The following is a 57,671-nucleotide window of genomic DNA, read 5'->3' as shown; positions in this document are numbered from 1 at the left end:
GCGGCCAGCTCCCGGTACCGGGACAGGGACCGGATCAGCAGGAAGCTCACCGCGTACACGGCCGCCGACACGCCCATCACCGCGGCGAAGACCACTGCCGTGTTCTGGTCCCTGCGGCCCCCGCCGAACAGCTGCGAGTAGAAGGCGAACCGCACGATCAGCCCCGCGAGCACACCGAGGAACGAGGCGACCGTGATCACCGCGACGTCCTTGTGCGCCACGTGTGACAACTCGTGCGCGAGCACCCCCTCCAGCTCGGCCGGCTCCAGGCGCCTGAGCAGCCCGGTCGTCACACAGACCACGGCATGGTCGGGGTTCCGCCCCGTCGCGAACGCGTTCGGCATGTCCATATCGGACACGGCCACCACCGGCTTGGGCATGTCCGCGATGGCGCACAGCCGGTCCACGACCCCGTGCAGCTCCGGAAACTCCTCGCGCTCGACGACCCGCCCCCGCATCGCGAACAGCGCGACCCGGTCCGAGAACCAGTACTGGGCCCCGAGCACCGCCGCCGCGACGACCACGACCAGCACCCACGACTTCAGCAGCACGATCAGCGCCGCGACGAACCCCACGTACACCAGCCCGAGCAGGAACAGTGTGATCCCCATACGGGTGGTCAACCGCCGGTCGCTCCGGAAACGGCTGTGCATCTGCATCACCCCGCAGTCAGGCACTCGTCCCTCTGCCAGTGTGCACCCGCCCCCGCCCATGAACGGGTCGCGATCACCCCCGGGCCAGGCAAAGCCGTCAGCCGTCAGCCGTCAGCCGTCTCCGGCCACCACGTACCCGGGCACGGACGGCCACCGGACCGTCAGCACCACCGACTCCTCCTCGGCGAACCAGGAGTGATCGACCCCGCGCCCCCACACGACGTAGTCCCCCTGCCGCTCCAGCAGGACGCTGCGGCCGGGGAGTTCCACCCGGAACCGCCCGCTGACGAGAACCAGCAGCGCGGTCCGCTCCTCACCCCGCACCCACTGCGACCGTTCGTCGCCCGCCGGGTGGACACCCCACTTGACCTCGACGGCCTCGCTGTGGCGCGGATCGCCGACGCCCTTGAAGTGCCCGAGGAGCCAGCCCCGGTCCAGCGCCGCGTCCTCGCCCGCGTTGCCCACGTACACACCGTCATCCACGTGGCCGGACGCTAGCAGCCGCGTTGACCTGCCAACGCCCGCCCTAGTACGGCGCCCGGAAGTTGATGTACCCGAGCAGCAGGATCACCGCGGCCACACAGCCGAGCACCACGACCGTCGACACCCACGACGAGCGCGACCGACGACCGGACCCCCTGTGGTCGGGCTCGGGCCGGAAGGGCACGGGTCCGGGCGGATCGTGCTTCCAGCGCGCGGCGAGCATACGGGCCCGCGCGGAGGGCTCCTTGTGCTCGGCGCTGTCCGCCCATCTGAGGTCGAACTCGCGCTCCTGGCCGTCCTGTTCGTGCTCGGGCATTCCCTCTCCACCCCCGTGTGGGTCCTGCCAGCAGAATAGAACAAACGACCGCGCCCTCGCTGTCCGAACGGACAGCGAGGGCGCGGTCGTGGTGTCTCGATCAGGCGTCGATCACACGTCGAAGTAGAGCTCGAACTCGTGCGGGTGCGGACGCAGCTGAAGCGGCGCGATCTCGTTCGTGCGCTTGTAGTCGATCCACGTCTCGATCAGGTCCGGCGTGAACACGTCGCCCTGGAGGAGGAACTCGTGGTCGGCCTCGAGGGAGTCGAGGACGGCCGGGAGCGAGGTCGGGACCTGCGGGACGCCCGCGTGCTCCTCGGGAGCCAGCTCGTACAGGTCCTTGTCGATCGGCTCGGCCGGCTCGATCTTGTTCTTGATGCCGTCCAGGCCCGCGAGCAGCAGCGCCGAGAACGCCAGGTACGGGTTGCCGGAGGAGTCGGGCGCGCGGAACTCGACGCGCTTGGCCTTCGGGTTCGAGCCCGTGATCGGGATACGCATGGCCGCGGAGCGGTTGCGCTGCGAGTAGACCAGGTTCACCGGCGCCTCGAAGCCGGGGACCAGGCGGTGGTACGAGTTCACCGTCGGGTTGGTGAAGGCCAGCAGCGACGGGGCGTGCTTGAGGATGCCGCCGATGTAGTAGCGGGCGGTGTCCGACAGGCCCGCGTAACCGGCCTCGTCGTAGAAGAGCGGGGAGCCGCCCGTCCACAGGGACTGGTGGACGTGCATGCCCGAGCCGTTGTCACCGAAGATCGGCTTCGGCATGAAGGTCGCCGTCTTGCCGTTCTTCCACGCCACGTTCTTCACGATGTACTTGAAGAGCTGGAGGTCGTCGGCGGCGGCGAGCAGCGTGTTGAACTTGTAGTTGATCTCGGCCTGGCCGGCGGTGCCCACCTCGTGGTGCTGGCGCTCGACCTGGAGGCCGGCGCGGTTCAGCTCCAGGGAGATCTCGGCGCGCAGGTCGGCGAAGTGGTCGACCGGCGGGACCGGGAAGTAGCCGCCCTTGTAGCGGACCTTGTAACCACGGTTGTCCTCGAGGGCGCCGGTGTTCCAGGCGCCGGCCTCGGAGTCGATGTGGTAGAAGGACTCGTTCGCGGTGGTCGCGAAGCGGACGGAGTCGAAGACGTAGAACTCGGCCTCGGGGCCGAAGTACGCCGTGTCCGCGATACCGGTGGAGGCCAGGTAGGCCTCGGCCTTCTTCGCCACGTTGCGCGGGTCACGGGAGTACTGCTCGCCCGTGATCGGGTCGTGGATGAAGAAGTTGATGTTCAGCGTCTTGTCACGGCGGAACGGGTCGACACGGGCGGTCGACAGGTCCGCGCGCAGCGCCATGTCGGACTCGTGAATGGCCTGGAAGCCGCGGATGGACGAGCCGTCGAAGGCCAGCTCCTCGTCCGCGTCGAACGCCTCAGCAGGCACCGTGAAGTGCTGCATCACGCCCGGCAGGTCGCAGAAGCGGACGTCGATGAACTTGACGTCCTCGTCCGCGATGAACTTCTTGGCCTCGTCGGCGTTCTGGAACATCCAGCTCCTCCTACTCCCGACCGTCCCGCCGGGGTGGTAGTTCGTTCGTGCGGCCAGTGCGGGTGGCACACGCTGACCTCGACCCTAGGGACGGGTGGTTTCTCGGGCGTGACTCATTTGTTTCGCACAAGTTAACCGGCTCACCTTCCACCGTAGCCCCGACGCACCCCGCCGTGCCCTGGTCATTTCCGGGCGCAGTACCGTGGACGGGTGGACAACAGGCAAGCACTCGGATCGTGGCTTTCCGGGCCCCGCGCGGCGGCGGAAGAGGCCGGTGTCGACTTCGGATACCGGGGTGAGCAGCTCGGTCTGCCCGAGGAGGGACCCGGCTCGATCGCCCGCCCTGGGCGGCGGCTCGGCGCCCTCGCCGTGGACTGGGGCCTGAGCCTCCTGATCGCATACGGTCTCATCACCCAGAGCTACAACGAAGCGGCCCAGATCTGGGCGCCGCTCATCATGTTCGCCCTGATGGTGCTCACGGTCGGTACGGTCGGCTTCACGCCGGGCAAGCGGCTCCTCGGCCTGCGGGTGCTCGCCCTGGACACCGGACGCGTCAGCCCGTGGCGCGCGGCGCTGCGCACGGTCCTGCTCTTCCTCGCGATCCCCGCCCTGATCTGGGACCGCGACGGCCGGGGCCTGCACGACCGGCTGGCGGGCACGGTCGAGGTCCGCATCTGACACGCGCGAACGGGCATGAACGCACGAACGGGCATGAACGAACGGACATGAGTGAAGGGGCGGCCGGATCACTCCGGCCGCCCCTTCACTCATGTGGTGTGCGGGTTGTCAGCGCGCCTTCGGCCCGCCGCCCTTCGGCATCCGCATGCCCTTGGGCATCGGCCCCTTCGGCAGCGGCATGTTGCTCATCAGGTCGCCCAGGGCACGCAGCCGGTCGTTCGTGGCGGTGACCTGCGGGCCGGTCAGCACGCGGGGCAGCTTCAGCATGGTCGTGCGCAGCTTCTTCAGCTCGACCTGGCCCTCGCCCGTGCCCACGACCAGGTCGTGCACCGGGACGTCCGCGACGATGCGGTTCATCTTCTTCTTCTCGGCCGCGAGCAGGGACTTCACCCGGTTCGGGTTGCCCTCGGCGACCAGCACGATGCCGGCCTTGCCGACCGCGCGGTGCACCACGTCCTGGTTGCGGTTCATCGCCACCGCGGGGGTCGTCGTCCACCCCCGGCCGATGTTGTCGAGCACCGCCGCCGCGGCACCGGGCTGGCCCTCCATCTGCCCGAAGGCGGCCCGCTCGGCCCGGCGCCCGAACACGATCGCCGTCGCGAGGAAGGCGAGCAGGAGGCCCAGGATGCCGGCATAGATGGGGTGACCGATCAAGAAACCGATCGCGAGGAAGACACCGAAGGTGACGATTCCGACTGCCGCGAGTACAAGACCGATCTTCGTGTCGGCCCTGCGGGTCATCTTGTAGGTCAGGGCGATCTGCTTCAGTCGCCCGGGGTTCGCAGCGTCCGCTGCGGTTTCCTTCCTCGCCATGACCCGAAGTCTACGTGGCCCCACAAGCGCCTTCGACGGCAGTGTCCGCGGGAGCGCTCGCGGGGAAGGGGGGCGGGCCTCAGGGGTGGACGGAGAGGGACCGGGAGAGGGACTGATCGAGGACGCGCTGCGCCTCGACCCGGTCCTTGGCGCGACGGCGGTCCTCCAGCACGGAGGTCCAGGCGTTGCGGCGGGCGGTGCGCTGACCGCTGCTCAGCAGCAGCGACTCGACGGCACGCAGGGCGGTGGTGAAGGACGGAATCGCGGTGGCGCGAACGGGCGCGGCCTGCATGGGTGAGGTCCCCCCTCGGGAGCGGTGTACGTGCTGTGAGTTCAGCGTCACTGATTGGTGTTACCAGGGCATGACCGGCCGGTCAAACACCCATGAAGCCCTGGTTGGAAACCGTCGAACGGCGACGCGGTCCTGACATGTGCCCTCATCTGCGAGGACGGTCAGGACCGCGTCAAATCGGTCACTACCGGCGGGTAGTCTCTTGTGCGCGAATTCACACGCTTGTCGGACCCTTTATCGGGAAGGGCGGTGACGGTTCGTCAGACCGCCTGGGCCGCGATGCGCGCGTCCCGCTGCTCCATGGCCATCTGGTAGAGCCGCCCGGCACGGTACGAGGACCGCACCAGCGGGCCCGACATCACACCGGAGAAGCCGATCTGCTCGGCCTCCTCCTTCAGCTCCACGAACTCGTGCGGCTTGACCCAGCGCTCCACCGGGTGGTGGCGCACGGAGGGCCGCAGGTACTGCGTGATGGTGACCAGCTCGCAGCCCGCCCCGTGCAGCTGCTTCAGCGCCTCGCTGACCTCCTCACGGGTCTCGCCCATGCCGAGGATGAGGTTCGACTTGGTGACCAGGCCGTAGTCGCGGGCCTCGGTGATGACCTTCAGGGAGCGCTCGTAGCGGAAGCCGGGGCGGATCCGCTTGAAGATCCGCGGGACCGTCTCGACGTTGTGCGCGAAGACCTCGGGGCGGGAGGAGAAGACCTCCTCCAGCTGCTCCGGGACGGCGTTGAAGTCGGGCGCGAGCAGCTCGACCTTCGTCCGGCCGGCCTCGCGGTTCGCCGTCTGCTGGTGGATCTGGCGGACGGTCTCCGCGTACAGCCAGGCGCCGCCGTCCTCCAGGTCGTCGCGGGCGACGCCGGTGATCGTGGCGTAGTTCAGGTCCATGGTGACCACGGACTCACCCACGCGGCGGGGCTCGTCGCGGTCGAGCGCCTCGGGCTTGCCCGTGTCGATCTGGCAGAAGTCACAGCGCCGGGTGCACTGGTCGCCGCCGATGAGGAAGGTGGCCTCGCGGTCCTCCCAGCACTCGTAGATGTTGGGGCAGCCGGCTTCCTGGCAGACCGTGTGCAGGCCCTCGCTCTTCACGAGGTTCTGCATCTTGGTGTACTCGGGGCCCATTTTCGCCCGGGTCTTGATCCACTCGGGCTTGCGCTCGATGGGGGTCTGGCTGTTGCGGACCTCCAGGCGCAGCATCTTGCGTCCGTCGGGTGCGACTGCGGACACGACCGGCTCCCTAGCGATTGATTCTTCGGCGCCCTCAAGGGTACGCCCGTTGATTTGAAAGCCTGTGTGGGTGCCAGCCCCTCCACAGCCCGTTTTATGCCGCCGGTGCCTTCTCGATCTCCCGGGGCTTCAGCTCGGCGTTCTCCAGGACGTCCCTCAGGTGCCGCTCGACGACCGGCAGGACCTCCTCGATCGTGACGTCGCGGCCCAGTTCGTTGGCCAGGGAGGCGACCCCCGCGTCACGGATGCCGCACGGGATGATCCGGTCGAACCACTTGTTGTCCGGGTTCACGTTGAGCGCGAAGCCGTGCATGGTGACGCCCTTGGCCACGCGGATGCCGATGGCGGCGATCTTGCGGTCCTCGCGGCGCTGGCCCGCGTTGGACGGCGCGTACTCCGGGCCGTTCAGGCGCGGATCGAACTCCTCGTCGTGCAGCCGCGGGTCGAAGTCCAGGGCCAGTCCGCCCAGCGCCGGGCGCTGCTCGACCGGGTCGCCCAGGACCCACACCCCGCTGCGGCCCTCGACGCGGGTGGTCTCCAGGCCGAATTCCGCGCAGGTGCGGATCAGGGCATCTTCGAGGCGGCGTACGTGGGCCACGACGTCCACCGGGCGCGGGAGCTTCTGGATCGGGTAGCCCACGAGCTGGCCGGGGCCGTGCCAGGTGATCTTGCCGCCGCGGTCCACGTCGACGACCGGCGTGCCGTCGAGGGGCCGCTCGTTGTCCGCCGTGCGCCGTCCCGCCGTGTAGACAGGGGGATGCTCCAGGAGCAGCACGGTGTCGGGGACCTCGTCCGCGAAGCGCGCCGCGTGCACCCGGCGCTGCTCGTCCCACGCCTCCTGGTACTCGACGGCCTCGTCACCGAACCCCATGCGGACGAACCGCAACCCACTCACGGCAAGCGCCTCCCTCGGACGGGTGTGTCAGGCACCTATCGCGCCCAAGCCACTGTACGTCCGGCCCGGACGCGTCAGTCCTGGGGTCAATCCTCACACGATCGGATGAATGTCCGGGAAAATGTGTGATGGAGTGCTTACTCTCCGCTACATTCGCGCCGTCCAGCAAGCCAAAAGGCCTGCTCACAGGCAATCCGGCAGATCACCCACACCGGAAGGCAGGAGACCGCACCGCACCATGACGGAACGACCCGCGCAGCGCACCCCCAACCGACAGCTCGCCGCGCTCATCGCAGAAGCGGGGTTCTCCAACGCGGGTCTCGCCCGTCGCGTGGATCAGCTCGGTCTCGAACACGGGCTGGACCTGAGATACGACAAGACATCCGTCACCCGGTGGCTGCGCGGCCAGCAGCCCAGGGGCACCACGCCCGCGCTGATCGCGGAGGTCTTCACCCGGCGCCTGGGCCGCCGCCTCACCGCCCAGGACCTCGGCCTGGACGCCTGCGCGCCCGTCTACGCGGGGCTGGAGTTCGCGTCCACCCCCGAGGAGGCCGTCGACATCGTCAGCGGGCTGTGGCGCAAGGACTCCGGCAGCCACGCCGAGCTGCGCAAGATCGCCTTCACGCCGGCCGGGCTCGTCGTGCCGAGCCGGGACTGGCTGATCGGCCGGGCCGACGAGAAGGTGGCCCGCGGTGAGCCGCCCGCCGCCCGCATCCCGGCCCAGGGCCGCGCAGCCCTCCGGCCCCCGGCCGAGCAGGGCGTGCCGTCCCTGCCCCGCCAGCGGGGGCAGATCGAACGCGGACCCGGCCAGAAGGTGACCGCCGGCGACATCGCCGCCCTGCGCTCGGTCGGCGAGCTCTTCCGCACCCTCGACGACGCCTACGGCGGCGGCCACGCCCGCCAGGCCCTCGTGCGCTATCTGGAGCACGAGTGCGAGCCCATGCTGCGCGGCACCTACGGCGAGCAGACCGGCCGCCGGCTGTTCGCCGCCGCCGCCGACCTGACCCGGCTCGCGGGCTGGACGTCGTACGACATCGCCGCGCACGGCCTCGCCCAGCGCTACTTCGTGCAGGCGCTCCGGCTCGCCCAGGCGGCCGGGGACCGGACGTACGGGGCGTACGTGCTGGTCACCATGAGCCGGCAGGCCGTCTACCTCGGGCACGGGCGGGAGGCGGTGCAGCTCGCCCGGGTGGCCCAGCAGGGCGTCGGCACCTCCGGCCCGCCCGTCGTGCAGGCCCTGTTGCACGCCTCCGAGGCACGCGGACACGGCGTGCTCGGCGAGGTGCGGGCCTGCACGGCCGCACTGGTCCGTGCCGAGCGCGCCCTGGAGACGGCCCGGCCCGGGGACGACGTACCGCACTGGGCGAAGTTCTTCGACGAGGCACAGCTCGCCGACGAGTTCGGGCACTGTCACCGGGACCTTCAGCAGTTCCGCGCCGCCGCCCAGCACGCGGAACGCTCACTCCAGCTCCGTGCCCCGTCCTACGCCCGCAGCCGCCTCTTCTGCCGCGTCGTCCTCGCCACCGCCCGCCTCGGCCTCGGCGAACTCGACCAGGCCTGCCAACTGGCCGCGGAGGCGGCGGGGCAGGCGGCGGAGATGCGTTCGGTGCGGGCGGTGGAGTACGTGAGGGACTTCGAGCGACGACTGGAGCCCTACAAGGACGCCGCCCCGGTGCGTACTTACCGCGACAAGGTAGCGGCCCTTGGGTAGAGGCCCTGAGGGGCGCGGGGAACCGCGCGAACAACCCCCATGCGCCCGCACCCGACGAAATACCTATGCAGCCCGGGGCACGGTCGGCACAGGGTCGGCAACATGCATGGACCGCCCCGCCCCCAAGTCCGCCAAAATCGCCGCAGACGCCCGATGCCCAGAGTGCAGAGCACCCTGAACCGTACTGGTGTCCCGGTGATCCCCACACACATACAGCCCCGCGATCAACCGCACCGGCCGCCGCAGATCATGCGGCGGCCGCATGGCCGGCACAGCCTCAGCCGTCTGGTACACACCCAACGTTTCCCACCGAGCCGTCGACACCCCGTACAGCCGCGCCAGATGCATTCGCACGGCCGTGTCGACATCCCCCGGCGGCCGCCCCAGCACGGTCGACGACACCAGCGCCCGCCCCTCCGGAGCACGGGACGGATCGACCCGGCTGACCACAGCCGTATGCGCGACCGGCCCACCCAGATCCGCGTCGAGCAGCAGCGACGCCCCCGTCCCCGGCGGCTCGTCGGTCGTGTGGTGCACCACCGTCACCGGGTGGAAGTCCGGCACCCGCAGCCCGGGCAGCAGTTCCGCGGCGGCCCTGGCACCGGTCGCCACCAGGACCGCCCGGCAGCGGATCTCGCCGTGCTCGGCGGTGGTCACCGAGGTCGTGGAGACGGAGGTGACGCGCACGCCGGTGTGCACGGTGCCCGGCGGCAGTGTGCCCGCCAGCAGCTCCGGCAGGGCCTCGGCGCCGCCCTCGGGCAGGCACAGCCGGCCACGCGCGAAGGCGCGCAGCGCGAGGTCCGCGCACCGGCTGGACGTCGTCAGGCCCGGGTCGTACAGCAGAGCGGCGAGCAGCGGACGCAGGAAGCCGTCGATCGTCCGGGCGGGCAGCCCACGGGCCGCCAGGGCCTCGCCGGCGGGCAGCTCCGGGCGGGCCAGCAGCCGTTCGGCCGGTGTGCCCGCCAGCCGGGTCAGGGCGGCTCCCAGGCGGGCCTGGTCGACCGCCGTGCCCAGCGGGGCACCGGACCGGCTCCGGGGCACGGAGACCTGCCGTCCGGGCACCGCCACCGGCCTCCTGGGCGGCCTGGGCGCGGACGGCGACCGGGGGGCGCTCGCCAGGGCGCGCACCGCGTGTAGTGCGCCCCGTGCGCCCCCTGCGCCCGCCTGGACGCCCGCGCGATGGTGGCGTCCGTCGCCGTGCAGCAGGACACCGGGCGCGAAGGGGCGCAGCACGAGTCCGCCGAGGCCGGGTGTCAGTCGTAGTTCCGGGTACGCCGTGGACAGCAACTGGCCGATTCTGTCGAGCCGGAAGCCGTCGACCTTCTCCGTCGCCATGCGGCCGCCCGCCCCGTGGGCGGCCTCCAGGACCATGGTCGTCACTCCTGCGCTGGTCAGCCGGTGCGCGGCCGAGAGTCCGGCGACCCCGGCCCCCACGACGACCACGTCCGCCTGGTAAGCGGGCTCAAGCACGTGCCCCTCCTCGAGGTTGCGCGGGCGCTGGAGACGTCATGCCCTCAACAGGCCCCAGGGATACGCGAGTTCTGGTCGAGAGTAGGGCCGCGATCGGTCAGGGGGAGTCGCGCATCGGCAGGGCACGGTCGCACAGCGGTCGCATTCGGAGGTCTTCTGGGCGTGAAGTGGTCACAGAGGGCTGGTGTGCGGCGCGGAGAGCTGTCTCGGAACCGTCGGTCGCGGTCTCGGGGCCCGTCACAACGCCGCCCGGATCGCCCCCTCGATCTCCGGGAAGGCGAACCGGAACCCCGACTCCAGCAGTCGCGTCGGCAGGATCCGGGCGCTGCCGAGCACGTCCCCGGCCATCTCGCCGAGCACGCTCCGCAGAACGGGCGCGGGCACGGCGAACAGCGTCGGGCGGTGCAGCACGCGCCCCATCACGGCCGTGATCTCACGGTTCGTCAGGGGATTCGGGGCGGTGATGTTGAACGGCCCGGACAGGCCGTCGGTGTCGACGAGATGCCGGATCGCGGCGACCTCGTCGTGCAGCGCGACGAACGACCAGTACTGCCGCCCGTCGCCCATCCGCCCGCCGAGCCCGGCCCGGAACAGCGGGAACAGCCGCCCCCAGGCACCGCCCTCACGGGACACGACCAGCCCGGTCCTGGTGATCACCGTGCGCACGCCGGCCTCCTGGGCCGGTGCGGTGGCGGCCTCCCACTCCACGCACAGCTCGGGCAGGAAGCCCGCGCCCGCCGGCGCGCTCTCGTCGACGGGCCGGTCCCCGGTCTCGCCGTAGTAGCCGATGGCGCTGCCGTTCACGAGGATCCGCGGCCGGTCCTTCTCGTCCAGCGAGGCGACCGCCCGGGCGAGCGCCGCCGTGCCGTTCACCCTGCTGTCGCGGATCCGCTGCTTGTAGGCGTCCGTCCAGCGGCGGTTGCCGACCCCCGCGCCGGCCAGGTTCACCACCGCGTCGCACCCGGCGAGCCCGGCCGCGTCCGCGCGCCCGCCCTCGGGATCCCACCGGACCTCGTCCGCCGCCCGGGGCGCACGGCGCACGAGGCGCACCACCTCGTGCCCGTCCGCGGCCAGGGACCGCGCCAGGGCGCCGCCGATGAGACCGGAGGCGCCGGCCACTGCGATACGTGAGCGTTCCATGGGCCCATCCTGCCCGGCAGCCGCCTGAATTCCCTGTCGGGCCACGGTCCTGCGACCTAGGGTGACGCCCATGCCCGAGCCCAGCGAACTCCGTATCCGCACCGCCGTGCCCGATGACGGCGAAGGGCTGGCCCTGCTGGACCGTCTCGCGTGGTCGCACCTGCACGCGGTGATGCCCCGGCCGCAGCCGCCGTACCCGCCGTTCTTCAGCGAGCGGCACACCCCCGGGGACTGCCTGGTCGCCGAACTCGGTGACCGCCTGGCGGGCTACGTACATCTCGGCTTCCCGACGCCGGTCGAGGCGAACCGGCACGTCCGGCAGATCCAGGGCCTCGCCGTCCCGGAGGAGGCGCGCGGCCGGGGTGTCGGGCGGGCGCTGGTCCGGGCCGCCGTGGACGAGGCCCGCCGGCGCGGCGCCCGCCGCCTCACCCTGCGCGTCCTCGCCCACAACATCCCCGCCCGGGGGCTCTACGAGGCCGAGGGATTCGTGGTGGAGGGGATCCTGCCCGAGGAGTTCCTGCTCGACGGGACGTACGTCGACGATGTGCTGATGGGGCGCTCCCTCTGAGCCCGGGCTACGACTCGGCCAGCTCGCCCGTGTCCACCGGTGCCGTCGCGCTCGCCGCGCGCTCGGCGTCGGAGGAGACCTCGGCCGCCGTCAGTACGTAGCCCGTCTCGGCGTCCGAGGTGGAGCGGGCGAAGACCACGCCGAAGACCCGGCCGTCCGTGGTGAGGAGGGGGCCGCCGGAGTTGCCGGGGCGGACGGTGGAGCGGATCGAGTAGATCTCGCGGGTGACCGTGTCGTCGTTGTAGATGTTCTGGCCCGTCGCCCGGACCCGGTTCGCGACCGTCGCCGCCTGGAGGTTCAGGTCGCCGTCCTGCGGATAGCCCGCGACGACCGCCGAGTCGCCGCGCCGGGCCTCGTCGTCGAAGCGGAGCACGGGCGCCTTGAGACCCGGCACGTACAGCACGGCCACGTCCTTCTGCGGGTCGAAGAGCACCACCCGCGCCTCGTACGTCCGCCCGACCCCGCCGATCTGCACGGTCGGCTCGTCGATGCCCGCCACCACGTGGGCGTTGGTCATCACGTGCTCCCGCGCGTACACGAACCCGCTGCCCTCGCGGCCCTGGGTGCCCGCGACGCCCTCGACCTTGACCGTGCTCAGCTTGGCGGCGTTGGTGGCGGCCGCCGTGACGCTGTCGCCGGAGGGCTCGGCGACCTCGGCGGTCGACTCGTTCTCGAACGGGTTGAAGACCTGCGGGAAGCCCGCCTCGGTCAGCGCGGACGTGGCCCCCGAGAACCAGGCCGGCGTGGTGTCCGGCATCGTCCGCTGCACGGCGCCGAGCAGCCGCGAGTCCCGGATCGCCGAGGTGACCAGCGGCGACGAGGAAGCGCCCAGGACACTCGCGGCCACCCACGCCACGATCAGGACCGCCACCGCGTTGGCCACCGCCCCGCCGATCCCGTCCGCCACGCGAAGCGGCCCCCGGTCCAGCTCCCGCCGCAGCCTGAGCGCGAGGCGCCCCGCCAGCTCGTGCCCCACCACCGCCGGGAGCAGCACCGTGAGCACCGCCGTCACCGTCGCGCGCGTCGTGGCCGGCGGCACCAGGTCCATCACCCACGGCAGGATCCACACGCCGACGACCGCACCGCCCACGAAACCCGCGAGCGACACACAGCCGGCCACCAGCCCGCGCCGGTAGCCGGATGCCGCGTAGGCCAGGACGACCAGCAACAGCAGGATGTCGAGCAGGTCCACGCAACGCCGCCTTTCTGTCGGAACCCCCAGGGGGCGTTCGCAAGTCCCGCACAGTACCCACGGCGCCCGGCACGCACCCTCGCCGCACCGAGGGCACGCACCGAACACCGCGGGCACCGCACAGGACTTGCAAACGCCCCCTAGTACGTGGGGGAAGGGCCCGGTGATCAGTCACACGCGCGTGAATGATCAGAACCGGCCACGCACGCGTGCACTCGGAAAAACGTCGCGGACCGTGACGATGGTTCCACCGGGTGGCACATCACACATCGCGGACGGACCGGATCAGGCCGACAGTGGGATCATGCGTGTCTCGCGAAGACGGCTCTTCCGAAGACGGCGGGGTACGCGCAGGCACCGCGCAGCCGGGACACCCGGCATAGCCGGACTGCCGCGCGCGGCCCGGGTGCTGCTCGGCTGCCTGCCGGGCGTCGCCGCCGTCGTGGCGCTGGTGCTGTGCGCCCACGGCGTCGAGCACGCCGCCGAGACCGGCGGCCGCACGGCGACGCACCGCCCCGCCGCCACGCCCCACACGGCCCCGCGCCCGCACATCGTGCCGCGATCGCAGTGGCTGGGCGACGCCGCCCGCAAGCAGCCGCGCCCGCGCTACGACGACCGGGTCGCCGCCGTCTTCGTCCACCACACCGACTCGCCCAACGGCTACGACTGCGCCGACGCGCCCCGCATCCTCCGCGACCTCTACACCGGCCAGACCGGCACCCGCGACTGGGACGACATCGGCTACAACTTCGTCGTCGACCGCTGCGGCACCGTCTACGAGGGCCGTGCCGGCGGTGTCGACCGGGCCGTCACCGGCGCCCACACCCAGGGCTTCAACCACGGCACCACCGGCATCGCCGCCCTGGGCACCTTCACCGCGGGCATGCCCGTGCCCCGGGCGATGATCCACTCCATCGCCGCGCTGTCCGCCTGGAAGCTGGGCCTGACCGGCACCGACCCGCGGGCGAGCGTCCGTCTGGTCTCCAGCAACGGCCTGAGCCGGTACGCGGCCGGCACCACCGCCGAGCTGCCCGCCCTCGCCGGCCACAACGACGGCTACATGACCAGCTGCCCGGGCGCCGCCCTGCACGCCCGGTTGCCGGAGATCAGGCGACTGGCCGCCCGCTTGCAGGGCCGGCCGGCGGGTCCACAGGAAGGCCACAGCCGGCGCGCAGGGTCCTCGGATCCCGGCGTCCTACGGTCACCATCACAGGCAGCCGACCGGAGGTGGGGACCATGAGCAACGGTGGTACGAGGAACCCGGGGATCCGAGCCGGGGCAGCCCCACGCGGCCCCTGGGCGGTGCTCTGCGCGGTCGCGACCGTCGTCCTGGGCCCGGCCGCGGCGACCGCGTCCGCCCTCGACCAGGCCAACGCCGCACCCTTGCACCACGCGGTCACGGCCGACCGGACGCAGGCGTACCCGCCGTCCGGCACGAGCCGCCGCCGGGCCGCCTGATCAGCCCCTGAAGCGTTCCCACAGCCGGGGATAGCGCTCGGCGAGCAGGTCCTCGTTCTCGAAGTCGAGCGGGGTGCCCTCGGGTTCCGGGGGCGCGGGCGGGATCCCCAGGTCCGGGGCGACCGTGCCGGTGAGCTGCTCGTAGGCCTCGTCCGCCGCGTAGCCGAGCTCCTCGCCGTCGCCGTCGATCTCCTCGTCGAAGTCGTCCAGCAGCTCGGCGAGCGAGTCCGGATCGTGCACGGCGCCCTCGAAGACATGGCGGCCCTGGCCGATCAGCCAGCACCGGAAGAAGTCGAAGGCGTCGTCGCTCGCCCCGTCGAGCAGCACCCAGGCGGCGCCCCACAGGTCCCAGCGGTAGGCACGGTTGTAGCGGGACTCGAAGTGCCGGGCGAAGTCCAGGACCGAGTCCGGGTCCTTCTGCGTGAGCCGCTCCACGAGCAGGTCGGCCTGCTCCTCCGGGTCGCCCTCGGCGCCCTCCCGGGTGTCGTCCACCAGCTCCCAGAACTCCGTCTCGTCCATCACGGGTCCAGCATCGGCCCTGGGGCACAGGGGCGCACCCGGAGTGCGCGCGATCGTTATACGCCGTCCCGGGGGTGGTACAGCCCGGCCAGCCGCAGCGCGTCCCCGGCGAACCGCTCGCGCAGGCTCTCGGGCACCAGTACCTCCACCTCCGGGCCCAGCGCCGTCAGCTGGGTGTGGGCGACCTCCTCGGACTCCACCGGAAGGGCCACCGTCACCCAGCCGTCGTCGCCCGGCGCGTCCGCGTCCGCCAGGGCCTCGCGGGCGGACAGCGAGTCGAGGGTGTACGGCAGCCGGCGCACACCCTCGGGGGACAGCCGGACCACGACCCGGGCCCGCAGGATGGACCGCGCGAACTGTTCCGCCCGCTCCTCCCAGAAGGCCGGCAGGTCGAACTCCGGCTCCCGCTCGAAGCGCTCCCCGGCCGTGTCCACCGCCGTGAACCGGTCGATCCGGTACACCCGGAAGGACCCGCCCCCGGCCACCCGTGCGCACAGGTACCAGACGCCCGCCTTCAGCACGAGCCCGTACGGCTCCAGCTCCCGGACGACCTCGTCCTCACCGCGCCGGTAGCGGGCGGTGACCCGCCGGTCGTCCCACACCGCGTCGGCGACCGCGGGCAGCAGCACGGGCGTCTTCGGCTCCTTGAACCAGCTCGGCGCGTCCAGGTGGAACCGCTGCGCCGCCGTTCTCGACGCGTCCCGCAAGGAGGGCAGGAGAGCGGCCGACACCTTCAGCTGGGCCGCCGAGGCGGCGTCCTCCAACCCCATCTCGCGCAGCGCCCCCGGCACCCCGGACAGGAACAGCGCCTCGGCCTCGCTGCGGTGCAGCCCGGTCAGCCGCGTCCGGTACCCGCCGACCAGCCGGTAACCGCCGGCCCGGCCCCGGTCCGCGTACACCGGCACACCCGCCTCCGACAGGGCCTGGGCGTCCCGTGTGACCGTCCGCTCCGACACCTCCAGCTCACGGGCGAGCTCGGCGGCCGTCATGGAGGGCCGGGACTGGAGCAGCAGCACCATCTTGATGAGCCGGGCAGCGCGCATGCAGCACATCATGCAGGAGGAGGCCCCCGCCGCAGCGGGAGCCTCCTGTCCTGCAGCTCTTACAGACCGTACTTCGCGCGCGCTTCCTTCACGGCTGTCGCCTTGACCTCGCCGCGCTTGGCGAGCTGGGCCAGTGCCGCGACGACGATCGACTCGGCGTCGACGCCGAAGTGGCGGCGGGCCGCCTCACGGGTGTCCGAGAGGCCGAAGCCGTCGGCGCCCAGCGAGGACCAGTCCTGCTCGACCCACTGCGCGATCTGGTCCGGGACCTGGCGCATGTAGTCGGAGACCGCCAGCACCGGGCCCTCGGCGCCCTGGAGCGCCTGCCGGACGAACGGCATCCGCTCCTCGCCGCGCAGCAGCGCCTCGTCCGCCTCCAGGGCGTCCCGGCGCAGCTCGCTCCAGGACGTAGCCGACCACACGTCGGCCGCCACACCCCACTCCTCGGCGAGCAACTGCTGCGCCTTGAGCGCCCAGTGGATCGCCGTACCGGAGCCCAGCAGCTGGATCCGCGGGGCGTTGGCCGGAGGCGTGATGCCCGCCGACTCCGCCGTGTTGAAGCGGTACAGGCCCTTGACGATGCCCTCGTCGATGCCGTCCACGGACGGCTTCGCGGGCTGCGGCAGCGGCTCGTTGTAGACCGTCAGGTAGTAGAAGACGTTCTGGTCCTCACCCGGGGTCGCCTCGCCGTACATCCGGCGCAGGCCCTCCTTGACGATGGCCGCGACCTCGTACGCGAAGGCCGGGTCGTACGTCAGCGCCGCCGGGTTCGTCGCCGCGATGACGGGGGAGTGGCCGTCGGCGTGCTGGAGGCCCTCACCGGTCAGCGTCGTACGGCCCGCCGTGGCGCCCACGAGGAAGCCGCGGCCGAGCTGGTCGCCGAGCTGCCACATCTGGTCGGCCGTGCGCTGCCAGCCGAACATCGAGTAGAAGATGTAGAACGGGATCATCGTCTCGCCGTGCGTCGCGTACGACGTCGAAGCGGCGATGAAGTCGGCCATCGAACCGGCCTCGGTGATCCCCTCGTTGAGGATCTGGCCGTTCTGGGCCTCCTTGTAGTACATCAGCTGGTCGCGGTCGACCGGCTCGTACGTCTGGCCCTTGGGCGAGTAGATGCCCAGGGACGGGAAGAGGCTCTCCATACCGAAGGTGCGCGCCTCGTCCGGGACGATCGGCACCCAGCGCTTGCCGGTCTCCTTGTCGCGGACCAGGTCCTTGACCAGGCGGACGAACGCCATGGTGGTGGCCACGTTCTGCGAGCCGGAGCCCTTGTCGAAGGAGGCGAACGCCTTCTCCGCCGGGGCGGGCAGCGGCGCGACCGGGTGGACGCGGCGGGCCGGGGCCGGACCGCCGAGGGCGGCACGCCGCTCCTGGAGGTAGCGGACCTCGGGGGAGTCGGCGCCGGGGTGGCCGTAGGGGACCACGCCGTCGACGAACGCGCTGTCGGAGATCGGCAGTTCCAGCAGGTCGCGCATGTTCTTGAACTCGTCCACCGAGAGCTTCTTCATCTGGTGGTTGGCGTTCTTCGACGCGAAGCCCTCGCCGAGGGTGTGGCCCTTGACCGTCTGGGCCAGGATCACGGTCGGCGCGCCCCTGTGCTCGACGGCCGCCCTGTACGCGGCGTACACCTTGCGCGCCTCGTGACCGCCGCGCGAGAAGTGGAAACACTCGAGGATCTTGTCGTCGCTCAGCAGCTTCGCCATCTCCGCCAGCGCCGGGTCGCCGCCGAAGAAGTCCTGGCGGATGTAGGCCGCGTCGCGGGTCTGGTACGTCTGGATCTGCGCGTCCGGTACCTGGCGCAGACGGCGTACGAGCGCGCCCGTGGTGTCGAGCCGGAACAGCTCGTCCCAGGCCGTGCCCCACAGCGTCTTGATGACGTTCCAGCCGGCGCCGCGGAACTGGGCCTCCAGCTCCTGCACGATCTTGAAGTTGGCGCGGACCGGGCCGTCGAGGCGCTGGAGGTTGCAGTTGATGACGAACGTGAGGTTGTCCAGCTCCTCACGGGCCGCCAGCGCGAGGGCCGCCGTCGACTCGGGCTCGTCCATCTCGCCGTCGCCGAGGAACGCCCACACGTGCGAGGCGGAGGTGTCCTTGATGCCGCGGTTGGTGAGATAGCGGTTGAAGCGCGCCTGGTAGATGGCGGAGAGCGGGCCCAGACCCATGGAGACGGTCGGGAACTCCCACAGCCAGGGCAGGCGGCGCGGGTGCGGGTAGGAGGGCAGGCCGTTGCCGCCCGACTCGCGGCGGAAGTTGTCGAGCTGCTCCTCGTTCAGACGGCCGTCGAGGAACGCGCGGGCGTAGATGCCGGGGGAGGCGTGGCCCTGGATGTAGAGCTGGTCGCCGGAGCCGTCGGCCTCTTTGCCTTTGAAGAAGTGGTTGAAGCCGGTCTCGTACAGCCAGGCGGCGGAGGCGAAGGTGGCGATGTGGCCGCCGACGCCGTACTTGCTGCCCCGGGTGACCATCGCGGCCGCGTTCCAGCGGTTCCACGCGGTGATCCGCTGCTCCATCGCCTCGTCACCGGGCACGGCCGGCTCGGCGGCGGTGGGGATGGAGTTGACGTAGTCCGTCTCCAGGAGCTTCGGCAGCGCGATGCCGGCGCCCTCGGCACGCTCCAGCGTGCGCCGCATCAGGTACGCGGCACGGTGCGGCCCGGCCGCCTCGGTCACCGCGTCCAGGGAGGCCTGCCATTCGGCGGTCTCCTCCGGGTCCCGGTCCGGGAGCTGGTCGAGCTCGCTCGGCTGGATGGCGTTGGGGTCGGTCATGTCGCCGCCTTCCTCAGTCGAAGGGGGTTCCCTCACGTAAGGGGATCGGGGGTGCCCTTTGTCTTTGGCAGGACAGGGCTGGAGCTTGGGTGGCAAGCCCGTCGGCGACTGTAACTCGCTGATCGATGATCGATCAAAGGGTTGAGGAGCAAAACCTCTTGATCACGAGAAAGTAGGCACGGGGTGCCTCCGGAGGTGGCACGCGGTGACGGGTTTTCGAAGGGTTTTCGCAGGTCGGAGGCGTTTGAGCGGGTGTGTGCTCGGGTGTCACGCCCGGGGCGCGCAGCCCAGGACGTGCGCCTTCACGAGTTCCGCGATCCGGGGGTCGCGGCGCTTGAAGGCGGCAACCAGCTCCTCATGCTCCTCGGCGTACGACTGCTGCTGCGTGCCCAGCCAGCGGATGGACAGGGCCGTGAACACCTCGATGCCGAGGCCTTCCCAGGTGTGCAGCAGGACGGAGTTGCCCGCCGCGCGGACCAGTTCGCGGTGGAAGGCGACGGTGTGACGGACCTGGGCCGTGCCGTCGGACATGCGGTCGGCCTCGTACAGGGCGCTGACGTGGGGCTCCAGGGCCGAGCAGTCCTCCGACAGGTTCTGGGCCGCCAGCTCCGCCGCGATGGCCTCCAGACCGGCCCGGACCGGGTAGCTCTCCTCCAGGTCGGCGGCGGTCAGGTTCCGTACGCGGACGCCCTTGTTCGGAGCGGACTCGATCAGGCGCAGGGACTCCAGCTCGCGCAGGGCCTCGCGTACGGGTGTCTGGCTGACTTCCAGCTCCGTGGCGATGCGCCGCTCCACGATCCGCTCACCCGGCTGCCAGCGTCCGCTGATGATCCCCTCCAGGATGTGCTCGCGGATCTGCTCGCGCAGCGAGTGGATGACGGGCGCGGTCATGAAGGCTCCTTAGGCGGGATTGACGTTTAGACAATACGGCCGGTTCGCTCCGTGGGTGAGACCGACGAGGGTGCTGTCGTGCAGGTGAGATGAGGCGCACACGGTGCCTGTGACGCGTGTGAGCTCGGGCCGGACGGCCTTCGGGCGGTCGCGGGTCGTTTGTGCTTGATCGCGCAGTTCCCCGCGCCCCTCAGGTACGACGGTGCCCCGCCCGGGAAATCCGGACGGGGCACCGTACAGCCGTGAGGAAGGTCAGAGGCCGAGCTCGACCTCGAACTCGCCCGCCTCCAGGATGGCCTTGACCGCCGTCAGGTAACGGGCCGCGTCGGCGCCGTCCACCAGGCGGTGGTCGTAGGACAGGGTCAGGTACGTCATGTCGCGGACGCCGATGACCGGGCCGTCCTCCGTCTCGATGACGGCGGGGCGCTTGACCGTGGCGCCGATGCCGAGGATGGCCACCTGGCCCGGCGGCACGATGATCGTGTCGAAGAGCGCGCCGCGCGACCCGGTGTTGCTGATGGTGAAGGTCGCGCCGGACAGCTCGTCCGGGGTGATCTTGTTGGCGCGGACCTTGCCCGCCAGCTCGGCCGTGGCCTTGGCGATACCGGCGAGGTTGAGGTCACCGGCGTTCTTGATGACCGGGGTCATCAGGCCCTTCTCGGAGTCCACCGCGATACCGATGTTCTCGGTGTCGAAGTAGGTGATGGTCCCCTCGGCCTCGTTGATCTTGGCGTTGATGGGCGCGTGCGCCTTCAGCGCCTGGGCCGCGGCCTTGACGAAGAACGGCATCGGGGAGAGCTTGACGCCCTCTCGGGCGGCGAAGGAGTCCTTCGCCCGGCCGCGCAGCTTCATCAGGCGGGTGACGTCGACCTCGACCACCGAGGACAGCTGGGCCTGCTCGTGCAGGGCCTTGACCATGTTGTCGCCGATGACCTTGCGGATCCGCGGCATCTTGATGGTCTGGCCGCGCAGCGGGGACGCCTCCAGCACGGGGGCCTTCTTGGCGGCGGCCGGAGCGGCCGCGGCCGGAGCCGGGGCAGCGGCGGCGGCCTTGGCGGCCTCGGCGGCGGACATGACGTCCTGCTTGCGGATACGGCCGCCGACGCCGGTGCCCTTGACGGTGGACAGGTCGACGCCGTGCTCGGCGGCGAGCTTGCGCACCAGCGGGGTGACGTAGGCGCCGTCGTCGGCCGGCTGGGCGGCGGCCGGAGCGGCCGGTGCCTGGGCCGGAGCCGGGGCGGGAGCAGGAGCGGCCGGCGCCGGGTCGGGAGCCGGGGTGACCTGCTGCTGCGGAGCCGGGGCCGACGGAGCCTGCGGGGCCGGGGCGGGCTGGGCCGGAGCCGGAGCAGGAGCCGGGGTGGGCTCGGGCTGCGCCGGGGCGGCCGGGGCCTCCTGCGCCGGGGCGGCGGCCGGAGCGGCACCCGCCTCGCCGATGACGGCGAGCTTGGCGCCGACCTCGGCGGTCTCGTCCTCGCCGACCACGATCTCCAGCAGCGTGCCGGAGGCGGGCGCCGGGATCTCGGTGTCGACCTTGTCGGTGGAGACCTCGAGCAGCGGCTCGTCGGCCTCGACGCTGTCACCGACCGACTTCAGCCAGCGGGTGACGGTGCCCTCGGTGACGGACTCGCCCAGCGCGGGCAGGACCACGTCCGTGCCCTGGGCGGAGCCGCCACCGGCGGCGGCGTCGGCGGTGGGAGCGGGCGCCGGGGCGGCCTGCTCGGTGGACGGGGCGGCCGCGGCCGGCTCGGGAGCGGGCTCGGCGACCTGCTCGGCGGCCGGGGCCGGGGCGGCAGCGGGCGCGCCCGTGCCGTCGTCGATGACGGCCAGCTCGGCGCCGACCTCAACGGTCTCGTCCTCGGCGACCTTGATGGACGCCAGGACACCGGCGGCGGGCGAGGGGATCTCGGTGTCGACCTTGTCGGTCGAGACCTCGAGCAGCGGCTCGTCGGCCTCGACGCGCTCACCCTCGGCCTTCAGCCAGCGAGTGACAGTGCCCTCGGTGACGCTCTCTCCGAGCGCCGGAAGGGTTACGGAAACCGCCATGGTTTCGGTTGCTCCTTACGGAAAGTGCGGAAGTCTGTGTCGTCGCTTCGTCGACCGAGGGATCAGTCGTGCGAGTGGAGGGGCTTGCCGGCCAGGGCCAGGTGGGCCTCGCCGAGCGCCTCGCTCTGCGTCGGGTGCGCGTGGATGAGCTGGGCGACCTCGGCCGGCAGCGCCTCCCAGTTGTAGATCAGCTGGGCTTCGCCGACCTGCTCGCCCATGCGGTCGCCGACCATGTGGACGCCGACCACGGCACCGTCCTTGACCTGGACGAGCTTGATCTCGCCCGCGGTGTTCAGGATCTTGCTCCGGCCGTTGCCGGCGAGGTTGTACTTCAGAGCGACAACCTTGTCCGCGCCGTAGATCTCCTTGGCCTTGGCCTCGGTGATACCGACGGAGGCGACCTCCGGGTGGCAGTACGTCACCCGCGGGACACCGTCGTAGTCGATCGGAACGGTCTTCAGGCCGGCCAGGCGCTCCGCCACCAGGATGCCCTCGGCGAAGCCGACGTGCGCGAGCTGGAGGGTCGGGACCAGGTCGCCGACGGCGGAGACGGTCGGGACGTTGGTGCGCATGTACTCGTCGACCAGGACGTAGCCGCGGTCCATGGCGACGCCCTGCTCCTCGTAGCCCAGGCCCTGGGAGACCGGGCCGCGGCCGATGGCGACGAGCAGGATCTCGGCCTCGAACTGCTTGCCGTCGGCGAGGGTGACCTTGACACCGTCCTGGGTGTACTCGGCCTTCTCGAAGAAGGTGCCCAGGTTGAACTTGATGCCGCGCTTGCGGAACGCGCGCTCGAGAAGCTTGGAGGAGTTCTCGTCCTCGACCGGGACGAGGTGCTTCAGGCCCTCGACGATGGTGACGTCGGTGCCGAAGGACTTCCACGCGGAGGCGAACTCGACGCCGATGACACCGCCGCCGAGGATGATCGCGGACTTCGGCACGCGGTCCAGGACGAGGGCGTGGTCCGAGGAGATGATGCGGTCGCCGTCGATGTCCAGACCGGGCAGCGACTTCGGTACGGAGCCGGTCGCGAGGAGCACGTGGCGGCCCTGGACGCGCCGGCCGTTCACGTCGACGGAGGTCGGGGAGGACAGCCGTCCCTCACCCTCGATGTAGGTCACCTTGCGGGAGGCGACGAGCCCCTGGAGCCCCTTGTAGAGGCCGGCGATCACGCCGTCCTTGTACTTGTGGACGCCGGCGATGTCGATGCCCTCGAGGGTGGCCTTCACACCGAACTGCTCGCTCTCGCGGGCCTGGTCGGCGATCTCACCCGCGTGCAGCAGGGCCTTGGTGGGGATGCATCCTCGGTGCAGGCAGGTGCCGCCGACCTTGTCCTTCTCGATCAGGGCGACGTCCAGGCCCAGCTGTGCCCCGCGCAGGGCCGCGGCGTAACCACCGCTGCCACCGCCGAGGATCACTAGGTCGAAAACGGTGCTGGCGTCGTTCGCCACGTCACGTCCTCCATGCATGTGCGCCGTACGCCGGTCTTCACTGACCGGCAGGCGGCTGGTGTCCGGCCGCTCGTTCTTCGGCCCTTCGGTGGGGCCCTGTCCTGCCGAGCCCCATCTTCGCACTTGTCAGCACAGAAGGAGACGCCGGGCTGCTGTGTGAGACGCCCCACGTTGCAACAGGGGGCGGGGAACCGCGCGAACAGCCCCCACGCCCCCGCACTCGCCGCACAACCGGCGAGAGGCGAGCTCTCAGGCGGGACTCAGCCCAGATCACCCGCGGCCGTCAGCTCGGCGAGCCGGACCAGCGTCCGCACGCCACTGCCCGTGCCGCCCTTCGGCGTGTACCCGAACGGTCCGCCCTCGTTGAACGCCGGCCCGGCGATGTCGAGGTGCGCCCAGGTGATGCCCTCGCCCACGAACTCGCGCAGGAACAGACCGGCGACCAGTCCGCCGCCCATCCGCTCACCCATGTTCGCGATGTCGGCCGTGGGCGAGTCCATCCCCTTGCGCAGGTGCTCCGGCATCGGCATCGGCCACGCCGGCTCCCCGACCTCCTCCGCGGCCTCGTACAGCGCCGTGCGGAAGGCGTCGTCGTTGCCCATGATCCCGAACGTCCGGTTCCCCAGCGCCAGCACCATCGCCCCGGTCAGCGTCGCGACGTCCACGATGGCGTCCGGCTTCTCCTGGGACGCCGCCCACAGGGCGTCGGCCAGCACCAGCCGGCCCTCCGCGTCGGTGTTGAGCACCTCCACCGTCTTGCCGCTGTACATCCGCAGCACGTCACCCGGACGGGTCGCGGAACCGGAGGGCATGTTCTCGGCCAGGGCCAGCCAGCCGGTGACGTTGACCTCCAGGCCGAGGCGCGCGGCGGCGACGACCGCGGCGAACACGGCGGCCGCGCCGCTCATGTCGCACTTCATCGTCTCGTTGTGACCGGCCGGCTTCAGCGAGATGCCGCCCGAGTCGTACGTGATGCCCTTGCCGACGAAGGCGAGGTGCTTCTTCGCCTTGGAGGAGGTGTACGACAGCTTCACCAGGCGCGGACCGGCCGCCGAGCCCGCCCCGACGCCGAGGATGCCGCCGTAGCCGCCCTTCTCCAGGGCCTTCACGTCGAGCACCTGCACCTTGATGCCGTGCTCCTTGGCCGCGGCCTGGGCGATCGCGGCGAACGACTCGGGGTTCAGGTCGTTCGGCGGCGTGTTGACCAGGTCGCGGGCGCGGTTGAGCTCCTCGGACACGGCGACGGCACGCTCGACGGCGGCCTTGTACGCCTTGTCGCGTGGCTTGCCGCCGAGCAGGGCGACCTCGGCGAGGGGGGCCTTGCCGTTCTTCGCCTTGGGGTCCTTGCCGTTGTCCTTGTAGGCGTCGAAGGAGTAGGCGCCGAGCAGCGCGCCCTCTCCGATCGCGCCGGCGTCGGCGGCGTCGGTCAGGGGGAGGGCGAAGGCGGCCTTCTTGGACCCGGTCAGGGCGCGGGCGGCGATGCCGGCGGCCTTGCGCAGGGCCTCGGAGTCGTAGGCGGTGTCCTTCTCGGGCACCGGGCCGAGGCCCACCGCCAGCACGAGCGGTGCCTTGAAGCCCGACGGTGCCGGCAGCTTCGTCACCTCGCCCTCGGCACCGGAGGCGCCGAGGGTCTCCAGAACGCCGGCGAGCCTGCCGTCGTACGCCTTGTCCACGGCCTCGGCGCCCGGTGCGACGACCGGCCCCTTGGCACCCTTGGCGACACCGATCACGATGGCGTCGGCCCGCAGACCGGGCGCCGCGGCGGTGCTGAGAGTGAGAGCAGTCACGGTGGTGAAATCTCGCTTCCGATGTGAAGTTGCTGTGGTCGAACGGTGTGGGTCGACCGGGCCCGACAGCCGACCCTATTGCGACCTCAGGGTTCGGGTATCGCGGGGCCTTCCCCGGTGCGGCGAACACTCGACGACGAGACTACGCGCGTGGCCGTGTTCGCTCATTCCTGCGGGCGTTCACCTGACAGTGGCGTAGTGGCCATTTCTTGATCCTCCATGTCGGTGAACTGAGTCACACTCGTCGGGATCCGGTGAGCGCCCTGCTCGCCGCTTTGCATGATTTCCACGGATCCTCCTCTGTTCGACCGCAAGGGGATCTCTGGGATCTTCAGGGGGAGGAACCATGGCGCAGCGTGCGCGCAGGTGGAGAAACACGGCCGCCGCGGTGACGGCGGCGGGCATGATCACGGCCGGGGCGGTGGCGCCGGGGGCGGCGGCCGCGGAGGCACCACGCATCGATCTGAAGGTGCTGGTGGTGGACAACGGCGACAGCTCCGTCCGGGCCGTCACCGCCCAGCTGAAGAGCACGGGCGTCCCGTACACGACCGTCGACCTGAACGACGCGGACCGGCCGAAGATCACCGAGTCGTTCCTGAGCGACACGGTCGACGGCCGCCCCCGCGCCAAGTACCAGGGCGTCGTCCTGCCGAACGAATCCCCGTTCGGCGCGGGCTCCGCCGAGCAGACCGCCCTGGAGACCTACGAGCGGACGTACGGCATCCCACAGGTCGACGCCTACACGTGGGCACACCCGGAGGTCGGCCTCGACTACACCAGCGAGGGTGGCTGGGCGGGCACTCTCGACGGGCGCGAGGCATCCGTCACGGCGGCCGGGAAGGCGGGCTGGTTCGGCTATCTCGACGGCGCGTTCCGCTTCGAGGACAACTCGGCGTCCGTTCAAGAGAGTTACGGCTACGTGGCCCGGCCCCGCGCCGGCTTCACCAGCTACGTCGACATCCCCGTGCCCGGCGGCACCGGCCGCGGCAGCCTCGTCGGCGAGTACGCCCACGACGGCCGCCGCGAACTCGTCGTGACCTTCGCCTACAACGGCAACCAGCAGCAGTTCCGGCTGCTGGCCCGGGGCATCGTCGAGTGGCTCACCCAGGGCGTGCACCTGGGCCGGACCCGCAACTCCTTCGCCGTGCACGTCGACGACGTGTTCGCCCCGGACAGCCGCTGGGACACCGAGCGCGACTGCACCCCGGGCGACTTCGACTGCGCGGGCGGCGACGGCGAGGGCACCACGCCGATCCGCATGACCGCGGACGACGCCGCCCACGCCGCCCAGTGGCAGCGCGAACACGGCTTCACCATGGACATGGTCTACAACGCCGGCTCCGGCGAGGAGTGGAAGACCGAGCACGGCGGGACCGACGCGCTGACCGACCGGCTGCTCGCCGACAAGGCGCAGTACCGCTGGGTCAACCACACCTACACGCACCCCTTCCTCGGCTGCGTACAGGACACCTCCACCGTGCCGTGGAGCTGCGCGAAGAACGCCGACGGCTCGACCAAGTACATGAGCCGCGCCGAGATCGCCGCGCAGATCCGCGACAACCACGCCTGGGCCGTGAACAAGGGCCTTCCCGTCGACCGCACGGAACTGGTCACCGGTGAGCACTCGGGCCTGAAGACGCTGCCGCAGCAGCCCGCCGACAACCCCAACCTGGCCGGCGCGCTCGCCGACACCGGCGTCAGGTGGGTCGCCTCGGACAACTCCCGCGAGCCCGAGCAGCGCGCGATCGGCAACGCCCGCACCGTCCCGCGCCACCCGATGAACGTGTACTACAACGTGGGCACGGCGGCCGAGATGGCCGACGAGTACAACTGGGTCTACACCTCGCGGGCCGACGGCGGCAGCGGCGTCTGCGAGGACAACCCCACCTCGACCTGCCTCGACGAGCCGCTCGACCCCGCCACCGGCTACGCCGAGCACATCGTCCCGCAGGAGGCGCGCACCGCCCTCGGACACGTCCTCGCCGGCGACCCCCGGCCGCACTACGCGCACCAGTCCAACCTGGCCGAGGACCGGCTGCTCTACCCGGTCATGGAGAAGGTGCTGGACGACTACCGGGCCCTGTTCGCCGACAACACCCCGCTGGAGAACCCCCGGCACAGCGCCATCGGCACCGAGGTGCAGCGCCGCGCCGCCTGGCAGACGGCCCTGGCCAACGGCCGTGTCACGGCGTACCGCATCGGCAACACGGTCACGGTCACGGCACCGTCAGGCACCCAGATCCCGGTGACCGCGCCCGACGGCACGCAGAAGCAACTGCTGCTGGGCACCAGCGCGTTCGGCACGCCGTACGCGGGGTCCCGCTCGGCCTGGACGACCCCGGCAGCACTCCAGTCGGCTCTGACACTGAAGCTGCCCTAGAGCCTTTAGGGGCGCGGGGCCGTATTTGATATGCGGCTCCGCCGCGGGGGCGCGACCAGCCCACACGAAGCCGCACTCGGCATCCGGGCAAGCAGTTCCCCGCACACCATCCGCAACACAGGGGGAAACACGCATGAGGCGAACAGGCCGTCATGTCACCATGCTCACGGAAGGCACCTACCCACACGTCCACGGCGGCGTCAGCACCTGGTGCGACCAGCTCGTCAAGGGCATGCCCGAGGTCGACTTCCACCTCGTCTCGCTCACCGGCAGCGGCCGCGAACCCGTCACCTGGGAGCTGCCGCCCAACGTCTACGCGCACACCCCGGTCCCCACCTGGGGCCCGCGCCCCGGCCGCAGAAGGCCCCCGTACGGCAGGGCCCGCCGCCGCTTCACCGAGACCTACGAGCGTTTCCTGCTCTCCTTCCTCGACCCCGGCTCGCACGCCGACTTCGGCGAGTCCCTGAACGAGCTGGCCGAACTCGCCCGGGACGGACGCCTGCCGGCGGCCCTGCGCACCGAGTCGGCGCTGCGGTCGCTGATGTGGATATGGACGATGCCGCACCTGCCGACGGCCGCCGCCCGCCCCACCGTGCACGACGCGCTGACCGCTACCGACCTGCTGGAACACGCCCTGCGCCCACTCGGCGTCCGCATCCCCGAGGAGTCCGTCGCGCACGCCGTCAGCAGCGGCCTCGCCACCCTGCCCGCGCTCGCCGCCCGCCACCTGGACGGCGTGCCGTTCCTGCTCACCGAGCACGGCATCTACCTGCGCGAGCGCTACCTCGGCTACCGCCGTGACGCCCAGCGCTGGCCCGTGAAGGCGTTCATGCTGGGCTTCTACCGGGAGCTGAACTCCTACGGCTACCGTGCCGCCGACCTGATCACGCCGTGCAACCAGTACAACCGCCGCTGGGAGGAGCGCGGCGGCGCCGACGCCGACAGGATCCGCACCGTCTACAACGGCGTCGACCCGGCCGCCTTCCCGCACGCCGGCCCCGAGCCGGGGGTCCCCACCCTGTCCTGGTGCGGCCGGATCGACCCCATCAAGGACCTGGAGACCCTGATCCGCGCCTACGCGATGGTGCGCGCCGAGATCCCGGCGACCCGGCTGCGGCTCTTCGGTCCGGTCCCGCCCGGCGGCGAGGCCTACCGCACCCGTCTTGAGAAGCTCGCCGCAGAGCTGGGCGTCACCGACGGCCTGACCTTCGAGGGCCGCATCACCGAGGTCTGGCGGGCCTACGCGGCCGGGCACCTCGTCATGCTGTCGTCGATCTCCGAGGGCTTCCCGTTCTCCATCATCGAGGCCATGTCGTGCGGCCGTACGACCGTGTCGACGGACGTCGGCGGAGTGCGTGAGGCCGTCGGCGACACCGGCCTCGTGGTGCCCCCGCGCGAGCCGGAGAAGATGGCCGCCGCCGCGCTGACCCTGCTCAAGGACGACGAACGGCGCCTGGAACTCGGCCGGTTGTCGCGCCAGCGCGTCATCGACCGGTTCACGCTGCGCCGCTCGGTGGACGCCTTCCGCACCATCTACAAGGAACTCGCGGGCGGGGACGAGGTGTACGAGCCGACGCTGGAGACCGTCGCCGACTGGACCCTGGAACTGCGCGACCCCTGGTACGCGGCCGTCGCGACGGACGGGGCCGGCTGGTGAGCGGAAGCGTCTGGCTGCCCCCGGGCTCCCGCCCGGACACCCTCCCCGGCATTCCCCGGCAGCGCACTCCGAGCTGGGCCCAGCCCGACCCGGTCGACGAACTCGCCGTCCGGCTGGAGGACTTCATAGCCGCTGCCGTCCACCCGGACGAGATAGCCGCGCTCCTGGAGTCCGACGGCCTCTCCGACGACCGGATACGCGAACGGTACGGCGTGAAGAACTCCTTCGCGCTCGCCGAGACCCTCTACGAGCGGGTCGAGCGCCGCTACCCCGAGCCCGACGGCCCCCTCCACGACCCCTGGCGGATCGGCCTGCTCGGCTGCCTGCTGCGCGGTCTCGTCTTCGCCCTGCCCGGCCTCGCCTACGTCCTCGGCGCGCCCCTGTTCACGGGCCCCGGCGATTTCGGCCTCCCCGCGGGCACGGTCCCGCTCCTGGCCGGCGCCCTGTGCGGCTGGACGTGGAACCAGGGCCTCGCCCACCGGGCGTACGCCTGGCTGGGCCTGGGCGACCGGACGGCCGCCCGGCGGGCCCTGCTGCTCGGCGCCCCGGCCGGCGCGCTCCTCGGCTCGCTGGTCGCCCTGGCGTTCGCGGGCGGCGCCGCCCCGGCCGTGGTCGCCTTCGCCGCCGGGCAGTCCTGCTACCTGGCGGCGGCGACCGTGCTGCTGGTGATGGGCCGCGAACGGTTCCTGCTGGCCGCGCTCGCGCCGATGGCGATGGGCGCGGTCCTGTCCCTGGCCGACCCGCTGCCCGAGGCCGTGAGCCTGGCCCTGCTGCTGGGTTCCCTGACGGCGGTCGCGGCCCTCGCCGTCCGCGAAGTGGCACCCGCCCTCAAGGAACCGGGTGAGGGCGGCTGGACCGCCGGCCTCGTCGCCCTGCTGCCCTTCGGCGGGTTCGGCACCACCCCCGCGCACCGGCGCCCCGCCGGACCCCGGCTCGCGGGCTCCCTGCCGTACGCCCTGTTCGGGCTGGCCACCGGCGTCCTCGTGCTGTACGCGGCGCTCGGCGACGTCCTCGCCGGGGAGACGGACAGCGCGGTCGCCGCGCCAGCCGCCGTGGCGCTCACCCTCAGCATGGGCCCCGCCGAGTGGCTGCTGTACCGCTTCCGCAGCGACAGCCTCGCCGGACTGCGCTCCAGCAGCACTCCCCAGGACTTCTGGCGCACCACGGTCCTGACCGTCGCCCAGTGCCTGGCCGCCTACCTCGCCGCGCTGCTCGCGCTGAGCCTCACCACCTCCCTCCTGTGGCCGCACTCCCCGGTCCCGGGCGGCGTCCGGCTGGCCGGGCTGCTCCTGCTGGGCGTGGTCCTGTGGACCGGCCTGCTGCTCCAGTCGTTCGGCGCGGTGACCGGCGCGACGGCGGTGTGCTGCGCCGCGGCACTCGTCCAGACCCTGCTCATCGCCACCCGCACCGGCGACCCGCACACGGCGGGCCTGGCCGTGTACGGCGCGGCGGCCGTCGTCCAGGCCGTCCTGGTGTGCGCGCTGCTGGGGAGGGCAACCGCCCACCGATGAGCACTCTCCTGGTCCCGTACTACGAGCACCCGTCCGCCCGCCCCGCCGAATGGGAGGCGATCCTGGCCGCAGCGCCCCGCCTCTACGGGGTCGTCCTCAACCCGGCCAGTGGCCCCGGCGACCGCTCCGACGCGGCCTTCGCCGAGGTCGCCGGCCGGCTGAAGGCGGCGGGCGTCCGGTTGCTGGGGTACGCCGACACCGACTACGGCCGCCGCGCCGCCACCGACGTCGTCCGCGACCTCACCCGGCACCGAGACTGGTACGGCACCGACGGCGCCTTCCTCGACCAGGTCCCGGCAGGGCCCGAACAGTTCGAGCACTACCAGAGGCTGGCGGTGGCCGCCTGGGGCGTCGGCTGCGGCACCCTCGTCCTCAACCACGGCACGGCACCGCACCCCTGCTACGCTCGCATCGCCGACGTCCTCGTCACTTTCGAGGGCACCTGGGCCTCCTACCAGGCCCTGCCTGACCAGCCCTGGCCGGGCGGCGGCGGGGTGCGGCTGTGCCACCTGGTGTACGGCGTACCGCCCGGCGCCGACCCCGAGGGCCTGGCACGGGAGCGGGGCGCGGCGGTGCACTGCGCGGTGCCCGGCACCGGAGATCATCCTTGGGGCACACTGCCGTACACCCTGCACAACCCGGAGAACGCCCCGTGAGACGCCCCCTGCTATCCGCCCTGCTCGTCCTGCTGCTCGCGGGCTGCGCCCAGGGCCCCGACGACAAGCCCGGCCCCCGCTGGCAGCCCCGCCCCGGCACGGCCTGGCAGTGGCAGCTCAGCGGGCGTCTGGACACCTCCGTCGACGTGCCGGTCTACGACATCGACGGCTTCGACCACTCCGAGGCCACCGTCGCCCGGCTGCACCGCGAGGACCGCAAGGTCATCTGCTATCTGTCCACGGGCGCCTGGGAGGAGTTCCGACCGGACGCGGAGAAGTTCCCGAAGGCGGTCCTCGGCCGGGGCAACGGCTGGGAGGGCGAACGCTGGCTCGACATCCGCCGCACCGACGTCCTGGAGCCGCTCATGGCGGCCCGCATGGACATGTGCCGCGACAAGGGCTTCGACGCGGTGGAGCCCGACAACATGGACGGCTACCGCAACGACACGGGCTTCCCGCTGACCGCCGCCGACCAGCTCCGCTACAACCGCCTCATCGCCCGCCTGGCCCACGAGAGGGGCCTGGCCGTCGGCCTGAAGAACGACCTGGACCAGATCCCGGAACTGGTCGGGGACTTCGACTTCGCGGTCAACGAACAGTGCGCCCAGTACGGCGAGTGCGGGGCGCTGAAGCCGTTCGTCGAGGCGGGCAAGGCCGTCTTCCACGTCGAGTACGAGGTGCCCACCGGCCGCTTCTGCGCCGAATCCCGCCGCCTACGCCTGAGTTCACTGCTCAAGAAGCACGAACTAGGGGCGTGGCGACAGGAGTGCTGAGCGCGAGCCCGGTGACCTCCGTGCCCGCCACCCGGTCGGCGAGGGACCGGCGGGCGGGGGAGAGGACCGGCAGCGCGTTCAGCAGGAACAGCACCACCGCGACCGCCCACACCAGCACCGACAGCATGACCTGCCCCTCGACCAGCAGCACACAGGCCACCGCGTACACGGCGACGTCCGCGACGGTGGTGACGGCGGCCCGCAGCGCCGCCCGGCGCGGCCGCCGCGGCGTGACCCTCAGCCCGGCCAGGCCCTTGCCGACCGTCCGCCCGGCCAGGGCCAGACACGCCCACTGGTAGAGGAACACCGTCAGGACCAGCAGCCCGAAGGCCTGCTCGACGTACAGCACCGACTTGTCCCACAGCCTCAGCCCCAGGTCCTGGGAGGCGTCGAGCACGTCGCCGCGCGAGGTCAGCAGTTCGAGTCCGCTGCGGGTGGCGAGCTCGGGCACGTCGGTGACGAGCGCGGAGACCCGGTGGAAGGTGAGCATCGCGAGCGCCGAGGCCAGCGCCACCACCAGCGCGAAGTCGACGGACCAGGCCACGGCACGGCGCAGCTTCGGCGTGAACATCCCCCGATCACTTGTCTGTTCGGGGCAGGAAGCTAGCGGCTGGGCTGCCCGGGCAGGAGGGGAACGAGGAGATCGTTTCAGCCCAGTGACAGAACGACCAGCGCCGTGGTCGCCGCCGTCTCGGCGAGGCCGCCGAACACGTCCCCGGTGATGCCGCCGAAGCGGCGCGTGCAGTGCCGCAGGAGTGCTTCGGCGGCGGCCAGGGAGAGCAGGACCGCGAGCGCGGTGCGGGCGACGTCGTACGGTCCGAAGACGGCGGCGACCGCCGCGGCCGCGCCCGTGACGGCGACGCCGGCGAGCAGCGCGCCGCGGACCGGCACCACACCCGCGACCGCCGCCCCCAGCCCTTCCGGCCGCGCCGCAGGCACCCCGGCCCGGGCCGCGAGGGTCAGGGCCAGCCGGGCGACCGTCGCCGAGACGACGGCGGCGCACGCGCCCCGGGCCCAGGAGGCGTCGTAGGCCTGGGCGAGCGCGGCGACCTGCGCGAGCAGGGCGAGGACGAGGGTGATGACCCCGAACGGCCCGATGTCCGACTGCTTCATGATCCGCAGGGCGTCCTCGGCGGGCTTCCCGCTGCCCAGCCCGTCGGCGGTGTCCGCGAGCCCGTCGAGGTGCAGTCCCCGGGTCAGGGCGGCGGGGACGGCGACGGTGGCCACGGCGGCGAGCGGCCCGCCCGCACCGAGGAACAGCAGCACCAGCCCGACGGCGGCGGCGGCCGCTCCGATCGCGAGCCCGGTCAGCGGAGCGCACAGCATGCCGCCGCGCGCGGCCTCCCGGTCCCACCGGGTCACCCGGACCGGGAACACCGTGAGGGTGCCGAAGGCGAAGCGGAGACCGTCGAGGGGCGAGGTTCTGGGCACCGGCGCAGGCTACCGGCCGGTCAGAAGAGCGGATGCGGTGGCCGAGGATAAAGTTCACATATGGGATGGCTGGAGCGGAACATCATCGAACCCGGCAAGCTGCCGCTGCTCCTCGCCCTCGTCTCCTTCGTGCTGACGTTCCTGATCACCCGGGGCATCACCCGCCTCATCCGGGCGGGCAGGGGACCCTTCCGCAACGTCAGCGGCAGCGGTGGCCTCCACATCCACCACGTGGTCCCCGGCGTCATCCTGACGATCGTCGGCGGCTTCGGCGCGGTGGCCGGAGGGCAGCACGGCTTCGGCTCGGCGCTGGCCGCGGTGATCTTCGGCATCGGCGCGGGCCTCGTCCTCGACGAGTTCGCCCTGGTCCTGCACCTGGCCGACGTCTACTGGACCGAGGCCGGCCGCAAGAGCGTCGAGATGGTCGTCCTCACCGCCTCCCTCGTCGGGCTGCTCCTGATCGGCTTCTCGCCCCTGGGCGTCAACGACCTCTCGGACGACCAGGAGCAGAACCGCGCCACCGTGATCGGGAACGTCGTCGTGAACTTCGTGTTCGCCCTCATCGCCCTGTTCAAGGGCAAAGCCCGCATCGCGGTCTTCGGCGTGATCGTCCCCGTCATCGCCCTGATCGGTGCCGTACGACTGGCCCGCCCCGGCTCCTACTGGGCCAAGCGCTTCTACCGGCGCCGCCCCCGCGCCCGCGCCAAGTCCAGCCTGCGGGCCTACCACCACGACCGCCGCTGGCTGGGCCCCCGGCGCGCGTTCCAGGACTGGATCGGCGGCGCGCCCGACCCCGAGCCGGCCCGGTCCCTCGAACACCGCTGACGCGCCGCCGGCGCACCCCGCCGACCGCGCACACCACCAGCACGGCCGCGATCGCCGCCAGATGCTCCTTGCCCGCCAGGTTCTCCTTCAGGGCGACCTCGGCCACCATCGCCACGATCACCGCCACCGCCGTGAAGTAGGCGCGGTAGCGCCATCCCAGGTAGACGGCCAGCCCTACGACGGCCGCCGACGGCCCGGTGTCCACGACCCGCGCGTCCGCGGCGGGCAGCCCCAGCGGGACGTCCGGGCCCAGCCGGACGCCCAGACGGGCGTACAGCGTCCCCGCGAGCGTCGCGAGGTACGCCATGAGCAGCGTCCGCCGTCGCCCCAGGCAGAGCTCCGCGACACCGAACACCAGCAGGATCTGCGCCAGCGCGCCCCACACCGGCAGGTCCAGCGCGGGCACGAAGAGCGACAGCGGCGTCCGCAGGAGCGCGAGCCACAGCGGGTCCTCGGCCCGTACCGCACCGACGTCCTGCACGAACCGGTAGCCCCACGGCCGGCTGTGCGCGAAGTGCAGCGCGGCCGTGAGGCACACGGCCGCGATGGCCATCGGCACGGCGCGCAGGCGCCGTTCGCACAGTGGCCCGCGCACGGCCGCGTACAGCGGCCCCCATTCGGCGCGGGCCCAGCGGGCGAGCGTGGTCATCGGGTCGTCCTCGTCCGGTGTCGGTACATGGGCGAAGACCGACCGGAGGGGGACGAAGTTGAGCCAGGTGTGCGTGACCTGGATCTCCCGGAACGCTACTGCTCGGAGGGAACCTCAGAAGCCTCCGGGACCTCAGGGGCCTCGGCACTCTCCAGTGCCTCGGACTCCTTCGGCTGCTCGGGCAGCTCCGCCGCCAGCGCGGCCGCGGCCTGCACCAGGGGGAGCGCGAGCAGACCGCCCGCGCCCTCGCCGACGGTCACGCCCTGGGTCAGCAGAGGTTCCAGGGCCATCCGGTCCAGCGCCTTGGCCTGCCCGGGCTCGCCGCTGTCGTGCGCGGCCAGCCACCAGTCCGGCGCCCGGAACGCGATCCGCTGGCCGACCAGCGCGCACGCGGCCGTCACGACCCCGTCGAGCACCACGGGCATCTTCCGCACCGCGCTCTGCAGCAGGAAGCCCGTCATCGCGGCGAGGTCGGCCCCGCCCACCGTCGCCAGCAGCTGCAACTGGTCCCCGAGCACCGGCCTGGCCCGGCGCAGCGCGTCGCGGATCGCCGCGCACTTGCGCATCCACGCCAGGTCGTCGATCGCCAGCCCGCCCCGGCCGGTGACGACGGACGCGTCGACCCCGCACAGCGCCGCGACCAGCACGCCCGCCGCCGTGGTCCCGCCGACGCTCACATCGCCGAGCACCACCAGATCCGTACCGGAGTCGGCCTCCTCGTCGGCCACCGCGACCCCGGCCCGGAACGCCGCCTCGGCCTCCTGGAGGGTCAGCGCGTCCTCGACGTCGATGCGCCCGCTGCCGCGCCGCACCCGGTGCCGTACGACGTCCTCGGGCAGGGCCTCCGGGTCGCAGTCCAGGGCCATGTCGACGATCCGCACCGGCACGCCCAGCCGCCGCGCCAGCACCGACACGGGCCGGCCGCCCTCCAGCACCTCCCGCACCAACTCCCCGGCGCCGCCCGCGGGCCGGGCCGAGACGCCCAGCTCGGCGACGCCGTGGTCACCGGCGAAGAGCACCACCCGCGGCCGTTCGATCGGCCGCACCGGCACGGCGGACTGCGCCGCCGCCAGCCACTCACCCAGGTCGTCCAGGCGGCCCAGCGACCCGGGCGGCACGATCTGCCGCTCCCGGCGCGCCTCGGCGTCACGGCGTACCCCGCCGTCCGGACGCTCGATCAGATCGGTGAAGTCGTCGAGATTAAGCGAGCTCATTCGCCGAACAGTACCGGCACCGCTCGAACAGCAGGGCGCCACATCACGACTCCGCGGCGGCGACGTCGTTGCACCCCGGATCGGCATCCCATACGTTCCGGTTTGCAGCGGATTGTCATACGTCGTTCGTCGGACGTCCCTGCCGTACGCCTTCGCGCCCGGGAGCCGCCCATGACCGCACATCCCGCCCCCTCCGCACCTCCCTCACCCCAAGCGACGACACCGGCGCACGAGCCGCGCCGAGAGGACTGCCCCTGGTGCGGCTCGGCCCGGCTGCGGAACCGGCTGCGCACCGGTGACCTGCGGCAGTACAAGCCGGGCAGCTTCACCGTCGACGAGTGCCGGGACTGCGGCCACACCTTCCAGAACCCCCGCCTCACGTTCGAGGGCCTCGCGCTCTACCACCGGACGGTGCGCGGAGCGCCCAGGGACGTTGCGGCCGACACCCTCCTCGCGCTGCGCGGCAGCCGGCTCCGCCACCGCTCGGCCGCCCGCGCGATGCTCCGCTTCGGGGAGCCGGAGAGCTGGCTGGACGTGGGGACGGGCCACGCCCGCTTCCCCGCCACGGCCCGGGAGTTCTTCCCCTACACCTCTTTCGACGGCCTCGACCGCACCCCGCGCGTGGTCCGCGCCCGCTCTGCCGACCGCGTCGAGGAGGCCCACGTGGGCCGCCTGACGGACCCCCGGATCTCGGCTCCACTGCGCGCCCGCTACGACGTGGTCAGCATGCTCCACCACCTGGAGGGCGTCCCCGACCCCCGCGCGGAGCTCCACGCCGCCCTCGAAGTCCTGCGCCCCGGCGGCCACCTGCTCATCGAGACCCTGACTCCCCGCAGCGTGTACGCCGCGCTACTGGGCCGCTGGTGGCTCGCCTACGACCAGCCCCGCCACCTGCACCTGCTCCCCCCGCAGAACCTCCGCGCGGAACTGGAGGCGGCCGGCTGCACGATCGCGCTCCTGGACCACCGCCCCGTCCACATTCCCCACGACCTCTCCGGCGCCACGGCCCTGGCCCTCTCCCACGCCCTCCCCGCCCCCGACACCCCCTGGCGAGCGATCCCCCCACCCATGGCCCAGCAACACCTCCGCGAGGCCCTGCTTCGAGCCGGTATCCCCTTGGTGGCCCTGGCGGCGCTGGCAGACCACCTCATCGCCCCACTGACCCGCCGCACCCGCTTCGCGAACACGTACCGCTTGATCGCCCGCAAACCGACCCAGCCGGGCTGCGGGCAGTCGTAGTCGTCCCAGGGCGTGTCCCCGGCACCGGTTACCCCCGCAGCACCACGGCCTGCCCCGCCACCACCAACAGCACATGCTCACACTCGTCCGCGAACCCCGCGTTCAACCGCCCGAGTTCGTCCCGGTACCGCCGCCCCGACGCAGTCGACGGCACGATCCCCGACCCCACCTCGTTCGACACGGCGACAACGGTCCGCCGAGTGGAGCGCACCGCCTCCGTCAACTCCCGCACCCGCTCCCGCAACGCCTTCTCCCCCCGCTCCGCCCACACCGCGTCGTCCCACGCCCCGGCGGCATCCATCGCATCCGTCAGCCACAACGACAGACAGTCGATGAGCAACGGCGGCCCCTCCGCCTCCAGCAGCGGCACCAGATCGCACGTCTCGGCCGTCCGCCACGACCCCGGCCGCCGGTCCCGGTGCGCGGCCACCCGCGCCGACCACTCGGTGTCCCCGTTGCGCGACCCGCCCGTCGCCACGTACAGCACGTCCGGGAAGGCCTCCAGCCTCCGTTCGGCCTCCACCGACTTGCCCGACCGCGCCCCGCCCAGCACCAGCGTCCGCCGCGGCACGTCCGGCACGTCCTCGTACACCCCCACCGCCAGCGTCGTCCCGTCCGGGACGGCCCGCGCCCCGGCCGCCGCGAGCCGCCGCCCGAGCTCCGGCCCCGGCGGCACGTCGTGGTCCAGATGGACGGCGACCACATCGGTCGTCGCCCCCACCGCACCGACCGCCCGCAGCTTCGCCAACGCGTCCGGCCGCCCCACGACGTCCGCGAGCACCATGTCGTACGACTCCGCCGGCTCCTCCAGCCCCGCCGGCGCCCCGCCCGGCGGCAGGTACAGCAGCCGCTGCCCCTCCGGGCCGGTCACCGCGTACCCCGTGCCCGGCGCGTCCAGCGCCACCGCCCGCACCCGGTGCCCCGTCAGCAGCGTCAACTCCCGTCCGTCCGGCACTCGTCCGGGTTGCGGCAGCCCGGCCGGCACCTCGACCGCCGGCCCGTCGTGCGGATGGGACAGCAGCACCTGCCGTACGCCGGTCAGGGAACGGCCCGCGCGCGCCGCCGCGAACGCGGCTCCGGGCGTCAGGTCGAGCAGCAGCGCCCCGTCCAGGAGCAGCGCGGTGGCCGCCCGCGCGTCCGGGCCGAGGGCAGCCGCACAGGCCGCGCAGGGACAGTCGGGGCGGGGGAGTCCCGCGGGGGCGCCGGTGCCGAGCAGAGTCAGTTCCACGCCCCGATTCTCGCCCGCCACCATGTGTCATGCGTGCTGGAGACGCCCCTGAGGGGCGCGGGCCGTATCGATATATGCGGCTCCGCCGCGCGGGCGCGCCCAGCCCACCACGACCCGCACGCACCCACTGACCTGCACACCCGACCACATATCCCGCCCACCCCAGCGGAGCGCATAGGCTCGGGGCGGGAGCCGGACCAAGATCCGGCTTTTCGCTGTGCAGTGTGCTCACACACATGGGAGGCGTACATGGCGGCATGGACGTGGCGGTTCGAGAAGACCGACGGGACGGAGGTCCAGCCCGCGGTGCCGCCGGAGGAGTTCCCCACCCAGGGGGACGCCGAGTCCTGGATCGGGGAGCACTGGAAGGCCCTGCTGGAAGGCGGTGCCGACCAGGTGCGGCTGTTCGAGGACGCCACGGAGATCTACGGGCCGATGAGCCTGCACGCGGCCGACGCGTGAGCCCCGGGGCGGGGGCCGGCTGACGGCCCCCGCCCACTCCGCCGGCCGGCGGTCAGCCCCGTACGCCGCACAGGTGCAGCAGCGCCGCCACCCCGCGGTACGGATCCGTCCGCCCGGCCTTCTCCTCCACCGCGAGCAGCGTCTCCACGTCGGACGGGACCTCGGCGCCGTCCGCAGCCGTGTCCGTGAACACGCGCACCCCGTACCAGGCGTGCAGCGGCGCCCCGATCCCGGCGAGCGTCGCCGTCAGGTCCTTCAGCCGGTCGGCCCTCACGTCCAGCCCCAGGCGGTTGCAGTAGGCGGTCGTGTCGAAGGCGGCCAGCGCGCCCGCCCAGTCGCCGGACAGCCCCGGCCGTATCGCGAGCGCGTCCCCGTTGCGCACGAGCAGGGAGAGCAGCCCGCCGGGCGCGAGCATCCGGGCCAGGCCCGCCAGCAGCGGGTCGGGCTCCTCCACGTACATCAGGACGCCGTGGCACAGCACCACGTCGAAACTGCCCGGCAGGAAGTGCACGCCGGTGTCCCGGCCGTCGCCCTCGATGATCCGCATCCGCTCCCGGATGCCCTCCGGCTCCCCGGCGAGGGACTCCCGGGCCACGGCGATCATCGTCGCGTCCTGCTCCAGACCGGTCACCTGGTGCCCGGCCCGGGCCAGCCGCAGCGCCTGTGTGCCCTGGCCCATGCCCACGTCGAGCACCCGCAGCCGCTTGCCGACCGGGAAACGCCCGATGATCTGTTCGTCCAGCTGCCGGGCCACCAGCTCCTGCCGGACGACATCGCGCAGCCCGCCCAGCTTGTCCAGCCAGGCATCCGCCGCGCCCCCGGAGAACGACGTCGCGGTCAGGGCCGCTCTCCGCGCTTGACCTGCGGCTTCGGCAGCCGGAGCCGGCGCATCTGGAGAGAGCGCATCAGCGCGTAGGCGACCGCGCCGCGCTTGTTCTCGCCCGCGAAGCGCTCGTTGAGCTGCTTCTTCAGGCGGAACGCCGTGACGAACGAGTCGAGCACGATCAGCACGATCACCACGAGCCACAGCAGCAGCGCGATGTTCTGGAGCGCCGCCACCCGCACCATGCTCAGCACGAGGATGACCACGGCCATCGGCAGGAAGAACTCCGCGATGTTGAACCGCGAGTCGACGAAGTCGCGCGCGAACCGGCGGACCGGTCCCTTGTCACGCGCGGGCAGGTAGCGCTCGTCGCCGCTCGCCAGCGCCTGGCGCTGGCGCTCCAGCGCGCTGCGGCGCTCCTCGCGCTGCCGCTTGGCAGCCTCCTTCCGCGTCATCGACGTGTTGGCGACGCTGCGGCGCTGGGACTGGGCCTCACTGCGCTTGGGCGTGGGCCTGCCCTTCGGGGCCTGCGGGTCGCGGGGCTGCTTGGAGAAGTTCACCGGCGCCTTGTCGGCGGCCTGGGCCTTCTCATCCTTCGAACGGCTACGGAACACAAAACCCAAGGGTAAGGGCTTCCCGGGCATGGACCCCAGTCCCGCGGGGAACGATCCGGCAACACCAGTCGTCTGTAAGGGGACAGAGGGGACGTTGTGTACGCACCCGGTCGTTCCCGGGACGTGGGGCTCCGGTTACCCGGGGTATCCCGGGTTACCCCGGGGACCACCTACTCCCTACGCCGGAGCGGGAGCGTGCTCAGTCGTCCTTGGGGATGAGCGCATCCGTCCCCGAACAGTGCGGTAATGGATGCAGGGCCCGTACTGTGGGTTCTGTCGCAGGTGCTGGAGCCGGAGTCGGTCAGAAGGGGGCGCGCGAAGCCCATGAGCGGTGTCATGAAGCGTATGGGGATGATCTTCCGCGCGAAGGCGAACAAGGCCCTTGACCGGGCCGAGGACCCGCGCGAGACCCTCGATTACTCGTACCAGAAGCAGCTGGAGCTCCTCCAGAAGGTCCGCCGCGGTGTCGCCGACGTGGCGACCTCGCGCAAGCGCCTGGAACTCCAGCTCAACCAGTTGCAGTCCCAGTCCACCAAGCTGGAGGACCAGGGCCGCAAGGCGCTCGCGCTGGGCCGAGAGGACCTGGCCCGCGAAGCGCTGTCCCGCCGTGCCGCCCTCCAGCAGCAGGTGACCGACCTGGAGACCCAGCACGCGACGCTCCAGGGCGAGGAGGAGAAGCTCACCCTCGCGGCCCAGCGGCTCCAGGCCAAGGTCGACGCCTTCCGTACGAAGAAGGAGACGATCAAGGCGACGTACACGGCGGCCCAGGCGCAGACCCGCATCGGAGAGGCCTTCTCCGGCATCTCCGAGGAGATGGGCGACGTCGGCCTGGCGATCCAGCGCGCCGAGGACAAGACGGCCCAGCTCCAGGCCCGCGCCGGGGCCATCGACGAGCTGCTCGCCTCCGGTGCCCTGGAGGACCCCTCCGGCATGCACAAGGACGATCTCCAGGCCGAGCTGGACCGGCTCTCCGGTGGTACGGATGTAGAGCTGGAACTGCAGCGCATGAAGGCCGAGCTGGCCGGCGGATCGAGTGCCGGGCAGCAGGCCCTCGAAGGTGGCACGAGCCAGCAGGAGTCCCAGCAGCAGCCGCAGGACACCCCGCGCTTCGACAAGCAGTAGGGGCCCACGCCTAGGAGGGCGACATGATCGTGCGGATCATGGGGGAGGGCCAGGTGAGGCTGGCCGACGGCCACCTCACCGAACTGAACAAGCTGGACGACGAACTCCTGGCCGAGATGGAGAACGGCGACGGCCCCGGCTTCCGCCGCACCCTCCAGGCCCTGCTGACCAGGGTCAGAGACCTGGGCGAACCCCTGCCCGACGACTCCCTGGAGCCATCGGAACTGATCCTCCCGTCCCCGGACGCGACGCTGGAGGAAGTCAGCGAACTGCTCAGCGACGACGGCTTGATCCCGGGGTGAGTCGCCCCGCCCTCACCTCAACGCCGGGTGCCATATTCTCCGACACCCACCCCAGCTACCGTAAACCCACGTGAGCACCCTCCAGCGGGTCAAATGCCAGGCCAAAGCACATCCCCTGGCCATGGACGCGGTCCTGGCCGCAGGCGTCCTGGTCTGCATGGTCGCCGGATCGTTCGTCGAGCCCCGCCACCGTGACAGCGTCAGCTGGGCCCTGCGCACCCCCGACCTCCTCAGCCTCGTCCTCATCACCCTCGGCGCAGCCGCACTGGTTTTCCGCCGCCGCGCCCCGATGACGGTCCTCTGCCTCACCGGCACGGTCTCCGTCATCGAATCCGTCACCGGCGACCCCCGCGCCCCCGTCGCCATGTCCGCGGTCATCGCCCTGTACACCGTCGCCTCCACCACCGACCGCCCCACCACCTGGCGCGTCGGCCTGGTCACCATGACCGTGCTGACCGGCTCCGCCATGGCCGCCGGCAGCCTGCCCTGGTACGCCCAGGAAAACCTCGCGATCTTCGCCTGGACCGGCATCGGCGCCACCGCCGGCGACGCGGTCCGCAGCCGCCGCGCCTTCGTCCAGGCCATCCGCGAACGCGCCGAACGCGCCGAACGCACCCGCGAGGAGGAGGCCCGCCGCCGGGTCGCCGAGGAGCGCCTGCGGATCGCCCGCGACCTGCACGACGTCGTGGCCCACCACATCGCCCTGGTCAACGTCCAGGCAGGCGTCGCCGCGCACGTCATGGACAAGCGCCCCGACCAGGCCAAGGAGGCCCTCGCCCACGTCCGGGAGGCCAGCCGCTCCGCCCTCAACGAACTCCGCGCCACCGTCGGACTGCTCAGACAGTCCGGCGACCCGGAGGCCCCCACCGAACCCGCCCCCGGCCTGGACCGCCTCGACGAACTCACCGGCACCTTCCGCAACGCCGGCCTGCACATCGAGGTCGCCCGCGCCGACCAGGACACCACCCTCCCCGCAGCCGTCGACCTGGCCGCCTACCGGATCATCCAGGAGGCCCTCACCAACGTGCAAAAGCACGCCGGGCCGCAGGCCAAGGCCGAGGTCAGCGTCGTACGGGTCGGACCTCACATCGAGATCACCGTCCTGGACGACGGCAGCGGCGAGAACGACACCCCGGGCAGCGGCGGCGGGCACGGACTGCTCGGCATGCGGGAACGCGTCAGCGCCCTGCGCGGCACCCTCACCACCGGTCCCCGCTACGGCGGCGGTTTCCGTGTCCATGCGATCCTGCCGGTCAAGAACCGCACACCCGGGGAGGACCCCGCATGACGATCCGTGTCCTGCTCGCCGACGACCAGGCGCTGCTCCGCAGCGCCTTTCGCGTACTCGTCGACTCCGAGCCCGACATGGAGGTGGTGGGAGAGGCCTCCGACGGCGCGGAGGCGGTACGGATGACGAAGGAGCAGCGCGCCGACGTCGTCCTCATGGACATCCGGATGCCCGGCACCGACGGTCTCGCCGCGACCCGCATGATCAGCGCCGACCCGGAGCTCGCCGACGTCCGCGTGGTCATCCTGACGACGTTCGAGGTCGACGACTACGTCGTGCAGTCGCTGCGCGCCGGCGCCTCCGGCTTCCTCGGCAAGGGCTCCGAGCCCGACGAACTGCTGACCGCCATCCGGACGGCGGCCGGCGGTCAGGCACTGCTGTCCCCGGCGGCCACCACGGGCCTGATCGCCCGTTTCCTCGCCCAGGAGGACCCCGACGCGGGCGACCGCGACCCGGCCCGCGGCGAGCGGCTCGACTCGCTCACCGTCCGGGAGCGCGAGGTGCTGGTCCAGGTCGCGGGCGGCCACTCCAACGACGAGATCGCCGAGCGGCTGGAGGTCAGCCCGCTGACGGTGAAGACACACGTCAACCGGGCCATGGCCAAGCTGGGCGCCCGGGACCGGGCCCAGCTCGTGGTCATCGCGTACGAGTCCGGTCTGGTCCGTCCAAGGGTGGAGTGAGCCCGGCCCGGGCGTACTGCGCCGGGAGTATGCGCCGCATAAGGAACGGGACCTGGGGCCTACGGATCGGTCCCGCCGATGGCTCAGGGTGTAGGGGCGGGCGCTCATCTGCGCGCCCGCTGCCGCTTGCGCCGTTAACAGAAGAGAGACCCTGACCCATGTCCTGGCTGTCGAGATTCAGCCTCGCGCAACGGGCCCTGATAGGGCTGATGTCGATCATCGCGCTCGTCTTCGGGGCGATCGCGATACCCCAGCTCAAGCAGCAGCTGCTGCCCACCATCGAACTGCCCATGGTGTCCGTGCTGGCGCCGTACCAGGGCGCGTCCCCGGACGTGGTCGAGAAGCAGGTCGTCGAGCCCATCGAGGACAGCCTCGAAGCCGTCGACGGCATCAGTGGCGTGACCTCCACCGCCACCGAGGGCAACGCCGTGATCATGGCGTCCTTCGACTACGGCAACGGCACCGAACAGCTCGTCGCCGATGTGCAGCAGGCCGTCAACCGGGCCCGCGTCCAGCTCCCGGACGACGTGGACCCGCAGGTCGTCGCCGGTTCGACGGACGACATCCCGACCGTCGTCCTCGCCGTCACCTCCGACCGGGACCAGCAGGCCCTGGCCGACCAGCTCGACAAGACGGTCGTGCCGGACCTGAAGAGCATCGACGGCGTCGGCCAGGTCACCGTCGACGGTGTGCGGGACCTCCAGGTCACCGTCACCCCCGACGAGGCGAAGCTGGCGAAGGCCGGCCTCACCTCGCAGGCCCTCGCCCAGGCCCTCCAGGCGGGCGGCGCGACCGTCCCGGCCGGCTCCTTCGACGAGGGCGGCGCCAACCGCACGGTCCAGGTCGGCGGCGGCTTCACCTCGCTGAAGCAGATCCAGGACCTGATGGTCACGGGCGAGCCCGGCAAGGGCAAGCCGGTACGCCTCGGCTCCGTCGCCACGGTGAAGCAGCAGGAGGCCCCGGCCGACTCCATCACCCGCACGGACGGCAGGCCCAGCCTCGCCGTCGCCGTCACCATGGACCGCGACGGCAGCGCGGTCGCGATCTCCGACGCCGTCCAGGACAAGCTCCCCGACCTACGCAAGGACCTCGGCTCCGGCGCGAACCTCACGGTCGTCAGCGACCAGGGCCCGGCCGTGTCGAAGTCCATCAAGGGCCTCACCACCGAGGGCGCGCTCGGTCTGCTCTTCGCCGTCCTGGTGATCCTGGTCTTCCTGGCCTCGATCCGCTCGACCCTCGTGACGGCGGTGTCCATCCCGCTGTCCGTCGTCCTCGCCCTGATCGTGCTGTGGACGCGCGACCTGTCGCTGAACGTCCTGACGCTGGGCGCGCTGACCATCGCCATCGGCCGGGTCGTCGACGACTCGATCGTGGTGCTGGAGAACATCAAGCGGCACCTCGGCTACGGCGAGGAGCGCAACTCGGCCATCCTCAACGCGGTCCGCGAGGTCGCGGGCGCGGTGACGTCCTCGACGCTCACCACGGTCGCCGTGTTCCTGCCGATCGGCCTGGTCGGCGGCATGGTGGGCGAGCTGTTCGGCTCGTTCAGCCTCACGGTCACGGCCGCGCTGCTGGCGTCCCTGCTCGTCTCCCTGACGGTCGTACCGGTGCTGTCGTACTGGTTCCTGCGGCCCCCGAAGGGCACGCCCGAGGACGCGGACGAGGCCCGCCGGATCGCCGAGGAGAAGGAGGCCAAGAGCCGCCTCCAGCGCATCTACGTCCCGGTCCTGCGCTTCGCGACCCGCCGCCGGCTCACCAGCGTCGCCCTCGCGATCGTCGTGCTGGTCGGCACGTTCGGCATGGCACCCCTGCTGAAGACGAACTTCTTCGACCAGGGCGAGGTCGAGGTCCTCACCGTCAAGCAGGAGCTGAAGCCCGGCACCAGCCTGGAGGCCACCAACGCCCAGGCCAAGAAGGTCGAGCAGCTCCTCGGCGACACCGAGGGCGTGAAGAACCACCAGGTCACGATCGGCTCGTCCGGCTTCATGGCGGCCTTCGGCGGCGGCACGGACACCAACCAGGCCTCGTACCAGGTGACGCTGGACGACTCGGCGTCGTACGAGGACGTCCAGGACCGCATCGAGAAGGGCCTGGCCGGTCTGAAGGGCATCGGCACGACCACCATCACCGCCGGTGACGGCTTCGGCGCCCAGGACCTCAGCGTGGTCGTGAAGGCCGCCGACGCCGACGTCCTGCGCACGGCGGCCGAAGAGGTCCGCAAGACGGTCGCCTCGCTCGACGACGTCACGGACGTCACCAGCGACCTGGCGACCAGCGTGCCCCGGATCTCCGTGAAGGCCAACGACAAGGCCGCCGCGGCCGGCTTCAACGACCAGACCCTCGGCGCCGCCGTCGCCCAGGCCGTCCGCGGCACCAACGCCGCCAAGGCGGTCCTGGACGACACCGAGCGCGACGTCGTCATCCGCTCGGCGAAGCCCGCGACGACGCTGAAGCAGCTTCAGGACCTGCGCCTGGGCGCGGTGAAGCTCGGCGACATCGCGACGGTGAAGCTGGTCGACGGCCCGGTCTCCATGACCCGCATCGACGGCCAGCGCGCGGCCACCATCACCGCCAAGCCGACCGGCGACAACACGGGCGCGGTGAGCACCAAGCTCCAGTCCGAGATCAGCGCGCTGAAGCTCCCGGACGGCGCCACGGCGTCGATCGGCGGTGTCTCCGAGGACCAGGAGGAGGCGTTCGCCAACCTGGGCCTGGCGATGCTCGCGGCCATCGCGATCGTCTTCATGCTGCTGGTCGGCACCTTCCGGTCCCTGGTCCAGCCGCTGATCCTGCTCGTCTCCATCCCGTTCGCGGCCACGGGCGCGATCGGCCTGCTGGTGGCCACCGGCACGCCGATGGGCGTCCCCGCGATGATCGGCATGCTGATGCTGATCGGCATCGTGGTGACGAACGCGATCGTGCTGATCGACCTGATCAACCAGTACCGCAAGCAGGGCTACGGCGTCGTCGAAGCCGTGGTCGAGGGCGGCCGCCACCGGCTGCGGCCCATCCTCATGACCGCCCTGGCGACGATCTTCGCGCTGCTGCCGATGGCCCTCGGCATCACCGGCGAGGGCGGCTTCATCGCCCAGCCGCTGGCCGTGGTCGTGATCGGCGGCCTGGTGACGTCGACCCTGCTGACGCTGCTGCTGGTCCCGACGCTGTACGCGATGTTCGAACTCCGCAAGGAGCGCCGGGCGAAGAAGCGCGCGGCGAAGAAGGGCCTCCCCGCCCAGCGGACGGACGCGGCGGAGCCGGAGCACGCGGGCGTGTGACGGCCTGACCCGGCGGCGGCCGGGCACCGGACCCCAGGGTCGGTGCCCGGCCGCTCTCACGTCCCGGTACGTATCCTGTGGGCCTGAACGGCATTACGGGGGAAGGGGATTCGGGCGTGCCGCTGCACAGCGACGACCCGAAGTCGGTCGGCGGCTACAAGCTGCTCGACCGGCTCGGGGCCGGGGGCATGGGCGTCGTCTACCGGGGCAGGGCGCGGTCGGGCCGTGACGTCGCCATCAAGGTGGTGCACGCCCAGTACGCCGCGGACACCGTCTTCCGCGCCCGGTTCCGGCAGGAGATCGCGGCCGTCCGCAAGGTCAGCGGCGCCTTCACCGCACCGGTCCTGGACGCCGACCCCGAGGCGGCGCTGCCCTGGATGGCGACCCAGTACGTGCCCGGGCCCTCGCTCGCCCGGCGGATCCGCGACCGGGGCGCCCTGCCGGACGCCGACGTGCGCGGACTGGCCCTGGGCCTGGTCGAGGCACTGCGCGACATCCACCGGGCCGGCGTGGTGCACCGGGACCTGAAACCGGCCAACGTCCTGCTCGCCGAGGACGGGCCCCGTGTCATCGACTTCGGCATCTCCCGGGCGGCGGAGAACCACCAGACGCTGACCGAGACGGGCCAGATGATCGGCACTCCGCCCTTCATGTCTCCGGAACAGCTCGTCGACGCCCGTGCGGTCGGCCCGGCCTCGGACGTCTTCTCCCTCGGCTCACTGCTGGTCTACGCCGTCACCGGCCGCGGCCCCTTCGACATGGACAGCCCCTATCTGACGGCCTACCGGGTGGTCCACGACGAACCCGTGCTGGACGGAGTGGCGGAGCCGCTGCGGGGCGTCCTTGAGCGCTGCCTGTCCAAGGAGGCCGCGGACCGGCCCGGACTCGACGAGCTGGCCCGGGAGTTCGCGACCGCCCTGCCCGAGCCGGTGGACGGCGATCCGGCCACCGTGACCCTCCGCGCGGACAGGATCCCGGCGGCCGGGGCCACCCGCCCCGCGACCCTGGCGGACCCGCCGGGCCCCACCCGCCCCCGCCGCCGCATCCGCCCGCTGCTCGCCGCGACGGCCACGGTCGGCGCCCTGGCCCTCGGCCTGACGGCCTATCTGACGCTCGGCCCCGGCTGGGCGCGGAGCGCGGACCGGCCCGGCACCTCACCCTCCGCGAACTCCCGGTGGGCGGCGCCGCCCACCGGCTGGAAGTCCTGGCAGACGACCGTGTACGAGACGGCCGGGCGCGGCGTGCGGAAGACGCCGAAGCGGCAGGTCGGCGAGACCCGGGGCGGGCCGGGGTGCCAGGTGTACGAGGGTGCCGTCTTCTGCGCGGGCGACGGGATCCTGCCCGTACGCCTGGACGGGAAGACGGGCGGGACCGTCTGGCGCGCCGGCCCGCCGGCGGCCGTCACCGGCGACGGATTCTCCAGGTTCGAGATCCTCGGCGTCCGGGACGACGCGGTACTGGTCCAGCAGGAGCCCCCGGGCGAAGGGGCCACCCGGGTCTTCGCCTTCGACACCGGCACCGGCGACCGGCTCTGGGACCGAGCGGTGAACGACGAGTGGGTGGAGGTGGTCTTCTCCGGCGACATGGTGGTGATCCCGGAGGGCGACGGCACCTCGGTGACGGCCCGCTCGCTCCGCACCGGCGCTCCGCGCTGGACGGAACGGCTGCCCGCGAGGCACGCCTGCGGGATCCTGGAGGCCGCCCGGAAGCTGTACCTGCACTGCAGCCCGGAGGCGGCACCCCAGAAGAGCCTGGTCATGGAACTGCACCCGGCCGACGGCCCGGCACGCCGGCTGACCGTACCCGGCAAGGCCATCTACTTCGGATCGTTCGACGGCCGGCTCCTGTTCCTGGACCTGACCCAGGACGAGGACGGGAACACACTCCTCGGGCAGGACGCGCCGTATGCGGGAATCCGGTTGCTGGACCCCGCCACCGGTGCGGAAAGCACGACGAAGCTGGCCGAGGAGTACGGGGGACAGGTGACGCTGGCGGACGGCACCCTGTGGTTCGCCACCCCCAGCGGACAGGTGACCGCCGTGTCGGCCCGCACGGGCAGACCGCTCTGGCAGACCCCGACCAGCCTGGAACAACCGAGCGAGGCGACGTACGACCCGCGGACCCGGGCCGTGTACCTCGCCAGTGCCAGCGGCCGCGTCGGGGCGCTCGACGCCAAGAAGGGCACGCTGCTGTGGGAGACGCTGCCGCGGGCCCAGCGCAACGACACCGACTGGGGTGCCACCAGGGTGCGGCTCGTCGGGGGCGCCCTGGTCGCGGCCACCCCCGGCGGCACCGTCTTCAGCCTCGACCCCGCGCACCCCGAGCGGAAACCGCACTCGGGGTGACGACGGGCGGGGCGGGGACTACGGCAGGGCCAGCATCCGCTCCAGGGCCAGCTTCGCGAACGCCTCCGTCTCCTTGTCCACCTCGATGCGGTTGACCAGGTTGCCCTCGGCCAGCGACTCCAGGGCCCAGACCAGGTGGGGGAGGTCGATGCGGTTCATGGTCGAGCAGAAGCAGACCGTCTTGTCGAGGAAGACGATCTCCTTGCCCTCGGGCGCGAAACGGTTCGCCAGGCGGCGGACCAGGTTCAGCTCCGTGCCGATGGCCCACTTGGAGCCGGCCGGCGCGGCCTCCAGGGCCTTGATGATGTACTCCGTCGAGCCGACGTAGTCCGCCGCGGCCACGACCTCGTGCTTGCACTCGGGGTGGACCAGGACGTTGACGCCCGGGATGCGCTCGCGCACGTCGTTGACCGAGTCCAGGCTGAAGCGGCCGTGCACCGAGCAGTGGCCGCGCCACAGGATCATCTTCGCGGCGCGCAGCTCGTCGGCCGTCAGCCCGCCGTTCGGCTTGTGCGGGTTGTAGACGACGCAGTCGTCCAGGGACATGCCCATGTCCCGCACGGCGGTGTTGCGGCCCAGGTGCTGGTCCGGCAGGAAGAGGACCTTCTCGCCCTGCTCGAAGGCCCAGTCCAGGGCCCGCTTGGCGTTCGAGGAGGTGCAGATCGTGCCGCCGTGCTTGCCCGTGAACGCCTTGATGTCGGCGGACGAGTTCATGTACGAGACGGGCACGACCTGCTCGGCTATCCCGGCCTCGGTCAGCACGTCCCAGCACTCGGCGACCTGCTCGGCCGTCGCCATGTCGGCCATCGAGCAGCCGGCGGCGAGGTCGGGCAGGACGACCTTCTGGTCGTCGGACGTCAGGATGTCCGCGGACTCCGCCATGAAGTGCACACCGCAGAACACGATGTACTCGGCCTCCGGACGCGCCGCCGCGTCCCGGGCGAGCTTGAAGGAGTCCCCCGTGACGTCGGCGAACTGGATGACCTCGTCGCGCTGGTAGTGGTGGCCGAGCACGAAGACCTTGTCCCCGAGCTTCTCCTTCGCCTTGCGGGCGCGCTCCACCAGGTCCGGGTCGGACGGCGAGGGCAGGTCGCCTGGACACTCCACGCCCCGCTCGCTCTTCGGGTCGGCCTCACGGCCGAGGAGCAGCAGGGCGAGGGGCGTCGGCTGTACGTCGAGCTCCTGGGTTTGGGCGGTGGTCACGACACGCACCCTTTCTGTTCCGCGACTTTTCGTCGATTTGACGCTATCTATCATAACCGCTTCACGTCACTTTGACGATGGCCATAGCGTCTGTGTGACATGAATCCCGGCGAGCCGCCGTTCATTCCCGGGAAAGCCGGGAAAGAGCCGTTTTCCGGTTCCCGGCGCGTGTGCGAGCATGAAAAGGAGCCGAGATCGAGCGCCCGGCCCGGAATGAATCCGCGGCCCCGCCGGTTGGACCCGTCGGCAAGCAGTCTCCGTACAACCCGGGAGAGATGTAGATGTCCGTATCGGACGAGACCACCACCGTCAGCGACGGCATCATCCTGACCGACGCCGCCGCGGACAAGGTCAGGACCCTGCTCGACCAGGAAGGCCGCGACGACCTCGCGCTGCGCGTCGCCGTCCAGCCCGGCGGCTGCTCCGGCCTGCGCTACCAGCTCTTCTTCGACGAGCGTTCCCTCGACGGTGACGTGGAGAAGGACTTCGGCGGTGTGAAGGTCGTCACCGACCGCATGAGCGCCCCGTACCTGGGCGGCGCCACGATCGACTTCGTGGACACGATCGAGAAGCAGGGTTTCACGATCGACAACCCGAACGCGACGGGCTCCTGCGCCTGCGGCGACTCCTTCAGCTGAGCCTGCCGAGCCGCTTCCCGCGGCCGCGCACATGACGAAGGCGGCGGCCCCCTCCGACGGGGCCGCCGCCTTCGCGCTGTGCCGTACTACCGCTCCCGCGTCGGGGGAGCCGGCAGCCGCGCGCCCTCCTTGGCCAGCGGGACCGCCTTGCCGTCCGAGTTCACGACCTCGCGGTCGCCGAGCGGCTCGTCCAGCTGCACGGTCTGCTGGAACTGCTTCGCGATCATGATGCAGACCTTGTCCGGCCACGGGGTCGAGGTCACCGTGACCTTCACCTCGTCCCCACTCTCGCTCGCCTTCACGTCGTAGTCGGCGCACACCCCGCCCGTGAAGGTCACGGTCAGCTCCGAGCCCTCGGCCCGGTAGCCGTCCACCTCGACGTCACGCGGCTCGGGAGCCGACGTCGGCTTGTCACTCGGCTCGCTCGGCGTGGGGGAGGCCAGGTACTTCGGGTCGACCGCCGGGTACGTCACCGTGAACGGGTCCTTCGCGCCCGGCGCCGTCACCTCGAACAGCCAGGACGGCACCAGCGCCTGCCGCCCGTCCACGAAGTGCGAGGCCAGCCCGAACACCGCGTCCCGCACCGTCACGGCGTCCTTCTCGGGAGCGCCGCTCGCCGACGACTCGCAGGGCTGCTCCAGCCGGTCCTTCAGCGGCACGGGGCGCGCGCAGCCGCCTATGCCCATGCGGTGGTCGCCCGTCGGCCGCTGTTCCATCAGCTCCAGCGCCTTCTCCGCGCCGACCACGGGGTACGTGTCCCCCTTCACCGGCGTCTTCAGCTGACCGCTGCCGCCGACGACCTCGCCGTCGGAGCCGACCGTGACCCCGGTCGTCCAGCCGTGCGTGGGCAGTCCACCGATCTCGGGAGCGGCGTTCACCACCCGCTGGGCGCCCATGACCTGGCTCGCGTCGAGCTTCGCGTCGTCCTGACCCAACGCCTTCAGCACGGGCGCCGCGGCCTTCTCGGCCTCCGCCGCGCTCACCGGGCTGCCGCCGTGCTGCGGAGCGGTGCAGGCGTCGGTGCCCTTGCAGTTGTCGGTGCCCGGGGCGTACCGGCTGAAGGTCCAGGCTCCCGGTGCCTGCCTGTTCACCTGGAGACTCGGCCCCGAACCGTCCTGACCGGCCCCGACCTTCCAGGCCTCGCCCTGCGCCACCGGCGACCCCTCGACCCCGAGGGCCTTCGCCAGCCGGGCCACGTCCTCCTTGGTGACCCCGCCCTGCGCCCGGTACACCGGGGCTTCGCCGGGGCCGTCCGGAAGCGGGCCGCCGAGCCGGTAGGTGGCGCCGTAGGGGTTGGGCTCACCGGGCGCGAAGCCGTTGCCGCCGCCCGACGTCGATTCCGCGTACCCGTCGAGCGCGAGCGGCGGGGGAGTGTCGTCCCCACCGGGCGCGCCGGACGTCGCACCGCCGTCGGACCCGCCGGAGGCGTTGGCCGCGAGCCAGGCCCCACCGCCGCCGATCAGCAGCACGGCGGCGGCGACGGAGGCGATGATCGCGGGCGTCCGCGACCGCCCACTGCCCGGACGGACCAGGTGTTCTTCCTCGCGGGGGAGGTCGCCGTGGGGTGCGGGGGGTGTCGTTTCCGCGCCCGCTTCCGGGGCCGGGCCGGAATCGGCTTCCTGGCCGTCGGGACTTTCCGCTGCGACCTCGCGGTCCGGGGCCGGGCCGGCTTCCTCGGCGTCGGCACCACCTGTACGGGCTTCCTCGGCGTCGGCATCATCTGTACCGGCTTCCTCAGCGTCGGCACCATCTGTACCGGCCTCCTCGGCGCCGGCTTCCGAGGTGCCGGACTCCTCGGCCGCCGGGGCCGCGTCGTCCGTCCCGGCCTCGCCGGCCTCGGCACCGTCCGTCGCCTCGGCGTCCGCCTCAGAAGCCCGCACGCCATCACCCGGCGACTCGGGAGCTTCAGCGGCCTCGGAAGCCTCACCGGCCTCGGCGGTCTCCGCGGCGTCAGCCGAACCCCGCTCCTCGACCTCCGGGGTGTCGGCGGATCCGGCGCCGCCCACATCCCTGGCGTCGTCGTCGTTGTCGGGTCGCTCGGTGTTCACCGCATCGCTCCTTCGGCTGCACAGCTGTCCCACGGGACCCGGCCCGGTCCGAAACGGGCCACTGTCGGGTCGTATCCCGCATCCCCTTTACGGGGGACAGCGATGGGACGCAGCGGGGGAGCGCACGGTTCCCCGTGATGCTCCGCTCAGTCCCCGTAGTCCGACATCGCGTCGAGCAGCCGCGCCGACGCCGGGGGTACGGTCACGCCGTGGATCAGGGCCGGGGAGACCGGCCGGGAGGCGACCCGGTCGGGAACCGCCCAGTGGGGTGCCATCCGGGCCCCGTCACCCGGCAGCGACGCCAGATCACCTTCGAGATCGACCGGAACCGGCACCTGGAGCTTGAGGTTCGTCATATCCGCACCGTATGCACGCCGGACCTCACGGAGAAAGATCTACTATCGGGTAGTTTCGATGCCTTCAGAGCGGCGCCGCCCACCCGATAGCGTGAAGTGTCAAGGTCCGCCCTCCCTCAGGAGAGTCCACGCCGTGCGCATCGCAGTCACCGGCTCCATCGCCACCGACCACCTCATGACCTTCCCCGGCCGCTTCGCCGACCAGCTCGTAGCGGACCAACTGCACACGGTCTCGCTGTCGTTCCTGGTCGACAAGCTCGACGTCCGCCGCGGCGGCGTCGCCGCGAACATCGCCTTCGGCATGGGACAGCTCGGCACCCGCCCGATCCTGGTCGGCGCCGCGGGCGCGGACTTCGACGAATACCGGGCGTGGCTCGACCGGCACGGCGTCGACACCGACTCCGTCCGCATCTCCGACACGCTGCACACCGCCCGCTTCGTGTGCACGACCGACGCCGATCACAACCAGATCGGCTCCTTCTACACCGGCGCCATGAGCGAGGCCCGCCTCATCGAGCTGAAGACCGTCGCCGACCGCGTCGGCGGTCTCGACCTGGTCTCCATCGGCGCGGACGACCCGGAGGCCATGCTCCGTCACACCGAGGAGTGCCGCTCCCGGTCCATCCCGTTCGCCGCCGACTTCTCCCAGCAGATCGCCCGCATGGACGGCGAGGAGATCCGCATCCTGCTGGACGGGGCGACGTACCTCTTCTCCAACGAGTACGAGAAGGGCCTCATCGAGTCCAAGACCGGCTGGACCGACGCGGAGATCCTGTCCAGGGTGGGCCACCGGGTGACCACCCTCGGCGCGCAGGGCGTCCGGATCGAGCGGACCGGCGAGGATCCGATCGAGGTCGGCACCCCGGACGAGGAGCGCAAGGCCGACCCGACCGGCGTCGGCGACGCCTTCCGCGCGGGCTTCCTCTCGGGCCTCGCCTGGGGCGTCTCCCTGGAGCGCGCGGCCCAGGTCGGCTGCATGCTGGCGACTCTCGTCATCGAGACGGTGGGGACGCAGGAGTACCAGCTGCGGCGCGGGCATTTCATGGAGCGGTTCACCAAGGCGTACGGGGACGAGGCTGCGGCGGAGGTTCAGGCGCACCTGGCCTGACCGTTGTCGTCTGCAGGGGCGTGGGGGCTGGTCGCGCCCACGCGGCAGAGCCGCACATCGACACAGCCCCGCGCCCCTGAGGTGATCAGCTCGCCCGGCGGACCAGGTACGCCGTTCCTCGGTCCGCCGGTTCCTCCCCCGCGTACTCCTGGCCCCGCATCTCGCACCACGCCGGGATGTCGAGCCGCGCCGCCTCGTCGTCCGACAGGACGCGGACCAGCCCGCCCACCGGTACGTCGCCGATGACCTTCGCCAGCTCGATCACCGGAATCGGGCAGCGCTTGCCGAGGGAGTCGACGACCAGGACGTCCTCCTCGCGGGCGACCTCGGAGGCGACCGGCGCCCCCAGCTTCTCCCGCACCGCCGCCACCGTCCCCGGCAGCACCTCCAGGAACCGCTCGACGTCCTCCTCGGCCACCCCCACCGGCAGGGAAACCCGCACATTTCCCTCACTCAGTACGCCCATCGCCCGGAGCACATGGCTCGGCGTCAGCGTGCTGCTGGTGCAGGACGAGCCGGACGAGACCGAGAAACCCTCCCGGTCCAGCTCGTGGAGCAGCACCTCCCCGTCGACATAGAGACACGAGAACGTGACGACCCCGGGCAGCCTGCGCACCGGATCGCCGACCACCTCGACGTCCGGCACCGCCCGCGGCACCCGCACCCGGATCCGCTCCGTCAGCTCCCGCAGCCGCAGGGCCTCCTCGGCCGCCTCGGCCCGTACGGCCCGCAGCGACGCGGCAGCCGCCACGATCGCCGGGATGTTCTCGAAACCGGCCGCCCGCCCCGACTCCCGCTCGTCGACCGGCCCTTGCGGTGCGAACCGAACACCCTTGCGGACGACGAGCAGGCCGACCCCGGCCGGGCCGCCCCACTTGTGCGCGCTGGCCGTGAGCAGCGACCAGTCGCCCTCCACCGGCCCCCACCCCAGCGACTGCGCCGCGTCCACCAGCAACGGCACCCCCGCCGCCCGGCACGCCTCGGCCACCTCGGCCACCGGCTGCTCGGTCCCCACCTCGTGGTTGGCCGACTGGAGACAGGCCAGCGCCGTGTCCGCGCGCAGGGCGTCGCCGTACGCCGCCGGATCCACCCGTCCGGTGCGGTCCACCGGGATCTGTGTGACGGTCCCTCCGGCGGCCTCGAGGGACTCCGCCGAATGCAGTACAGACGAATGTTCGACTGCTGACACGATCAGGTGGCGCCCGACCCGCCTCCGCCCGGCCAGCGCCCCGGCAATCCCCGTATGCACGGCACGCGTTCCGGACGACGTGAAGATCAGTTCGTCCGGTCTGCAGCCCACCGCCTCGGCAGCGGCCTCCCGCGCCGCGTCCAGCAGCACCCGGGCACGCCGTCCCTCCCTGTACAGACGCGCGGGATCCGCCCACCCTTCGTCGAGCGAGGCCAGCAGGGCCTGCCGGGCAACAGAATGAAGCGGAGCAGCGGAAGCAGCATCGAAGTAGGCCACACAGCAACGCTAAGACGTTCAGCAGGGCAGTGGACCTCAGGGGCGCGGGGAACTGCGCGACTGGCCACAAACAACCCGCAGCCGCCAAACCAGCGAACCACCCCTCCGCATAGGCACCCCTCCCCGAGAACCCCCGGAGGGCGTCGGCTAGGGTTTGGTCCGCATAAACATCCAAACCCCTGCCCGACGCAGGGCGGCGACCGACCAGCGAGAAGGCCAGGCCGCAGCCGATCCGCGCGGGCGAGACTCTCGGGAAGGCGCTACGTGAGTCCCAACGGCTCCGACCGCTCGCCGCGGCGCCCGATGCGGCGGAAGCTGCTGCAGGCACTGACCGCGGGCCTGGTCTTGGCGACAGCCACCGGTTGCTCGTACAACTGGGAAGACTTCCCCCGCCTTGGTATGCCCACCCCGACCACGGAAGAGGCTCCGCGGATCCTCTCCCTGTGGCAGGGGTCCTGGGCGGCTGCGCTCGCCGTTGGCGTGCTGGTGTGGGGTCTGATCCTGTGGAGTGCTTTCTTCCACCGGCGCAGCCGCACCAAGGTCGAGGTTCCTCCGCAGACCCGGTACAACATGCCCATCGAGGCGCTGTACACCGTGGTCCCGCTCATCATCGTCTCGGTGTTGTTCTACTTCACCGCTCGTGACGAGTCCGAGCTGCTCAGCCTCAAGAAGAAGCCCGACGTCACGGTCAACGTGGTCGGCTTCCAGTGGAGCTGGTGCTTCAACTACATCGAGCCGGTCGCCGGTTCCACCGGTGACGCCAAGAAGTCCCCGGACCTGGACGCGATCCCGGACCGGTTCAAGAAGGACTTCCCGGCCAACGCCGGCGGTGTCTACGACTGCGGCACCCCCGGTACGCGGAACCCGCAGACCAACAACCCGGGTCCGACGCTCTGGCTGCCCAAGGGCAAGACGGTCCGCTTCGTCCTCACCTCGCGTGACGTCATCCACTCCTTCTGGGTGGTGCCGTTCCTGATGAAGCAGGACGTCATCCCGGGCCACACCAATGCCTTCGAGGTGACCCCCAACAAGGAGGGCACCTTCCTGGGCAAGTGCGCCGAGCTCTGCGGCGTCGACCACTCTCGGATGCTGTTCAACGTGAAGGTCGTCTCCCCCGAGCGCTACGAGCAGCACCTCAAGGACCTCGTGGACAAGCAGCAGAACGGTTACGTTCCTGCCGGCATCGCGCAGACGAGCCACGAGAAGAACCGGGAGACGAACAACCTGTGAGCATCCTCAACGAACCCCAGGGTGCCGCGGCAGCAGGGTCCCACTACCAGGACGAGCTGCCGGTCAGGCGCCAGAACCGCGGCAGTGTCGTGGTCAAGTGGCTGACGACGACGGATCACAAGACGATCGGCACGCTGTACCTGGTGACGTCGTTCGCGTTCTTCGTCATCGGTGGCGTGATGGCGCTGTTCATGCGCGCCGAGCTCGCCCGGCCTGGTCTGCAGATCATGTCGAACG

Annotated in this window: 51 protein-coding genes and 1 pseudogene (1 of these 52 running past the window's edge); 23 read left to right on the top strand and 29 right to left on the bottom strand. The window is 71.7% G+C overall.

The genetic code is table 11. The features are described 5' to 3' along the window. The 4 genes from htpX to glnA form a co-directional block, all read right to left on the bottom strand. Positions 1–653 carry the 5' portion of a zinc metalloprotease HtpX gene (htpX, locus tag ABFX81_RS11585; RefSeq protein WP_086855199.1) on the bottom strand. It extends 265 nt beyond the left edge of the window, so only the first 653 of its 918 coding nucleotides appear in the window; its start codon is at positions 651–653; its stop codon lies off the left edge, out of view. Positions 654–764: 111 nt separating this feature from the next. Beyond that, positions 765–1,136: a cupin domain-containing protein gene (locus tag ABFX81_RS11580; protein WP_086855191.1), complete on the bottom strand. Its 372-nt coding sequence runs from the start codon at positions 1,134–1,136 to the stop codon at positions 765–767. A gap of 43 nt (positions 1,137–1,179) precedes the next feature. Beyond that, the gene (locus tag ABFX81_RS11575; protein ID WP_086855190.1) at positions 1,180–1,452 is read right to left on the bottom strand and encodes an SCO2583/SCO2584 N-terminal domain-containing protein; all 273 of its coding nucleotides are present in this window, start codon (positions 1,450–1,452) and stop codon (positions 1,180–1,182) included. Positions 1,453–1,563: 111 nt separating this feature from the next. After that, positions 1,564–2,973, bottom strand: coding sequence for a type I glutamate--ammonia ligase (gene glnA / locus ABFX81_RS11570; RefSeq protein ID WP_086854677.1), 1,410 nt, complete (start codon positions 2,971–2,973; stop codon positions 1,564–1,566). Positions 2,974–3,183: 210 nt separating this feature from the next. Here glnA and ABFX81_RS11565 point away from each other — a divergent pair, with 210 nt between their 5' ends. After that, a complete protein-coding gene (locus ABFX81_RS11565; RefSeq protein WP_086854676.1) occupies positions 3,184–3,651 on the top strand; it encodes an RDD family protein in 468 nt (155 codons plus the stop codon). Positions 3,652–3,759: 108 nt separating this feature from the next. On the opposite strand, the gene ABFX81_RS11560 is transcribed toward ABFX81_RS11565, so the two are convergent. The 4 genes from ABFX81_RS11560 to lipB form a co-directional block, all read right to left on the bottom strand. Then, positions 3,760–4,464, bottom strand: coding sequence for a DUF4191 domain-containing protein (locus tag ABFX81_RS11560; RefSeq protein WP_346138009.1), 705 nt, complete (start codon positions 4,462–4,464; stop codon positions 3,760–3,762). Positions 4,465–4,543: 79 nt separating this feature from the next. Then, positions 4,544–4,756 carry an SCO2195 family GlnR-regulated protein gene (locus ABFX81_RS11555; protein WP_346138008.1) on the bottom strand — a complete coding sequence of 71 codons (213 nt, stop codon included), beginning with the start codon at positions 4,754–4,756 and terminating at the stop codon, positions 4,544–4,546. A gap of 260 nt (positions 4,757–5,016) precedes the next feature. After that, the gene (lipA, locus tag ABFX81_RS11550) at positions 5,017–5,982 is read right to left on the bottom strand and encodes a lipoyl synthase (protein ID WP_086854488.1); all 966 of its coding nucleotides are present in this window, start codon (positions 5,980–5,982) and stop codon (positions 5,017–5,019) included. A 94-nt stretch (positions 5,983–6,076) separates the two neighbouring features. Further along, entirely contained in the window at positions 6,077–6,877 is an 801-nt protein-coding gene (gene lipB / locus ABFX81_RS11545) for a lipoyl(octanoyl) transferase LipB (protein WP_086854487.1), read from the bottom strand. A gap of 238 nt (positions 6,878–7,115) precedes the next feature. Here lipB and ABFX81_RS11540 point away from each other — a divergent pair, with 238 nt between their 5' ends. Beyond that, on the top strand, positions 7,116–8,588 hold the full coding sequence (locus tag ABFX81_RS11540; protein ID WP_086854486.1) for an NsdA family TPR-like regulatory protein: 1,473 nt from the start codon (positions 7,116–7,118) through the stop codon (positions 8,586–8,588). A gap of 63 nt (positions 8,589–8,651) precedes the next feature. Here ABFX81_RS11540 and ABFX81_RS11535 read toward each other — a convergent pair whose 3' ends face one another. Both ABFX81_RS11535 and ABFX81_RS11530 read right to left on the bottom strand, forming a co-directional pair. Further along, on the bottom strand, positions 8,652–10,058 hold the full coding sequence (locus ABFX81_RS11535; RefSeq protein ID WP_086854485.1) for an FAD-dependent oxidoreductase: 1,407 nt from the start codon (positions 10,056–10,058) through the stop codon (positions 8,652–8,654). A gap of 237 nt (positions 10,059–10,295) precedes the next feature. Beyond that, entirely contained in the window at positions 10,296–11,198 is a 903-nt protein-coding gene (locus ABFX81_RS11530; protein ID WP_086854484.1) for a TIGR01777 family oxidoreductase, read from the bottom strand. Positions 11,199–11,268: 70 nt separating this feature from the next. Between ABFX81_RS11530 and ABFX81_RS11525 the strand changes: the two genes are divergently transcribed. After that, positions 11,269–11,766, top strand: a complete 498-nt coding sequence (locus ABFX81_RS11525; protein WP_086854483.1) for a GNAT family N-acetyltransferase — start codon at positions 11,269–11,271, stop codon at positions 11,764–11,766. A gap of 7 nt (positions 11,767–11,773) precedes the next feature. Here the strand turns inward: ABFX81_RS11525 and ABFX81_RS11520 are convergent, their stop codons facing one another. Continuing rightward, positions 11,774–12,958: a MarP family serine protease gene (locus ABFX81_RS11520; protein ID WP_193506159.1), complete on the bottom strand. Its 1,185-nt coding sequence runs from the start codon at positions 12,956–12,958 to the stop codon at positions 11,774–11,776. Positions 12,959–13,364: 406 nt separating this feature from the next. On the opposite strand from ABFX81_RS11520, the gene ABFX81_RS11515 reads away from it, so the two are divergent. Further along, positions 13,365–14,198, top strand: coding sequence for a peptidoglycan recognition protein family protein (locus tag ABFX81_RS11515; RefSeq protein WP_086853245.1), 834 nt, complete (start codon positions 13,365–13,367; stop codon positions 14,196–14,198). Then, the gene (locus tag ABFX81_RS11510) at positions 14,195–14,416 is read left to right on the top strand and encodes a hypothetical protein (RefSeq protein WP_086853248.1); all 222 of its coding nucleotides are present in this window, start codon (positions 14,195–14,197) and stop codon (positions 14,414–14,416) included. The genes ABFX81_RS11515 and ABFX81_RS11510 overlap by 4 nt, the downstream gene beginning before the upstream one ends. Here the strand turns inward: ABFX81_RS11510 and ABFX81_RS11505 are convergent, their stop codons facing one another. The 8 genes from ABFX81_RS11505 to ABFX81_RS11470 all read right to left on the bottom strand — a co-directional run bounded on the left by ABFX81_RS11505 (position 14,417) and on the right by ABFX81_RS11470 (position 25,202). Further along, positions 14,417–14,938 carry a DUF4240 domain-containing protein gene (locus ABFX81_RS11505; protein ID WP_346138006.1) on the bottom strand — a complete coding sequence of 174 codons (522 nt, stop codon included), beginning with the start codon at positions 14,936–14,938 and terminating at the stop codon, positions 14,417–14,419. A 53-nt stretch (positions 14,939–14,991) separates the two neighbouring features. Then, positions 14,992–15,978 (bottom strand): WYL domain-containing protein, encoded by a 987-nt coding sequence (locus tag ABFX81_RS11500; protein WP_086853258.1) that lies wholly within the window; start codon positions 15,976–15,978, stop codon positions 14,992–14,994. A 59-nt stretch (positions 15,979–16,037) separates the two neighbouring features. Beyond that, positions 16,038–18,740: a pyruvate dehydrogenase (acetyl-transferring), homodimeric type gene (aceE, locus tag ABFX81_RS11495; protein WP_086853252.1), complete on the bottom strand. Its 2,703-nt coding sequence runs from the start codon at positions 18,738–18,740 to the stop codon at positions 16,038–16,040. 267 nt (positions 18,741–19,007) lie between these two features. Further along, positions 19,008–19,631 carry an FCD domain-containing protein gene (locus ABFX81_RS11490; RefSeq protein WP_086853254.1) on the bottom strand — a complete coding sequence of 208 codons (624 nt, stop codon included), beginning with the start codon at positions 19,629–19,631 and terminating at the stop codon, positions 19,008–19,010. A gap of 252 nt (positions 19,632–19,883) precedes the next feature. Beyond that, the gene (gene sucB / locus ABFX81_RS11485; RefSeq protein WP_346138005.1) at positions 19,884–21,674 is read right to left on the bottom strand and encodes a 2-oxoglutarate dehydrogenase, E2 component, dihydrolipoamide succinyltransferase; all 1,791 of its coding nucleotides are present in this window, start codon (positions 21,672–21,674) and stop codon (positions 19,884–19,886) included. Between the two features lie 62 nt (positions 21,675–21,736). Further along, positions 21,737–23,125: a dihydrolipoyl dehydrogenase gene (gene lpdA / locus ABFX81_RS11480; protein WP_086850449.1), complete on the bottom strand. Its 1,389-nt coding sequence runs from the start codon at positions 23,123–23,125 to the stop codon at positions 21,737–21,739. A 260-nt stretch (positions 23,126–23,385) separates the two neighbouring features. Next, positions 23,386–24,912: a leucyl aminopeptidase gene (locus ABFX81_RS11475; protein WP_086850448.1), complete on the bottom strand. Its 1,527-nt coding sequence runs from the start codon at positions 24,910–24,912 to the stop codon at positions 23,386–23,388. Positions 24,913–25,076: 164 nt separating this feature from the next. After that, positions 25,077–25,202, bottom strand: a complete 126-nt coding sequence (locus ABFX81_RS11470) for a hypothetical protein (RefSeq protein ID WP_346138004.1) — start codon at positions 25,200–25,202, stop codon at positions 25,077–25,079. A 56-nt stretch (positions 25,203–25,258) separates the two neighbouring features. Here ABFX81_RS11470 and ABFX81_RS11465 point away from each other — a divergent pair, with 56 nt between their 5' ends. The 5 genes from ABFX81_RS11465 (at position 25,259) to ABFX81_RS11445 (ending at position 31,889) form a co-directional block, all read left to right on the top strand. Continuing rightward, complete coding sequence (locus ABFX81_RS11465; protein ID WP_086850447.1) at positions 25,259–27,292, top strand: hypothetical protein; 2,034 nt, start codon at positions 25,259–25,261, stop codon at positions 27,290–27,292. Positions 27,293–27,425: 133 nt separating this feature from the next. Continuing rightward, entirely contained in the window at positions 27,426–28,949 is a 1,524-nt protein-coding gene (pelF, locus tag ABFX81_RS11460; RefSeq protein WP_086850446.1) for a GT4 family glycosyltransferase PelF, read from the top strand. Further along, positions 28,946–30,460, top strand: coding sequence for a hypothetical protein (locus ABFX81_RS11455; protein ID WP_086850445.1), 1,515 nt, complete (start codon positions 28,946–28,948; stop codon positions 30,458–30,460). Before pelF ends, ABFX81_RS11455 begins: the two co-directional genes overlap by 4 nt. Further along, positions 30,457–31,116 (top strand): spherulation-specific family 4 protein, encoded by a 660-nt coding sequence (locus ABFX81_RS11450; protein ID WP_086850444.1) that lies wholly within the window; start codon positions 30,457–30,459, stop codon positions 31,114–31,116. The genes ABFX81_RS11455 and ABFX81_RS11450 overlap by 4 nt, the downstream gene beginning before the upstream one ends. Next, positions 31,113–31,889: an endo alpha-1,4 polygalactosaminidase gene (locus ABFX81_RS11445; protein WP_086850443.1), complete on the top strand. Its 777-nt coding sequence runs from the start codon at positions 31,113–31,115 to the stop codon at positions 31,887–31,889. Before ABFX81_RS11450 ends, ABFX81_RS11445 begins: the two co-directional genes overlap by 4 nt. Here ABFX81_RS11445 and ABFX81_RS11440 read toward each other — a convergent pair. Then, the gene (locus tag ABFX81_RS11440) at positions 31,849–32,460 is read right to left on the bottom strand and encodes an RDD family protein (protein ID WP_346138003.1); all 612 of its coding nucleotides are present in this window, start codon (positions 32,458–32,460) and stop codon (positions 31,849–31,851) included. The genes ABFX81_RS11445 and ABFX81_RS11440 overlap by 41 nt on opposite strands. Before the next feature lie 77 nt (positions 32,461–32,537). Beyond that, a complete protein-coding gene (locus ABFX81_RS11435; RefSeq protein WP_086853403.1) occupies positions 32,538–33,320 on the bottom strand; it encodes an adenosylcobinamide-GDP ribazoletransferase in 783 nt (260 codons plus the stop codon). A 60-nt stretch (positions 33,321–33,380) separates the two neighbouring features. On the opposite strand from ABFX81_RS11435, the gene ABFX81_RS11430 reads away from it, so the two are divergent. Next, positions 33,381–34,145 carry a hypothetical protein gene (locus ABFX81_RS11430; RefSeq protein WP_086853404.1) on the top strand — a complete coding sequence of 255 codons (765 nt, stop codon included), beginning with the start codon at positions 33,381–33,383 and terminating at the stop codon, positions 34,143–34,145. Positions 34,146–34,889: 744 nt separating this feature from the next. Here the strand turns inward: ABFX81_RS11430 and cobT are convergent. Next, positions 34,890–36,008: a nicotinate-nucleotide--dimethylbenzimidazole phosphoribosyltransferase gene (gene cobT, locus ABFX81_RS11420; RefSeq protein ID WP_086853405.1), complete on the bottom strand. Its 1,119-nt coding sequence runs from the start codon at positions 36,006–36,008 to the stop codon at positions 34,890–34,892. 171 nt (positions 36,009–36,179) lie between these two features. On the opposite strand from cobT, the gene ABFX81_RS11415 reads away from it, so the two are divergent. Next, complete coding sequence (locus ABFX81_RS11415; protein WP_346138002.1) at positions 36,180–37,247, top strand: class I SAM-dependent methyltransferase; 1,068 nt, start codon at positions 36,180–36,182, stop codon at positions 37,245–37,247. A gap of 28 nt (positions 37,248–37,275) precedes the next feature. Here ABFX81_RS11415 and ABFX81_RS11410 read toward each other — a convergent pair whose 3' ends face one another. Beyond that, positions 37,276–38,475, bottom strand: a complete 1,200-nt coding sequence (locus ABFX81_RS11410; protein WP_086848286.1) for a bifunctional adenosylcobinamide kinase/adenosylcobinamide-phosphate guanylyltransferase — start codon at positions 38,473–38,475, stop codon at positions 37,276–37,278. 249 nt (positions 38,476–38,724) lie between these two features. Here ABFX81_RS11410 and ABFX81_RS11405 point away from each other — a divergent pair, with 249 nt between their 5' ends. Beyond that, positions 38,725–38,937: a hypothetical protein gene (locus ABFX81_RS11405; protein ID WP_010037201.1), complete on the top strand. Its 213-nt coding sequence runs from the start codon at positions 38,725–38,727 to the stop codon at positions 38,935–38,937. 52 nt (positions 38,938–38,989) lie between these two features. Here ABFX81_RS11405 and ABFX81_RS11400 read toward each other — a convergent pair whose 3' ends face one another. Both ABFX81_RS11400 and ABFX81_RS11395 read right to left on the bottom strand, forming a co-directional pair. Further along, complete coding sequence (locus ABFX81_RS11400; RefSeq protein ID WP_086848273.1) at positions 38,990–39,691, bottom strand: methyltransferase domain-containing protein; 702 nt, start codon at positions 39,689–39,691, stop codon at positions 38,990–38,992. Between the two features lie 83 nt (positions 39,692–39,774). Beyond that, positions 39,775–40,374, bottom strand: coding sequence for a DUF3043 domain-containing protein (locus tag ABFX81_RS11395; protein ID WP_086848275.1), 600 nt, complete (start codon positions 40,372–40,374; stop codon positions 39,775–39,777). A gap of 336 nt (positions 40,375–40,710) precedes the next feature. Here ABFX81_RS11395 and ABFX81_RS11390 point away from each other — a divergent pair, with 336 nt between their 5' ends. The 6 genes from ABFX81_RS11390 (at position 40,711) to ABFX81_RS11365 (ending at position 49,386) form a co-directional block, all read left to right on the top strand. Next, positions 40,711–41,496, top strand: coding sequence for a PspA/IM30 family protein (locus ABFX81_RS11390; protein WP_086848277.1), 786 nt, complete (start codon positions 40,711–40,713; stop codon positions 41,494–41,496). 23 nt (positions 41,497–41,519) lie between these two features. After that, positions 41,520–41,798, top strand: a complete 279-nt coding sequence (gene pspAA / locus ABFX81_RS11385) for a PspA-associated protein PspAA (RefSeq protein WP_086848279.1) — start codon at positions 41,520–41,522, stop codon at positions 41,796–41,798. 70 nt (positions 41,799–41,868) lie between these two features. Then, a complete protein-coding gene (locus tag ABFX81_RS11380) occupies positions 41,869–43,086 on the top strand; it encodes a histidine kinase (RefSeq protein ID WP_086848281.1) in 1,218 nt (405 codons plus the stop codon). After that, positions 43,083–43,766 carry a response regulator gene (locus tag ABFX81_RS11375; RefSeq protein WP_086848283.1) on the top strand — a complete coding sequence of 228 codons (684 nt, stop codon included), beginning with the start codon at positions 43,083–43,085 and terminating at the stop codon, positions 43,764–43,766. The genes ABFX81_RS11380 and ABFX81_RS11375 overlap by 4 nt, the downstream gene beginning before the upstream one ends. 158 nt (positions 43,767–43,924) lie before the next feature. After that, entirely contained in the window at positions 43,925–47,041 is a 3,117-nt protein-coding gene (locus tag ABFX81_RS11370; protein WP_086848285.1) for an efflux RND transporter permease subunit, read from the top strand. A gap of 116 nt (positions 47,042–47,157) precedes the next feature. Further along, a complete protein-coding gene (locus tag ABFX81_RS11365) occupies positions 47,158–49,386 on the top strand; it encodes a protein kinase domain-containing protein (protein WP_346138000.1) in 2,229 nt (742 codons plus the stop codon). Between the two features lie 18 nt (positions 49,387–49,404). Here ABFX81_RS11365 and nadA read toward each other — a convergent pair whose 3' ends face one another. Next, positions 49,405–50,589 (bottom strand): quinolinate synthase NadA, encoded by a 1,185-nt coding sequence (gene nadA, locus ABFX81_RS11360; RefSeq protein ID WP_037672259.1) that lies wholly within the window; start codon positions 50,587–50,589, stop codon positions 49,405–49,407. Between the two features lie 281 nt (positions 50,590–50,870). On the opposite strand from nadA, the gene ABFX81_RS11355 reads away from it, so the two are divergent. Further along, a complete protein-coding gene (locus ABFX81_RS11355; protein ID WP_086851802.1) occupies positions 50,871–51,227 on the top strand; it encodes a HesB/IscA family protein in 357 nt (118 codons plus the stop codon). 86 nt (positions 51,228–51,313) lie between these two features. On the opposite strand, the gene ABFX81_RS11350 is transcribed toward ABFX81_RS11355, so the two are convergent. Next, positions 51,314–53,275 (bottom strand): hypothetical protein, encoded by a 1,962-nt coding sequence (locus tag ABFX81_RS11350; RefSeq protein WP_346137999.1) that lies wholly within the window; start codon positions 53,273–53,275, stop codon positions 51,314–51,316. A 146-nt stretch (positions 53,276–53,421) separates the two neighbouring features. Next, positions 53,422–53,631 (bottom strand): hypothetical protein, encoded by a 210-nt coding sequence (locus ABFX81_RS11345; protein WP_086855287.1) that lies wholly within the window; start codon positions 53,629–53,631, stop codon positions 53,422–53,424. 133 nt (positions 53,632–53,764) lie between these two features. Here ABFX81_RS11345 and ABFX81_RS11340 point away from each other — a divergent pair, with 133 nt between their 5' ends. Continuing rightward, positions 53,765–54,739: a carbohydrate kinase family protein gene (locus ABFX81_RS11340; RefSeq protein WP_086855288.1), complete on the top strand. Its 975-nt coding sequence runs from the start codon at positions 53,765–53,767 to the stop codon at positions 54,737–54,739. A gap of 85 nt (positions 54,740–54,824) precedes the next feature. Here the strand turns inward: ABFX81_RS11340 and ABFX81_RS11335 are convergent, their stop codons facing one another. After that, a complete protein-coding gene (locus ABFX81_RS11335; protein WP_086855289.1) occupies positions 54,825–56,204 on the bottom strand; it encodes an aminotransferase class V-fold PLP-dependent enzyme in 1,380 nt (459 codons plus the stop codon). A gap of 264 nt (positions 56,205–56,468) precedes the next feature. Between ABFX81_RS11335 and ctaC the strand changes: the two genes are divergently transcribed. Then, positions 56,469–57,434, top strand: a complete 966-nt coding sequence (ctaC, locus tag ABFX81_RS11330) for an aa3-type cytochrome oxidase subunit II (RefSeq protein WP_086855290.1) — start codon at positions 56,469–56,471, stop codon at positions 57,432–57,434. Next, a pseudogene (locus ABFX81_RS11325) lies at positions 57,431–57,671 on the top strand (aa3-type cytochrome oxidase subunit I); the annotation flags it as partial. The gene ctaC and the pseudogene ABFX81_RS11325, both read left to right, overlap by 4 nt.

The sequence above is a fragment of the Streptomyces coeruleofuscus genome, assembly GCF_039532725.1.
GTDB classification, from domain to species: domain Bacteria; phylum Actinomycetota; class Actinomycetes; order Streptomycetales; family Streptomycetaceae; genus Streptomyces; species Streptomyces coeruleofuscus.
Note: the sequence above shows the minus strand (reverse complement) of the source record. Positions and strands in the feature narration are given on the sequence as shown.

Coding starts and splice junctions, on each gene's coding strand:
- ABFX81_RS11370 (WP_086848285.1), top strand. CDS start 43,925: ATGTCCTGGCTGTCGAGATTCAGCCTCGCGCAACGGGCCCTGATAGGG.
- ABFX81_RS11490 (WP_086853254.1), bottom strand. CDS start 19,631: ATGACCGCGCCCGTCATCCACTCGCTGCGCGAGCAGATCCGCGAGCAC.
- ABFX81_RS11430 (WP_086853404.1), top strand. CDS start 33,381: ATGGGATGGCTGGAGCGGAACATCATCGAACCCGGCAAGCTGCCGCTG.
- ABFX81_RS11375 (WP_086848283.1), top strand. CDS start 43,083: ATGACGATCCGTGTCCTGCTCGCCGACGACCAGGCGCTGCTCCGCAGC.
- glnA (WP_086854677.1), bottom strand. CDS start 2,973: ATGTTCCAGAACGCCGACGAGGCCAAGAAGTTCATCGCGGACGAGGAC.
- ABFX81_RS11540 (WP_086854486.1), top strand. CDS start 7,116: ATGACGGAACGACCCGCGCAGCGCACCCCCAACCGACAGCTCGCCGCG.
- ABFX81_RS11390 (WP_086848277.1), top strand. CDS start 40,711: ATGAAGCGTATGGGGATGATCTTCCGCGCGAAGGCGAACAAGGCCCTT.
- ABFX81_RS11450 (WP_086850444.1), top strand. CDS start 30,457: ATGAGCACTCTCCTGGTCCCGTACTACGAGCACCCGTCCGCCCGCCCC.
- sucB (WP_346138005.1), bottom strand. CDS start 21,674: ATGGCGGTTTCCGTAACCCTTCCGGCGCTCGGAGAGAGCGTCACCGAG.
- ABFX81_RS11525 (WP_086854483.1), top strand. CDS start 11,269: ATGCCCGAGCCCAGCGAACTCCGTATCCGCACCGCCGTGCCCGATGAC.
- ABFX81_RS11345 (WP_086855287.1), bottom strand. CDS start 53,631: ATGACGAACCTCAAGCTCCAGGTGCCGGTTCCGGTCGATCTCGAAGGT.
- ABFX81_RS11510 (WP_086853248.1), top strand. CDS start 14,195: ATGAGCAACGGTGGTACGAGGAACCCGGGGATCCGAGCCGGGGCAGCC.
- pelF (WP_086850446.1), top strand. CDS start 27,426: ATGAGGCGAACAGGCCGTCATGTCACCATGCTCACGGAAGGCACCTAC.
- cobT (WP_086853405.1), bottom strand. CDS start 36,008: ATGAGCTCGCTTAATCTCGACGACTTCACCGATCTGATCGAGCGTCCG.
- ABFX81_RS11500 (WP_086853258.1), bottom strand. CDS start 15,978: ATGCGCGCTGCCCGGCTCATCAAGATGGTGCTGCTGCTCCAGTCCCGG.
- ABFX81_RS11575 (WP_086855190.1), bottom strand. CDS start 1,452: ATGCCCGAGCACGAACAGGACGGCCAGGAGCGCGAGTTCGACCTCAGA.
- ABFX81_RS11555 (WP_346138008.1), bottom strand. CDS start 4,756: ATGCAGGCCGCGCCCGTTCGCGCCACCGCGATTCCGTCCTTCACCACC.
- pspAA (WP_086848279.1), top strand. CDS start 41,520: ATGATCGTGCGGATCATGGGGGAGGGCCAGGTGAGGCTGGCCGACGGC.
- ABFX81_RS11440 (WP_346138003.1), bottom strand. CDS start 32,460: ATGTTCACGCCGAAGCTGCGCCGTGCCGTGGCCTGGTCCGTCGACTTC.
- ABFX81_RS11530 (WP_086854484.1), bottom strand. CDS start 11,198: ATGGAACGCTCACGTATCGCAGTGGCCGGCGCCTCCGGTCTCATCGGC.
- ABFX81_RS11355 (WP_086851802.1), top strand. CDS start 50,871: ATGTCCGTATCGGACGAGACCACCACCGTCAGCGACGGCATCATCCTG.
- ABFX81_RS11415 (WP_346138002.1), top strand. CDS start 36,180: ATGACCGCACATCCCGCCCCCTCCGCACCTCCCTCACCCCAAGCGACG.
- ABFX81_RS11465 (WP_086850447.1), top strand. CDS start 25,259: ATGGCGCAGCGTGCGCGCAGGTGGAGAAACACGGCCGCCGCGGTGACG.
- ABFX81_RS11560 (WP_346138009.1), bottom strand. CDS start 4,464: ATGGCGAGGAAGGAAACCGCAGCGGACGCTGCGAACCCCGGGCGACTG.
- ABFX81_RS11405 (WP_010037201.1), top strand. CDS start 38,725: ATGGCGGCATGGACGTGGCGGTTCGAGAAGACCGACGGGACGGAGGTC.
- aceE (WP_086853252.1), bottom strand. CDS start 18,740: ATGACCGACCCCAACGCCATCCAGCCGAGCGAGCTCGACCAGCTCCCG.